The 55,991-nt window shown below is 67.6% G+C and carries 56 protein-coding genes (2 of these 56 running past the window's edge); 44 read left to right on the forward strand and 12 right to left on the reverse strand.

The features are described from left to right. Both VSR71_RS19685 and VSR71_RS19690 read left to right on the forward strand, forming a co-directional pair. Positions 1-580, forward strand: the 3' portion of a protein-coding gene (locus tag VSR71_RS19685; RefSeq protein ID WP_342915523.1) for an alpha/beta fold hydrolase. It extends 263 nt beyond the left edge of the window; the window shows 580 of its 843 coding nt (coding positions 264-843); its start codon lies off the left edge, out of view; its stop codon occupies positions 578-580. Between the two features lie 235 nt (positions 581-815). Then, entirely contained in the window at positions 816-1,073 is a 258-nt protein-coding gene (locus VSR71_RS19690; RefSeq protein ID WP_133094997.1) for a BTH_I0359 family protein, read from the forward strand. Positions 1,074-1,154: 81 nt separating this feature from the next. On the opposite strand, the gene VSR71_RS19695 is transcribed toward VSR71_RS19690, so the two are convergent. Next, on the reverse strand, positions 1,155-1,547 hold the full coding sequence (locus VSR71_RS19695) for a rhodanese-like domain-containing protein (protein ID WP_342915524.1): 393 nt from the start codon (positions 1,545-1,547) through the stop codon (positions 1,155-1,157). A gap of 191 nt (positions 1,548-1,738) precedes the next feature. Between VSR71_RS19695 and VSR71_RS19700 the strand changes: the two genes are divergently transcribed. The 5 genes from VSR71_RS19700 (at position 1,739) to VSR71_RS19720 (ending at position 7,685) form a co-directional block, all read left to right on the forward strand. Beyond that, entirely contained in the window at positions 1,739-2,800 is a 1,062-nt protein-coding gene (locus VSR71_RS19700) for a homocysteine S-methyltransferase family protein (protein WP_342915525.1), read from the forward strand. Between the two features lie 16 nt (positions 2,801-2,816). Then, complete coding sequence (gene metH, locus VSR71_RS19705; protein WP_342915526.1) at positions 2,817-5,564, forward strand: methionine synthase; 2,748 nt, start codon at positions 2,817-2,819, stop codon at positions 5,562-5,564. A gap of 265 nt (positions 5,565-5,829) precedes the next feature. After that, on the forward strand, positions 5,830-6,273 hold the full coding sequence (locus tag VSR71_RS19710; RefSeq protein WP_342915527.1) for a hypothetical protein: 444 nt from the start codon (positions 5,830-5,832) through the stop codon (positions 6,271-6,273). Between the two features lie 304 nt (positions 6,274-6,577). After that, complete coding sequence (locus tag VSR71_RS19715; RefSeq protein ID WP_342915528.1) at positions 6,578-7,210, forward strand: response regulator transcription factor; 633 nt, start codon at positions 6,578-6,580, stop codon at positions 7,208-7,210. A 67-nt stretch (positions 7,211-7,277) separates the two neighbouring features. Further along, entirely contained in the window at positions 7,278-7,685 is a 408-nt protein-coding gene (locus tag VSR71_RS19720; protein WP_342915529.1) for a response regulator, read from the forward strand. 58 nt (positions 7,686-7,743) lie between these two features. On the opposite strand, the gene VSR71_RS19725 is transcribed toward VSR71_RS19720, so the two are convergent. Next, positions 7,744-9,147, reverse strand: a complete 1,404-nt coding sequence (locus VSR71_RS19725) for a sensor histidine kinase (RefSeq protein WP_342915530.1) — start codon at positions 9,145-9,147, stop codon at positions 7,744-7,746. A gap of 285 nt (positions 9,148-9,432) precedes the next feature. Between VSR71_RS19725 and VSR71_RS19730 the strand changes: the two genes are divergently transcribed. Both VSR71_RS19730 and VSR71_RS19735 read left to right on the forward strand, forming a co-directional pair. Further along, positions 9,433-9,597: a DUF1328 domain-containing protein gene (locus VSR71_RS19730; protein ID WP_029047756.1), complete on the forward strand. Its 165-nt coding sequence runs from the start codon at positions 9,433-9,435 to the stop codon at positions 9,595-9,597. A gap of 49 nt (positions 9,598-9,646) precedes the next feature. Further along, complete coding sequence (locus tag VSR71_RS19735; protein ID WP_342915531.1) at positions 9,647-10,072, forward strand: DUF883 family protein; 426 nt, start codon at positions 9,647-9,649, stop codon at positions 10,070-10,072. 174 nt (positions 10,073-10,246) lie between these two features. Here the strand turns inward: VSR71_RS19735 and VSR71_RS19740 are convergent, their stop codons facing one another. Next, positions 10,247-10,570, reverse strand: coding sequence for a DUF1840 domain-containing protein (locus tag VSR71_RS19740; protein ID WP_342915532.1), 324 nt, complete (start codon positions 10,568-10,570; stop codon positions 10,247-10,249). A 266-nt stretch (positions 10,571-10,836) separates the two neighbouring features. On the opposite strand from VSR71_RS19740, the gene argS reads away from it, so the two are divergent. The 5 genes from argS to VSR71_RS19765 all read left to right on the forward strand — a co-directional run bounded on the left by argS (position 10,837) and on the right by VSR71_RS19765 (position 16,124). Next, entirely contained in the window at positions 10,837-12,633 is a 1,797-nt protein-coding gene (gene argS, locus VSR71_RS19745; RefSeq protein WP_342915533.1) for an arginine--tRNA ligase, read from the forward strand. Between the two features lie 119 nt (positions 12,634-12,752). After that, a complete protein-coding gene (locus VSR71_RS19750; protein WP_342915534.1) occupies positions 12,753-13,511 on the forward strand; it encodes an SPOR domain-containing protein in 759 nt (252 codons plus the stop codon). 185 nt (positions 13,512-13,696) lie between these two features. Next, entirely contained in the window at positions 13,697-14,332 is a 636-nt protein-coding gene (locus tag VSR71_RS19755) for a thiol:disulfide interchange protein DsbA/DsbL (protein ID WP_342915535.1), read from the forward strand. 143 nt (positions 14,333-14,475) lie between these two features. Further along, positions 14,476-15,279, forward strand: a complete 804-nt coding sequence (locus tag VSR71_RS19760; protein ID WP_342915536.1) for an SDR family oxidoreductase — start codon at positions 14,476-14,478, stop codon at positions 15,277-15,279. 2 nt (positions 15,280-15,281) lie between these two features. Further along, complete coding sequence (locus VSR71_RS19765; protein WP_342915537.1) at positions 15,282-16,124, forward strand: helical backbone metal receptor; 843 nt, start codon at positions 15,282-15,284, stop codon at positions 16,122-16,124. Between the two features lie 22 nt (positions 16,125-16,146). Here VSR71_RS19765 and VSR71_RS19770 read toward each other — a convergent pair whose 3' ends face one another. Then, positions 16,147-17,223 carry an MBL fold metallo-hydrolase gene (locus VSR71_RS19770; RefSeq protein ID WP_342915538.1) on the reverse strand — a complete coding sequence of 359 codons (1,077 nt, stop codon included), beginning with the start codon at positions 17,221-17,223 and terminating at the stop codon, positions 16,147-16,149. Positions 17,224-17,451: 228 nt separating this feature from the next. On the opposite strand from VSR71_RS19770, the gene VSR71_RS19775 reads away from it, so the two are divergent. From VSR71_RS19775 to VSR71_RS19895, 25 genes are all read left to right on the forward strand, one after another. Next, the gene (locus VSR71_RS19775; protein WP_342915539.1) at positions 17,452-17,916 is read left to right on the forward strand and encodes a MerR family DNA-binding transcriptional regulator; all 465 of its coding nucleotides are present in this window, start codon (positions 17,452-17,454) and stop codon (positions 17,914-17,916) included. Positions 17,917-18,009: 93 nt separating this feature from the next. Then, positions 18,010-18,504, forward strand: coding sequence for a PaaI family thioesterase (locus VSR71_RS19780; protein WP_342915540.1), 495 nt, complete (start codon positions 18,010-18,012; stop codon positions 18,502-18,504). A 36-nt stretch (positions 18,505-18,540) separates the two neighbouring features. Next, positions 18,541-19,722 carry an isovaleryl-CoA dehydrogenase gene (locus VSR71_RS19785; protein ID WP_342915541.1) on the forward strand — a complete coding sequence of 394 codons (1,182 nt, stop codon included), beginning with the start codon at positions 18,541-18,543 and terminating at the stop codon, positions 19,720-19,722. 122 nt (positions 19,723-19,844) lie between these two features. Next, entirely contained in the window at positions 19,845-21,668 is a 1,824-nt protein-coding gene (aceK, locus tag VSR71_RS19790; protein ID WP_342915542.1) for a bifunctional isocitrate dehydrogenase kinase/phosphatase, read from the forward strand. Then, positions 21,665-22,336, forward strand: coding sequence for a carbonate dehydratase (can, locus tag VSR71_RS19795; RefSeq protein WP_063239875.1), 672 nt, complete (start codon positions 21,665-21,667; stop codon positions 22,334-22,336). Before aceK ends, can begins: the two co-directional genes overlap by 4 nt. A gap of 58 nt (positions 22,337-22,394) precedes the next feature. Then, entirely contained in the window at positions 22,395-23,573 is a 1,179-nt protein-coding gene (locus VSR71_RS19800) for an acetyl-CoA C-acetyltransferase (protein ID WP_342915543.1), read from the forward strand. A 224-nt stretch (positions 23,574-23,797) separates the two neighbouring features. Next, positions 23,798-24,478, forward strand: coding sequence for an SDR family oxidoreductase (locus VSR71_RS19805; protein ID WP_342915544.1), 681 nt, complete (start codon positions 23,798-23,800; stop codon positions 24,476-24,478). A 31-nt stretch (positions 24,479-24,509) separates the two neighbouring features. Next, positions 24,510-25,640, forward strand: a complete 1,131-nt coding sequence (locus VSR71_RS19810) for an acyl-CoA dehydrogenase family protein (protein ID WP_209765405.1) — start codon at positions 24,510-24,512, stop codon at positions 25,638-25,640. Positions 25,641-25,760: 120 nt separating this feature from the next. Next, complete coding sequence (locus tag VSR71_RS19815; protein WP_342915545.1) at positions 25,761-26,426, forward strand: 2-hydroxychromene-2-carboxylate isomerase; 666 nt, start codon at positions 25,761-25,763, stop codon at positions 26,424-26,426. Then, on the forward strand, positions 26,423-27,109 hold the full coding sequence (locus VSR71_RS19820; protein ID WP_342915546.1) for an HAD family phosphatase: 687 nt from the start codon (positions 26,423-26,425) through the stop codon (positions 27,107-27,109). The genes VSR71_RS19815 and VSR71_RS19820 overlap by 4 nt, the downstream gene beginning before the upstream one ends. Beyond that, on the forward strand, positions 27,106-27,534 hold the full coding sequence (locus tag VSR71_RS19825; protein WP_342915547.1) for a YchJ family protein: 429 nt from the start codon (positions 27,106-27,108) through the stop codon (positions 27,532-27,534). The genes VSR71_RS19820 and VSR71_RS19825 overlap by 4 nt, the downstream gene beginning before the upstream one ends. Before the next feature lie 89 nt (positions 27,535-27,623). Further along, positions 27,624-29,231, forward strand: a complete 1,608-nt coding sequence (locus VSR71_RS19830) for a carboxyl transferase domain-containing protein (protein ID WP_342915548.1) — start codon at positions 27,624-27,626, stop codon at positions 29,229-29,231. Positions 29,232-29,321: 90 nt separating this feature from the next. After that, positions 29,322-30,212 (forward strand): dienelactone hydrolase family protein, encoded by an 891-nt coding sequence (locus VSR71_RS19835; protein WP_342915549.1) that lies wholly within the window; start codon positions 29,322-29,324, stop codon positions 30,210-30,212. 42 nt (positions 30,213-30,254) lie between these two features. Next, positions 30,255-31,043, forward strand: a complete 789-nt coding sequence (locus VSR71_RS19840; protein ID WP_342915550.1) for an enoyl-CoA hydratase/isomerase family protein — start codon at positions 30,255-30,257, stop codon at positions 31,041-31,043. Positions 31,044-31,378: 335 nt separating this feature from the next. Continuing rightward, the gene (bioA, locus tag VSR71_RS19845; protein WP_342915551.1) at positions 31,379-32,785 is read left to right on the forward strand and encodes an adenosylmethionine--8-amino-7-oxononanoate transaminase; all 1,407 of its coding nucleotides are present in this window, start codon (positions 31,379-31,381) and stop codon (positions 32,783-32,785) included. After that, the gene (gene bioF / locus VSR71_RS19850) at positions 32,775-33,989 is read left to right on the forward strand and encodes an 8-amino-7-oxononanoate synthase (protein WP_342915552.1); all 1,215 of its coding nucleotides are present in this window, start codon (positions 32,775-32,777) and stop codon (positions 33,987-33,989) included. The genes bioA and bioF overlap by 11 nt, the downstream gene beginning before the upstream one ends. After that, positions 33,986-34,723 carry a dethiobiotin synthase gene (gene bioD, locus VSR71_RS19855; RefSeq protein WP_342915553.1) on the forward strand — a complete coding sequence of 246 codons (738 nt, stop codon included), beginning with the start codon at positions 33,986-33,988 and terminating at the stop codon, positions 34,721-34,723. Before bioF ends, bioD begins: the two co-directional genes overlap by 4 nt. Positions 34,724-34,746: 23 nt before the next feature. Then, on the forward strand, positions 34,747-35,769 hold the full coding sequence (gene bioB / locus VSR71_RS19860; RefSeq protein ID WP_342915554.1) for a biotin synthase BioB: 1,023 nt from the start codon (positions 34,747-34,749) through the stop codon (positions 35,767-35,769). A gap of 123 nt (positions 35,770-35,892) precedes the next feature. Next, positions 35,893-37,911 (forward strand): acetyl/propionyl/methylcrotonyl-CoA carboxylase subunit alpha, encoded by a 2,019-nt coding sequence (locus VSR71_RS19865; protein WP_342915555.1) that lies wholly within the window; start codon positions 35,893-35,895, stop codon positions 37,909-37,911. 221 nt (positions 37,912-38,132) lie between these two features. Beyond that, positions 38,133-39,074: a glyoxylate/hydroxypyruvate reductase A gene (locus tag VSR71_RS19870; protein WP_342915556.1), complete on the forward strand. Its 942-nt coding sequence runs from the start codon at positions 38,133-38,135 to the stop codon at positions 39,072-39,074. Between the two features lie 42 nt (positions 39,075-39,116). Continuing rightward, positions 39,117-40,052 (forward strand): hydroxymethylglutaryl-CoA lyase, encoded by a 936-nt coding sequence (locus tag VSR71_RS19875; protein ID WP_342915557.1) that lies wholly within the window; start codon positions 39,117-39,119, stop codon positions 40,050-40,052. Between the two features lie 22 nt (positions 40,053-40,074). Continuing rightward, positions 40,075-40,575, forward strand: a complete 501-nt coding sequence (locus tag VSR71_RS19880; protein WP_342915558.1) for a YbaK/EbsC family protein — start codon at positions 40,075-40,077, stop codon at positions 40,573-40,575. Continuing rightward, the gene (locus tag VSR71_RS19885) at positions 40,572-41,018 is read left to right on the forward strand and encodes a thioesterase family protein (RefSeq protein WP_342915559.1); all 447 of its coding nucleotides are present in this window, start codon (positions 40,572-40,574) and stop codon (positions 41,016-41,018) included. Before VSR71_RS19880 ends, VSR71_RS19885 begins: the two co-directional genes overlap by 4 nt. After that, positions 41,011-41,274, forward strand: coding sequence for a DUF1289 domain-containing protein (locus tag VSR71_RS19890; RefSeq protein WP_342915560.1), 264 nt, complete (start codon positions 41,011-41,013; stop codon positions 41,272-41,274). The genes VSR71_RS19885 and VSR71_RS19890 overlap by 8 nt, the downstream gene beginning before the upstream one ends. Positions 41,275-41,285: 11 nt before the next feature. Further along, positions 41,286-42,200: an MBL fold metallo-hydrolase gene (locus tag VSR71_RS19895; protein ID WP_428979437.1), complete on the forward strand. Its 915-nt coding sequence runs from the start codon at positions 41,286-41,288 to the stop codon at positions 42,198-42,200. Positions 42,201-42,374: 174 nt separating this feature from the next. Here the strand turns inward: VSR71_RS19895 and VSR71_RS19900 are convergent, their stop codons facing one another. From VSR71_RS19900 to VSR71_RS19925, 6 genes are all read right to left on the reverse strand, one after another. After that, positions 42,375-44,549, reverse strand: a complete 2,175-nt coding sequence (locus tag VSR71_RS19900; protein WP_342915562.1) for a TonB-dependent receptor — start codon at positions 44,547-44,549, stop codon at positions 42,375-42,377. Positions 44,550-44,713: 164 nt separating this feature from the next. After that, positions 44,714-45,184 (reverse strand): hypothetical protein, encoded by a 471-nt coding sequence (locus VSR71_RS19905; RefSeq protein ID WP_428979434.1) that lies wholly within the window; start codon positions 45,182-45,184, stop codon positions 44,714-44,716. Beyond that, positions 45,117-46,388: a GTP-binding protein gene (locus VSR71_RS19910; protein ID WP_342915563.1), complete on the reverse strand. Its 1,272-nt coding sequence runs from the start codon at positions 46,386-46,388 to the stop codon at positions 45,117-45,119. The genes VSR71_RS19905 and VSR71_RS19910 overlap by 68 nt, the downstream gene beginning before the upstream one ends. 275 nt (positions 46,389-46,663) lie before the next feature. Continuing rightward, a complete protein-coding gene (dksA, locus tag VSR71_RS35320) occupies positions 46,664-47,350 on the reverse strand; it encodes an RNA polymerase-binding protein DksA (RefSeq protein ID WP_239477827.1) in 687 nt (228 codons plus the stop codon). A 322-nt stretch (positions 47,351-47,672) separates the two neighbouring features. After that, positions 47,673-48,764: a GTP-binding protein gene (locus VSR71_RS19920; RefSeq protein ID WP_342915564.1), complete on the reverse strand. Its 1,092-nt coding sequence runs from the start codon at positions 48,762-48,764 to the stop codon at positions 47,673-47,675. A gap of 30 nt (positions 48,765-48,794) precedes the next feature. Next, positions 48,795-49,301 carry a Fur family transcriptional regulator gene (locus tag VSR71_RS19925; protein ID WP_342915565.1) on the reverse strand — a complete coding sequence of 169 codons (507 nt, stop codon included), beginning with the start codon at positions 49,299-49,301 and terminating at the stop codon, positions 48,795-48,797. 137 nt (positions 49,302-49,438) lie between these two features. Between VSR71_RS19925 and VSR71_RS19930 the strand changes: the two genes are divergently transcribed. The 5 genes from VSR71_RS19930 (at position 49,439) to VSR71_RS19950 (ending at position 54,381) form a co-directional block, all read left to right on the forward strand. Next, entirely contained in the window at positions 49,439-50,338 is a 900-nt protein-coding gene (locus VSR71_RS19930) for an alpha/beta hydrolase (RefSeq protein ID WP_342915566.1), read from the forward strand. Between the two features lie 292 nt (positions 50,339-50,630). Further along, entirely contained in the window at positions 50,631-51,617 is a 987-nt protein-coding gene (locus VSR71_RS19935; protein ID WP_342915567.1) for a tripartite tricarboxylate transporter substrate-binding protein, read from the forward strand. 281 nt (positions 51,618-51,898) lie between these two features. Continuing rightward, a complete protein-coding gene (gene hslV / locus VSR71_RS19940) occupies positions 51,899-52,435 on the forward strand; it encodes an ATP-dependent protease subunit HslV (RefSeq protein ID WP_342915568.1) in 537 nt (178 codons plus the stop codon). A gap of 37 nt (positions 52,436-52,472) precedes the next feature. After that, a complete protein-coding gene (gene hslU, locus VSR71_RS19945) occupies positions 52,473-53,804 on the forward strand; it encodes an ATP-dependent protease ATPase subunit HslU (RefSeq protein ID WP_342915569.1) in 1,332 nt (443 codons plus the stop codon). A 238-nt stretch (positions 53,805-54,042) separates the two neighbouring features. After that, entirely contained in the window at positions 54,043-54,381 is a 339-nt protein-coding gene (locus tag VSR71_RS19950; protein WP_342915570.1) for a hypothetical protein, read from the forward strand. Positions 54,382-54,460: 79 nt separating this feature from the next. Here the strand turns inward: VSR71_RS19950 and VSR71_RS19955 are convergent, their stop codons facing one another. Both VSR71_RS19955 and VSR71_RS19960 read right to left on the reverse strand, forming a co-directional pair. Next, the gene (locus VSR71_RS19955) at positions 54,461-55,072 is read right to left on the reverse strand and encodes a response regulator transcription factor (RefSeq protein ID WP_342915571.1); all 612 of its coding nucleotides are present in this window, start codon (positions 55,070-55,072) and stop codon (positions 54,461-54,463) included. Between the two features lie 21 nt (positions 55,073-55,093). Continuing rightward, positions 55,094-55,991: the 3' portion of an ATP-binding protein gene (locus VSR71_RS19960; RefSeq protein ID WP_342915572.1), read on the reverse strand. The gene runs 482 nt beyond the window's last position; 898 of the gene's 1,380 nt are visible here — the last part of the coding sequence; its start codon lies off the right edge, out of view; it ends in the stop codon at positions 55,094-55,096.

Below are 55,991 nucleotides of genomic sequence, written 5' to 3' on the forward strand. Positions count from 1 at the left end.
AATGGACTCGCTGGAAATCCCGCAGGCCCATTTCTGCGGCATTTCGGTCGGCGGCATGATCGGGCAGACGCTGGCGCTGCGCCATCCGGAACGGCTGCTGTCGCTGGCGCTGGTCGCCACCAACAGCCAGACTCCGATGGAAGCCCACCCGATGTGGCATAACCGCATCGGCCAGGCCGAGGCCCATGGCATGGTCGGCATGGCCCATGCCACGCTGGAGCGCTGGCTGACGCCGGAATTCCGGGCCGCGCATCCCGATGCGGTCGCACGCATCCACGCCATGCTGGTGGCCACGCCGGTGCGCGGCTACGTGGGCGTTGCCGAGGCGATCATGGCTTTCGATCTCGCCGGCGCGCTTTCCCGCATCCATTGTCCTACGCTGGTAGTAGCAGGAGAGAACGATCAGGGCGCGACCGTGGCGATGGCGCAGAGCATTGCGGCCGCCATCCGAGGCGCCCGGCTGGAAGTGATGCCGCAGGCGGCGCACCTGGTGCACGTGGAGCAGCCCGAGCGCTTCCACGCGGCGCTGGACGCGTTCCTTGGCAATGCGGCGTGCGGCGGCCAGTGCGACGTTCCGTGACAGGCAACACACTGATGCACCAGGCTCAAGAAACTTGTTGCAAAGGACGATGCCCAAACTATGTAGGCAGCAAAGACGTGGCAACGCAGTGACCGGCTAAATCCTGCCAATCCTTGATTTCGCGCGGGTCACCCCAAGTTTGTAGGTAAAGCCGCGGCGCCCCCCTCACGGCAACATCGACGAGGCAAGAATCACAAGGGCATGCCGCCCAACCATGACGCCCAGGAGGTGTGCCATGCAAATGATCTACAACAGCGACAATTACTGCATCGTCGAGTTCGGTGCGGATGTCGAGCAAGCGCCGCTTGAATTCGGCGGCTATGAAATCGTCGACAAGAACCTGAAGCGCGAGATTTTCCTTGGCGGGCACCTGGCTGAGAGCTTCCGCGCCGACGTCAAGCGCCTGATCGAAAGCGAGCCATCAGTGGAAGAGGTCGATGACTTTCTCGCCAAGTTCGACAACGTGATGACGCATCCACTGGTCATGCACTGAGCGGCTTTCCATGACCGCCGGCCGCGGCCGGCGGTATTGCCATCGCGCCCGCCCTGGCGGGCGTTTTTATTGTGCGACGGTTCAGTACTGCTCCCACGGCATCCCGGCGTGGCGCCAGCCGTTGAGTGTATTGCGGTGGCGCTGCCCGTCGAGGTCGCCCTCGAAACCGTGCAGCACGTTGTAGACGTTGGCAAAGCCCGCCCCCTCCAGCGCCCGTGCCGCCGCCGTCGAACGGTTGCCGCTGCGGCAGATCAGCAGCACCGGCCGCGCCGACACATGCCCGGCCAGCTTCTTCACCATCTGCACGAAATGCGGATTGACCTCCCAGTCCGGGCCGTCGTTCCAGGGGACGTTGTGCGCACCCTTGGGATGGCCGACGAACAGGTATTCCATCTCGCTGCGGCAGTCGATAAACAGCGTTTCGGGCGATTGCGCCAGCAAGTCGTTGGCGTCGGCAGGGGACAGGTGTTGCATGGTCGGCGGTGACAAAGGACGCGGAATGGCCGGAATGGTGACGGTTACGCCTCTCAGTGTAGGCGGCCATCGACCCGACAGGCAACCGCAAGGCCTTGATACACCTGATAAAATCGCTCCTCTTTGGCCAGCTTCGGCCCCAGCAGCGCCCGCCGCCGATCGCGCCGGCCGCCTTTCCAGAGTTCCCCGCCATGAGTGCCCCTGAATCCCGCGCGGCCGCACCGCGCCCCTACACCCGGGCTGCCGAGCTGCCCCGGCTGCTGCAAGAACGCATCCTGATCCTGGATGGCGCCATGGGCACCATGATCCAGCGCTACAAGCTGACCGAGGCCGACTACCGCGGCGAGCGCTTCGCCGAACACAAGGTGGACGTGAAGGGCAACAACGAACTTCTGCTGCTGACGCGCCCGCAGGTCATCAGCGAGATTCACGAGCAATACCTGGCCGCCGGCGCCGACCTGATCGAGACCAATACCTTCGGCGCCACCCGCGTGGCGCAGGAAGACTACAAGATGGCCGAGCTGGCGTACGAGATGAACGTGGAGGCCGCGCGCCTGGCGCGCGCCGCCTGCGACAAGTACAGCACGCCCGACAAGCCGCGCTTCGTTGCCGGCGCCTTCGGCCCGACGCCCAAGACCGCCAGCATCTCGCCCGACGTGAACGACCCCGGCGCGCGCAACGTCACCTTCGAGGAACTGCGCCAGTCTTACTACGAGCAGGGCAAGGCGCTGCTCGAAGGCGGTGCCGACGTGTTCCTGGTCGAGACCATCTTCGACACGCTGAATGCCAAGGCCGCGCTGTTCGCCATCGACCAGCTGTTCGAGGACACCGGCGAACGCGTGCCGGTGATGATCTCCGGCACCGTGACCGATGCCTCCGGCCGGATCCTGTCGGGCCAGACCGTGGAAGCATTCTGGAACAGCCTGCGCCACGCCAGGCCGGTCACCTTCGGGCTGAACTGCGCGCTGGGCGCCACGCTGATGCGCCCGTATATCGCCGAGCTGGCCAAGGTGTGCGATGCCGCGGTGTCGTGCTATCCGAACGCGGGTTTGCCGAACCCGATGAGCGACACGGGCTTCGACGAAACGCCGGAAGTCACGTCATCGCTGGTCGAGGAATTCGCCGCTTCCGGGCTGGTGAACCTGGTGGGCGGCTGCTGCGGCACCACCCCCGAGCACATCGCCGCCATCGCCCAGCGCGTGGCCGACAAGAAACCCCGCACCTGGCCCGGCCAGTACCGCGACGCCGCCTGAGCCGGAGCCCGAGAACATGAGCGAGAACAAACTGCCCCCGCGCCCGATGCGCCTGTCCGGCCTCGAGCCCTTCACGATCGACGACGACACGCTGTTCGTCAATGTCGGCGAACGCACCAACGTGACCGGCTCCAAGGCCTTCGCGCGGATGATCCTGAACGGCCAGTTCGACGAGGCGCTGGCGGTGGCCCGCCAGCAGGTCGAGAACGGCGCGCAGATCATCGACATCAACATGGACGAGGCCATGCTGGACTCGAAGGCCGCGATGGTTCGCTTCCTGAACCTGATCGCCTCCGAGCCCGACATCGCGCGCGTGCCGATCATGATCGACTCGTCCAAGTGGGACGTGATCGAGGCCGGGCTGCAATGCGTGCAGGGCAAGCCGGTGGTGAACTCGATCTCGCTGAAGGAAGGCGAGGAACAGTTCCGCCACCATGCCGAGCTGATCCGCCGCTACGGCGCGGCCAGCGTGGTGATGGCCTTCGACGAGAAGGGCCAGGCCGATACCTTTAAACGCAAGACCGAGATCTGCAAGCGCAGCTACGACATCCTGGTCAATGAAGTCGGCTTCCCGCCCGAGGACATCATCTTCGACCCGAATATCTTCGCGGTCGCGACCGGTATCGAGGAGCACAACAACTACGCCGTGGACTTCATCGATGCCACGCGCTGGATCAAGCAGAACCTGCCGTACGCCAAGGTCAGCGGCGGCGTGTCCAACGTGTCGTTCTCGTTCCGCGGCAACGACGTGGTGCGCGAGGCGATCCACACCGTGTTCCTGTACCACGCGATCGGCGCGGGCATGGACATGGGCATCGTCAACGCCGGCCAGCTCGGCGTGTATGACCAGCTCGATCCCGAGCTGCGCGAGCGCGTGGAAGACGTGGTGCTGAACCGCCGCGAGGATTCCACCGATCGCCTGCTGGAAATCGCCGACCGCTACAAGGGCGGCGGCGCAAAGAAGGAAGAAAACCTGGCCTGGCGCGGCACGCCCGAGCAGCCAGTGCCCGTGGGCGAACGCCTGGCGCACGCGCTGGTGCATGGCATCACCACCTTCATCGTCGAAGACACCGAGGAAGTCCGGCAGCAGGTAGAAGCGCGCGGCGGCCGCCCGATCGAGGTGATCGAAGGCCCGCTGATGGACGGCATGAACATCGTCGGCGACCTGTTCGGCGCCGGCAAGATGTTTTTGCCGCAGGTGGTCAAGAGCGCGCGCGTGATGAAGCAGGCGGTGGCGCACCTGCTGCCCTTCATCGAGGAAGAGAAGCGCTTGATGGCCGAGGCCGGCGGCGATGTGCGCGCGCGCGGCAAGATCGTGATCGCCACCGTGAAGGGCGACGTGCACGACATCGGCAAGAACATCGTGTCGGTGGTGCTCCAGTGCAATAACTTCGAGGTCGTCAACATGGGCGTCATGGTCCCGTGCAACGAGATTTTGGCCAAGGCCAAGGTCGAGGGCGCGGACATCGTGGGCCTGTCCGGGCTGATCACGCCGTCGCTGGAAGAAATGGCCTACGTCGCGTCGGAGATGCAGCGCGACGACTACTTCCGCGTAAAGAAGATCCCGCTGCTGATCGGCGGTGCCACCACCTCGCGCGTGCATACCGCGGTCAAGATCGCGCCCAACTACGAAGGGCCGGTGGTGTACGTGCCCGACGCCTCGCGCTCGGTCAGCGTGGCGTCGAGCCTGCTGTCCGATGAAGGCGCGGCGAAGTACCTGGACGAGCTGAAGTCCGACTACGACCGCATCCGCACCCAGCACGCCAACAAGAAGGCGACGCCGATGGTGACGCTGGCGCAGGCGCGCGCCAACAAGACGCCGATCGACTGGAACGCGTATGTGCCGACGAAGCCCAAGTTCATCGGCCGCCGCGTGTTTCGCAACTATGACCTGGCTGAGCTGGCCAACTACATTGACTGGGGCCCGTTCTTCCAGACCTGGGACCTCGCCGGCAAATTCCCCGACATCCTCAACGACGAGATCGTCGGCGAGTCGGCGCGCAAGGTGTTCTCGGACGGCAAGGCGATGCTGTCGCGCCTGATCCAGGGCCGCTGGCTGAGCGCCAACGGCGTGATCGCGCTGCTGCCGGCCAACACCGTCAACGACGACGATATCGAGATCTATACCGACGAGACCCGCAGCAAGGTCGCGCTGACCTGGCACAACGTGCGCCAGCAGAGCGAGCGCCCGGTGGTCGACGGCGTGCGCCGGCCCAATCGCTGCCTGGCGGACTTTGTCGCGCCCAAGGACAGCGGCATTGCCGACTATGTGGGCATGTTCGCCGTCACCGCGGGCCTCGGCGTCGACAAGAAGGAATCCCAGTTCGAAGCCGACCATGACGACTACAGCGCAATCATGCTGAAGGCGCTGGCCGACCGCCTGGCCGAAGCCTTCGCCGAATGCCTGCACGAGCGCGTGCGCAAGGATCTGTGGGGCTACGACGCCGCCGAGCAGCTGAGCAACGAGCAGCTGATCGCAGAGTCCTACCGCGGCATCCGGCCCGCGCCCGGCTATCCGGCCTGCCCGGAACACACCGTGAAGGGCCCGATGTTCGAGTTCCTCGACGCGGCCGAGATCGGCATGGGCATCACCGAGTCGCTGGCGATGACGCCGGCCGCTTCGGTCAGCGGCTTCTACCTGGCGCATCCCGAGTCGACCTACTTCACCATCGGCAAGATCGGACAGGACCAGCTGGACGACATGGTGGCGCGCCGGCATGAAGAGCGCGCCACGCTGGAGCGCGCGCTCGCGCCCAACCTGTAACGGGGTGCGACGGCAGGGCGCCGGCCACGGCCGCGCGACCTTGCCGCCAGCCCGTTGATGTCACAGGGAATTTCCTCGCACGACGGCTCGCCGGCCTGGTTGCGGCGGCGTATCCGGCGCCTCACAACTCCTTACAGAGCCTTTCAATCCCTCACAGACCGGCGCCGGTGCGCTCCCTAGACTGAGGGCTCGATTCACGCAAACACCAGCGCGTGAACACCGCGACGAATGTTTCGCCGCGGGGCATCCTGAAAGGAGTCTGTCCATGAAGAAACTGCTGCTCTCCCTGTCCGCCCTGTCGATCGCCGCCGCTTCCTCGCTGGCCATGGCACAAGGTACCGGTGTGGGCGCCGGCGCGAAGGCCGACGTCGGCGCATCGGTGACCACGCCGTCGCCCTCTGCCGCCACGCAGGGTGCGTTGAATACCGCAGGCAGCGCCGCCACCGGCGCCACCAGCGCCGCCGAGAAGGGCCTGTCGACCGCGGGTGCGGCAACCGACAAGGGCATGTCGGCAGCGGGCACCGCAGCTGACAAGGGGCTGTCCACCGCCGGCGCGGCGGTCGAGAAGGGTGCCAGCACGTCGGCCGATGCCAAGGCCGAAGCCGGCAGCAAGGCCAAGCACGACAAGCACACCACCAAGTCGGCCAAGAAGTCCAAGGCAGATGCCAGCGTCGGCGCGGGCGCCGAGGCGGGCGCCAAGGTGCAGTAAGCTCGCCGCCAGCCGGCACTGGCGCGCAGGCCCTGAGGCCTTCAGGTCCTCAGAGCCTGACGCGCCGCAGCAAAGCGGGACGGACTCCAGGCCGTCCCGCTTTGCTTTTGTACGTCATGCCTCGTACCGTTGGCCCGCGGACCCGCTTATGTGCGCCCAACGCGTTGTGGCCGCGCGTCATGTCAGCCTGACACCGACAGCCCGCGCGCGCGGCCGGCACTACAATGACAGCAACGCAAGCGGTTCCGCCTGCACCCGACTGCACCGGGCAATGTGCCGGTCCGTTCAACCCGTGGAGCCCCACATGATCCGCGTCCTGATCGCTGACGATCACGAGATTGTGCGCGCCGGGCTGCGACAGTTTATTTCCGACGAGCCCGATATCCAGGTCACCGGGGAAGCCGCCAGCGGCGACGAAGTCATGGCGCGGCTGCGCGACGCCGAGTTCGATGTGCTGGTGCTGGATATTTCGATGCCCGACCGCAACGGCATTGACGTGCTCAAGCTGATCCGGCAGCGCAAGCCTGAGCTGCCGGTGCTGATCCTGTCCACCTACCCGGAAGACCAGTACGCCATCAACCTGATCCGTGCCGGGGCTTCAGGCTACCTGACCAAGGAAAGCGCCCCCGACGATCTCGTCAAGGCCATCCGCACGGTGGCGCAGGGGCGGCGCTATGTCAGCGCCACGGTGGCCGACCTGCTGATCGGCGGGCTCGACAAGCCGACCGAGCAGCCGGTGCACCAGATGCTGTCCGAGCGCGAGTTCCAGATCTTCTGCAAGCTCTCGCGCGGGCAGTCGGTGTCGGTGATCGCCGACGAATTGTTTCTCAGCGTCAAGACCGTCAGTACCTATCGTTCCCGCATCCTGGAGAAAATGGGCATGAAGACCAACGCGGACCTGACTTACTACGCCATCAAGAACGGCCTGGTCGAGTAGCGGCACGCCGCGGGCCGCATCGCGGCCTGCGGTCGGATCGCACCGGACCGGGCCCGCAAACCAGAACATGTCGGAGCAGGCTTCGAACACTTCCTACCGGGCGCTGAGCATACTGCTGATCGAAGACTCGGCGGTCCTGCGAGGCATGCTGCTCGAATATCTGAAGGATTTCCCGTTTATCGAGAACGTGGACTGGGCCGACACCGAGGCCATGGCCCTGCGCCTGCTCGATGCCGGCAAGTACGACGTCGCCATCGTCGACCTGCAGCTGCGCCAGGGCAACGGCATCAACGTGCTGCGCGCAATGCAGCGCAAAGGCACCGACACCGTGCGCATCGTCTACACCAACCACGCCCAGGTGCAGATGTACCGCAGCCAGTGCGCCGAGGCGGGCGCCGATTATTTCTTCGACAAGTCGCTCGAGCTGGAGCAGGTGTTCCGCGTGATCGAGGAACACGCTGCGATGTCGTCCTGACCCGCCTGGCTACCCCTTAGGCACCACGCATCCGGCAGCACGCATCCGGCAGCACGCATCAGGCGCGCGCAGGCTCCTCGCCTTCCGGCTCTTCCGCCGGCGCCAGCACCGATGCCGTCAGCGGCACCTCGATGTGGATGCGCACGCCCGCGTGCGCCGACGAGTCGATCTGCATGCTGCCGCCCAGCGCGGTGACGCGCTGCTCCATGCCCAGCAGGCCGTGGTGGCCGGCGGTGCTGCCGGCGTCGAAGTCGGGCGGCAGGCCCTTGCCGTCGTCGCGCACGGTCAGCGTCAGCAGTTCGCCGCGGCACGCCAGGCAGACCTCGACGCGTTTGGCTTCGGAGTATTTGCTGGCGTTGGTCAGCGATTCCTGCACGATCCGGTACAGCGCGATCGCGGCTTCGTCGCGCAGCGCCGGCAGGTCCTCGGGCACGCTGACGTCGGTTTCCCAGCCGTTGCGCGCGCCGACCTCCTCCACCAGCTGGCACACCGCGGCGCGCAGGCCGAGGTTGAGCAGCACGGTGGGGCGCAGGTCCTCGATCAGGCGGCGCTTGATCTGGATGCCCTGGTCGACGTGCAGCATCACGCGCGTAAGGCGATCGGCGCCTTGCGGATGCGCCTCCTGGATCTGCCGCCGCACCCAGTGCAGGTCGAGCTTGATGGCGGTCAGGATCGCACCCAGCTCGTCGTGCAGCTCGCGCGCGAGCCGGGTCTTCTCGTCCTCAGTGACGCGCTGAAGGTGGCCCGCCAGCGCCGACAGCTGGCGCGTGCGCGCGCGCACCTTGCGGTCCAGCTTGGCGCTTTCCTCTTCCAGCTGGGCGCGCACCGCCTCGGCCATGGACAGGCGCTTGGCGTGGCCCGCGCCGACCGCGAGCAGCAGGATGATGTTGATCGCGGTCAGCAGGCCGATGCCATAGCGCGACAGCTGCACATCGTTCTCCGCGCCTTCCAGCCGGTGCGAGACCGAGCCCGCCTCGCGCGCCTGCAGCTGGTCGAGCCCGCGGCGCGCATTGTCCATGGTCTCCTTGCCATAGTCGGTGCGGACCAGGTCCAGCGCCACTTCCAGGTCGCGCTTGCCGTAGACCAGTGTCAGCGCCATCTCGTTGAGCTTGCTGTTGATCAGCTTGGAGGTGTCGCCGAACATCTTCAGCCCCTCCGGGTCGTTGGCGTAGTCCGCGCGGATCTGCGCCATCAGCTCGGCGATGCGCGGCAGCCCCTTGTAGTAGGGCTCGAGGTAGCTTTCCTTGCCGGTCAGCAGGAAGCCGCGCTGGCCGGCCTCGGCGTTGACCAGCTCGCCGTTGAGCGCGGCCAGCTCGGTCTGCACGCGCTGCGAGCGGATCACGTCGGTATAACTCTCGCGCAGGCGGATATTGCCAGTTTCCGACGCCACCAGCACCGCCAGCGTCAGCACGATGCCGCCCGCGAGCAACAGCGTGTGAGGAAGAAATGACTGCTTGAACATGGGCGCAGATTTCCTGTAGTTGGGGTGCGCTGCTTGCCCGTGCGGCGCCAGGGAGCGCTCATGGAATCACATCGATCCGCATGGGTCAACCTTGATGCGTCGGACGTGCCGCACCCGTACTGCCATGGTGTAGGACTCGGCTGACAGCGGAATCGGCTCGCTGTCGGTATTGGCGCGGCGGCTGGCTTCCTACGATGAGGCTATGAGCTTGCACCTTGTGGCGCAAGTCTTCACTTGGGCTCCGGGCCAGTGCCGGCCCGGTCAGCCATCTTCGGGAGCCTAGCCATGCTGCACTATGCACTCGTATTTTTCGTCATCGCCCTGATCGCGGCGATCTTTGGCTTCGGCGGTATCGCTGCCGGCGCCGTGGAAATCGCCAAGATCCTGTTCTTCATTTTCCTGGTCGTGGCACTGGTGGCCGCGGTGATGGGCCTGGTCCGCAGGCGATAGCGCCGGCCGCGCGCCGGCTCCTGTGCCAATCGCAACCTGAGGAGACCCCATGTTGACCCAGAACCCCAAAATCCGGAAGGAACTGAACCACTTGTCCGATAGTGCCGACAGCGCCATCCGTCATATCAAGCACGCCGCGCGCGATTCCCGCGAGGCCGCCGCGCCGGTCTCCGGCGAGGTCAAGGCGCTGATCGCCCAGCTGGAGCACACCATCGAAGTGCTGGCGCGGGAAGGCTCGGCCGAGAGCCTGCGTGCCGGCCAGCGGCTGCGCGACCGTGCCAGCGAGATGGCGCACCGTCTGCGCGATCAGACCACCGACGGCATGATGCGCGCGCGCGAACGGATGGACGGTGCGGTCGAACACTCGCGCCAGCGGGTCGTCGAATCGCCGCTCAAGGCGGTGGCGATCGCCGCTGTCATCGGTGCGCTGCTCGGTGTGCTGCTGGCCAACGGCCGCCACCACGAAGAAGAGTAGGCCTAAGAAGAGTAGGCCTGGCGGCACCGGGCCCCGCGTGGCGGGGCCCCAGAAAGTATTCCCCCCTTTCCGGCGCCCTCGTCCGGAAGCCCAGCAGCCCAACTCGGTGCCGGGCGTCTTTTTTTGTGCGCGCCGTGCGTGCGGCGGCGCATCCGGGGCTGACTTGCCGTCGGGCTACACGCCCCACAGGACGTTGGTCCCTTCCCGCTGCGAGGCGCGCAGCATGTCCAGGAAGGGATAGGCGCGCTGCCCCAGGTGCAGCGGCTCTTCCTCGTCCTCGTCGGCCTCGGGCTTGCCTTCCACGGCGGCGTCGGCCGGATGGGGGCGGCGTGCGTCGGCCACCGCCGCTTCCAGCTTCTGGATCGCGCGTGGCAGTTCTTCGACGGTGATCACCCCCCGTTCCCCGAGATGCTTGCCGATGATGCCCAGCAGCGTGATGGCCAGATCCTTCATCATGATCAGGTCTTGCGCAGCGTGGGATTTGAAGGTGATCAGCATGGTGTGGTTTCCTTTTCCTGACATGCAGGGCACGGCGTTCCCGGGCGCGGGAAGCCGCATGGATTGTGGCCCGGGGCCATCTTCGCGCATGATGTCAGCATAGCACCTGATAAAATTCCGCGTTCCCGATTCCAATGCCTGTTTCAATGCCTGTTGAGCGGCGCGGCGTACCTTTGCCGTCACATGCCGCTTCGGGCGTTGGTGCCGCACGCTGGTGCCGCATTTACGCGGCGCCTGAATACTTGCCCACAGGGCTTCCGACATCCATGCTGCCTGTTCAGACCTCCAATCTCGCCGCCGCGTTCACCGATGCCGTGCGTGCGCTCGCCCCGGCCGATGCCACCCTGCCCGCCGTCACTTTCGAGCGGCCCAAGGCGGCCGCCCACGGCGACCTCGCCTGCAACGTTGCCATGCAGGTCGCGCGCGCGCTCAAGAGCAATCCGCGCGAGCTGGCGCAGCGCATCGTCGCCGTGGTGCAGGCCGATGCGCGCGCGCAGGGCCTGGTCGAGGCCATGGAGATCGCCGGTCCCGGCTTCATCAACCTGCGCCTGACCGCCGCCGCCAAGGCCGACGTGCTGCGCGCGGTGCTGGCCGAGGGCGACCACTACGGCGCGCGCGAGCGCGGCGTGCAGGGCCAGGTGCTGGTCGAGTTCGTCTCGGCCAACCCGACCGGCCCGCTGCACGTGGGCCACGGCCGCCAGGCGGCGCTGGGCGACGCGCTCGCCAACCTGCTGTCGTGGCAGGGCTTCCATGTCCACCGCGAGTTCTTCTACAACGACGCCGGCGTGCAGATCCAGACCCTGGCGCTGTCGGTGCAGGCGCGCGCGCGCGGCCTGAAGCCGGGCGATGCCAGCTGGCCCGAGTCGGCCTACAACGGCGACTACATCGCCGACATCGCCGCCGACTTCCTCGCCGGCAAGACCGTCAGCGCCTCCGACGGCGAGCCGGTGACCGCGTCGGGCAACGTCGACGATATCGACTCGATCCGCAAGTTCGCCGTGACCTACCTGCGCAACGAGCAGGACATCGACCTGCAGGCCTTCGGCGTCAAGTTCGACCGCTACTACCTGGAGTCGTCGCTGTACAGCGACGGCCGCGTGGAAGCCGCGGTGCAGTCGCTGGTCGCCAAGGGCAAGACCTACGAGAGCGAAGGCGCGCTGTGGCTGCGCACCACCGACGAGGGCGACGACAAGGACCGCGTCATGAAGAAGACCGACGGCACCTACACGTACTTCGTGCCGGACGTGGCCTACCACACCACCAAGTGGGAGCGCGGCTTTACCAAGGTCATCAACGTGCAGGGCAGCGACCACCACGGCACCATCGCGCGCGTGCGCGCCGGCCTGCAGGGCCTGGGCATGGATATTCCCAAGGGCTACCCCGACTACGTGCTGCACAAGATGGTCACCGTGATGAAGAACGGCGAGGAGGTCAAGATCTCCAAGCGCGCCGGCTCGTACGTCACGGTGCGCGACCTGATCGAATGGTCCAACGGCCAGGATGACACCTGCGAGACCATCCGCGGCTGCCTGGAGCAGGGCGTCGCCAACTGGCCGGAGCACTTCACCCGCGGCCGCGACGCGGTGCGCTTCTTCCTGCTGTCGCGCAAGGCCGATACCGAGTTCGTGTTCGACGTCGATCTGGCGCTCAAGCAGAACGACGAGAACCCGGTGTACTACGTGCAGTACGCCCACGCCCGCATCTGCTCGATCTTTGAGTCGTGGGGCGGCGCCGACTGGGAAAGCCGCCTGCCCGAGCTGGCCGGCGCCGACCTGTCGGCCGTCACCGGCCCCGAGGCCGGCGCCCAGGCGCAGGCACTGGGCCGCCGCCTGGCCGAGTTCCCCGACATGCTGTCGGCCGCTGCCTCCGAGCTGGCGCCGCATGCGGTCGCCTTCTACCTGCGCGACCTGGCCGGCGATTTCCACGCCTTCTACAATGCCGACCGCGTGCTGGTCGACGACGAGGCGGTCAAGCGCGCCCGGCTGGCGCTGCTGGCCGCGACGCGCCAGGTGCTGCGCAACGGCCTGGCGGTGATCGGCGTATCGGCGCCGCGCCGCATGTAATCGGTAATCGCCGGGCGTTCGGTCGGACGCCCGGCGGGGCGCATAGTGGGGCCCGCAGTGGGACCCACAGGGCCGCCCGGCGGTGGCCCTATAATCCCGGCATCACCTAAGAGGACTTCATGCAACAGCAACGCAAGCGCGATGCGCGCAAGGCCCGCCGCAGCCAGCAGCGCGGCGGGACGTTCCTGGGCCTTGTGCTCGGGCTGATCGTCGGGCTGGCCATCGCCGTGGTGGTCGCCCTCTACATCACCAAGTCGCCGACCCCGTTCCAGCAGAAGGGCGCGCCGCGGCCGAGCGAGCCGGGCAATGTCGCCAGCCAGCTGCCGCCGCCGGCGCAGCGCGCCGACCAGGGCCCGACCGACCCGAACAAGCCGCTGTGGAGCAAGACGCCGGCCAAGCCGGTGGGTCAGGCACCCGAGCCGGAGCCCAAGCCGAGCACCCAGCCTGGCCAGCAGAGCCAGCAGAACGGGCACCAGAATGGCCGCCAGAACGGCGAGCCGCCGGTGGCGGTCACCCGCCCGGCGGAGAAGCCTGTTGAAAAGCCGGTTGAAAAACCGGCCGACAAGCCTGTCGCCACCAAGCCGGCCGAGAAGCCGGTGTCCGACCCGATCGCCGAGATCGCCCAGGCCGACGCCAACAAGGTCGGCTACCTGCTGCAGGTGGGCGCGTTCCGCTCGGCCGACGACGCCGACCGCCAGAAGGCCAACCTGGCGATGCAGGGTTTCGAGGCCCGGATCACCGAACGCGACGTCAACGGCGTCAAGATGTACCGCGTGCGCATGGGCCCGTACAACCGCATCGAAGACATGAACAAGACGCGCGAGCGGCTGCAGACGCAGGGCTTCGAGGCGTCCGTGATCCGCTTCACCAAGCAGTGACCGTCGGCTGGAACCCCGGCTCAGGCGTTATGCGCCTGGGCGGGGCACACCCGGCCACGAAAGCGTCATAAATACGCCGTAACCAACGCAACACCCTTGTCACCGCCGCGGCCGGCGCCCGGGCTGAACCGGACGCCGCCACTGCGGTCATATGCTCATCGACCCAACCGCAAGGCCGCACCAAGATGAAGAAACTCGCCGCACTGTTCGCCATGTTCGCCGCCGTGGGCGGCCTGCTGATGTCCGCGCCGTCCCAGGCTGCGCCCACCGAGGGCAAGGAATACCAGGTCCTGAAGGCGCCGCAGCCGGTCACCCCAGGCAAGATCGAGGTCACCGAGTTCTTCTGGTACGGCTGCCCGCACTGCTTCGACTTCGAGCCCGACCTGGAAGCCTGGGTCAAGAAGCAGGGCAACAATGTCGTGTTCAAGCGCGTGCCGGTCGCTTTCCGCGACGACCTGCTGCCGCACACCAGGATCTTCTATGCGCTCGAAGCCATCGGCAAGCTTGATGCCATGAACATGAAGGTCTTCAACGCCATCCACACCGAGCGCAAGCGCCTGCTCGACAGCAACGAGATCGCCGACTTCATGGCCAAGAACGGCATCGACCGCAAGGCCTTCCTGGACGCGTATAACTCGTTCACGGTGACCACCAACGCGCAACGCGCCAACAAGATCGCCGACGCCTACAAGATCGACGGCGTGCCGACCGTGGTGGTGCAGGGCAAGTACGTGACCTCGCCGTCGATCACCGGCAACAAGCAGGGCGCGATCCAGGCGATGGATTACCTGGTCGAGCAGGTGAAGGCGAAGAAGATGTAAATGTGACTGGCGGCCTTCCGTGAGCCGCCGGTTTTTTTCACTCTCCCGCGCGCGGGAGAGTGAGCACACAGGCAGGATTGCCAAGGCCTGCGCCAAACGGCTGGTATGCTGTACCAGCCGTTTTTTCATTTGTGACTGCCCCAATGCGTCCCCTCAAAGTCTTCCTCACCGGCGCCTCCAGCGGACTCGGCCAGGCGCTGGCGCGCGAATATGCGTCGCAGGGTTCTATCCTCGGTCTGGTAGCCCGGCGCGAGGATGCGTTGCGCGAATTCGTGGCGACGCTGCCCAACCCGGGCGCGGTGCGCATCTATGGCGCGGATGTGCGCGATGCCGACGCGATGGCGCGCGCGGCGGAAGACTTCCTCGGCCATTTCGGCTGTCCGGACGTGGTGATCGCCAATGCCGGCGTCTCGGTCGGCACCGTCGCCAGCGAACGCGAAGACCTGGATGCGTTCCGCCAGGTGATGGACACCAACTGGTTCGGCGTGCTGACCACGTTCCAGCCGTTCCTGCACGCGATGCAGCAGCGCGAACCCGGCCCCGGCGGCCGGCGCGGCACGCTGGTCGGCATCGCCAGCGTAGCCGGCGTGCGCGGGCTGCCGGGTGCCGGTGCATACAGCGCGTCGAAATCGGCAGTGATCAAGCTGCTGGAGAGCCTGCGGCTGGAGCAGCGCCCGCTTGGCATCCGCGTGGTTACGATCGCGCCGGGCTATATCCGCACGCCGATGACCGCGAAGAACCCGTACCGGATGCCGTTCCTGACCGATGCCGACGTGTTTGCGCGCAAGGCCGCGCGCGTGATCGCCGCCGGCCGGCGCTTCCGCGTGATTCCGTGGCAGATGGGCGTGGTGGCGGGGCTGATGCATGTGATGCCGCGCTGGCTGTACGACATGCTGGCGACCGGCGCGCCGCGCAAGCCGCGGCGCGGGGAAAGCAAGGAGCCCTGACGATGTGGACTGATGCCATTGGCCAGCAGCACGCTGCCGCGAGCGGAGAGGTGCGCATCGCCTCGCTGGTACCGTCGGTGACCGAACTGCTGTTCGCGCTCGGGCTGGCATCGCAGATGGTGGCGCGCACCGGCTTCTGCATCCATCCGGAACCGGCCGTGCGCGCGGTACCCAAGGTCGGCGGCACCAAGGACGTCAGGGTGGCGCGGCTGCGCGAGCTGGCACCCACGCACGTGGTGGTCAATATCGACGAGAACCGGCGCGAGACCGTCGACGAGATCCGCGCCTTCGTGCCCAACGTGATCGTCACGCATCCGTGCGCGCCGGAAGACAATCTGCCGCTGTACCGGCTGCTGGGCGGCATTTTTGGCCGCCATACCGAGGCCGAATCGCTGTGCGCGGCCTTGCAGGCCGAGCTGGATGCCATTCGCGCGCATGCCTGGCCGGCGCGCCGCGTGCTGTACGCGATCTGGCAGGACCCATGGATGACGGTGTCGCGCGACACCTATATCAGCCGCATGCTGGCGCTGGCCAACTGGCAGACCTGGCCGGGCGATGCGGGCGATGAAGGCGCCGTGCAGGCGTGCGCGGGCGGCGACTGCAGCCGCCCCAATGCGCCCGGCGAACGCTATCCCACTTTCCGCTGGAGCGATGCGCTGGTGCGCGAGCTCGACCTGGTGCTGCTGTCGACCGAGCCCTATCGCTTCACCGAAGACCACGCCGACGCGCTCGAGCGCCAGCTCGGCAAGCCGGTGCTGCTGGTCGACGGCGAAATGCTGTCGTGGTACGGCAGCCGCGCGGTGGACGGCGTGCGCTACATGGCGGCTCTGGCGGCCGCCAACTAGCCGGCTTTTTCAGTCGGCAATATCAGGCCGCCCGGAAGCGGTACACGCCGTCGTCATCCAGCTGCCGCACCAGTTCGCCGCGGTGCCACAGGCAGTGCAGGTGCGCCAGCGACTCGCCCATGGCGAAGGTCATCTGGTGGATGTCGAACTGGCGCTTGAAGATCACGCTGACGATATCGTGCGCGCAGCACGGCTTCTCGCGGCAGGCCTCCAGCGTTTCGGCCAGGCGGTCGGCGTGGTGCTCGCGCAGCTGCATGATGCGGGTATGCAGGTTGCGGAACGGACGGCCGTGCGACGGCAGGATCAGCACGTCCTGCGGCAGCGGCTCGTAGCGGGTGAGCGAATCCAGGTAGAGCTGCAGCGAATTGCCTTCCGGCTCCATGTCGAACACGCTGACATTGGTCGAGATGCGCGGCAGCACCATGTCGCCGGACACCAGCACGTTGGTCGCTTCGTTGTACAGCGCCACGTGCTCGGGCGAATGGCCGAAGCCGGTGATCACGCGCCAGCCCGAGGTGGCCGCATCGGTGCCGATGCGCACCGTGTCGCCTTCCATCAGGCGGCGGTACTGCGCAGGCAGGTCCGGCACCAGCGACGGGTAGTAGGTCTTGCGCGCGCGCAGCTTTTCCTGGCTGTCGGGATCGGTCAGGCCATGCCGCGCGAAGTGCGCGGCGGCCGCGTCGCCACCGGCGCTGGAACCGGCGCCAGTGCCGGTGCCCATCACGCGCGCGCTCATGTAGTCGCCCAGGCTCATCCACAGCCGCACGTCGAAGCGCTTGCACAGCCAGTGCGCCAGTCCGACGTGGTCGGGGTGGCTGTGCGTCACCAGCACGCGCACCACGGGCAGGCCTTCCAGCTCGTTGGCGAAGATGGTTTCCCAATGGGCCTTGATGGTGTCGTTGGTGATGCCGCAGTCGATGATGGTCCAGCCGTCGCGCCCGTCCAGGCGGTCGCGCAGCAGCCACAGGTTGATATGGTCGAGCGCGAACGGCAGCGGCATGCGCAGCCAATAGACGCCGGGGGCGACTTCCTGCTTGGTGCCAGGCTCGGGCATGGTGTCGCCGAACGGGTATTGGAGCTGGTGTTCGAGTGCGTTCATGAGGAGTCTCTTGTTCGAAGCCTTGTGCCTCGCCGGGTCGGGTGGCGGCGGGCGGGGGAAGGCGGGCTTTCTCGTTGCCAGGCGCGCGGGCGCCAATGCGTCGGTTCGCGCCAGTTGCCAGTCGCCGGGGTTGACGCTAACGTAAACGTCAACTCTGGCGGTTTGTCTCCATCTTAAGCGAAAACTTGACTTCGCAACGAACGACCGTTCACTTTACTGGGCGCATCCATGGCAGTCACGCAATCTCCCGCCTCCGCAACCTACACCATCACCGACCTCGCCCGCGAGTTCGATGTCACGCCTCGTGCCATCCGCTTCTACGAAGACCAGGGACTGCTGTCGCCGGAGCGCGAAGGCCCGGGCGGCCGCAAGCGGGTCTACAACAGCCGCGAGCGGACCCGGCTGAAGCTGACGCTGCGCGGCAAGCGGTTAGGGCTCACTCTCAACGAAATCCGCGAGATCCTGGACCTTTACGAGTCGCCGCGCGATACCGCCCCGCAACTCGAACGCTTCCTGGACGCGCTCGCCGCCCACCGCGGCGCGCTGGAACGGCAGATGGAAGACCTGCAGGCGCAACTCGCCGAGATCGACCAGCACGAGCGCCACTGCCGGGACCTGCTTGCCGCCCAGACCGGCGCCAAGCCCGCGGCAACGGAAGGCAGCGATGCGCCGGTCCGGAAGCGATCCGCCTGATGCATCACCTGGCACCGCTTTCGTGCCGATTCGGATTGACGTTTACGTAAACGTAAATAGAATACCCCAACGCCTCCACACCGGAACCCAGCCATGACGTCTGCCAACGCCAGTGCCGTCCCCGCCGAACGAGCCGAACTCGCCGAACCCGCAGCGCTGTCCGCCGCGCGCGCCGATGCCATCGCCACCAGTTTCTCGCGCCAGGGGCTGATGACCAGCTTCGGCGCCTCGCTGCAGCGGGTGGAGCGCGGCGAAGTCGAAATAGCGATGCCGTGGTCGGACGGCGTGACCCAGCAGCATGGCTTCTTCCACGGCGGCGCTGTCGGCGCGCTGGCCGACAGCGCCTGCGGCTATGCCGCGCTGTCGATGGTGGGCGAGGGCGAGGCGGGGCTGACCGCCGAATACAAGATCAACCTGCTATCCCCCGCGCAAGGCGAACGCCTGGTCGCGGTGGGGCGGGTGCTGAAGCCCGGGCGCACACTGATCGTGGCGCAGGGCGAGGTCTACGTCGAACAGCAGGGCCGCCGCAAGCAGGTGGCCACCATGCTGATGACGCTGTGCGTGGTCAAGACCCTGGACCACGTCTGAAGCACTCATACATACCGCATCCAACAGGAGACCGACATGACCGAACTGCCCGGCCTGAAATTCGACCTCGGCGAAGACATCGAGATGCTGCGCGATTCCGTGCGCACGTGGGCCCAGGCCGAACTGGCGCCGCGCGCGGGCGAGATCGACCGCACCGACCAGTTCCCGATGGACGCCTGGAAGAAAATGGGCGACCTCGGCGTGCTCGGCATCACCGTGGCCGAGGAATATGGCGGCGCCAACATGGGCTACCTGGCGCACATGATCGCGATGGAAGAGATCAGCCGCGCGTCGGCGTCGGTGGGCCTGTCATACGGCGCGCATTCCAACCTGTGCGTGAACCAGATCCACCGCAACGGCACGCCGGCGCAGAAGGCGAAGTACCTGCCGAAGCTGGTCTCGGGCGAATGGATCGGTGCGCTGGCGATGAGCGAGCCCAACGCGGGCTCGGACGTGGTCAGCATGAAGCTGCGCGCGGAATTCAAGGGTGATCGTTACGTGCTCAACGGCACCAAGATGTGGATCACCAACGGCCCGGATTGCGATGTGCTGGTGGTTTACGCCAAGACCGAGCCCGAGCTGGGCGCGCGCGGCATGACCGCCTTCATCGTCGAGAAGGGCATGAAGGGCTTCTCGGTGGCGCAGAAGCTGGACAAGCTGGGCATGCGCGGCTCGCACACTGGCGAGCTGGTGTTCGAGGACGTGGAAGTGCCGGCCGAGAACATCCTCGGGACCGAGAACAGCGGCGCGAAGGTGCTGATGAGCGGCCTGGACTACGAGCGCGCGGTGCTGTCGGGCGGCCCGGTCGGCATCATGCAGGCGTGCATGGACGTGGTCACGCCCTACATCCACGACCGCAAGCAGTTCGGCCAGAGCATCGGCGAGTTCCAGCTGATCCAGGGCAAGGTGGCGGACATGTACACCACGCTGCAGGCGGCGCGCAGCTACCTGTACACGGTCGGCAAGAACCTGGACGCGCTCGGCAGCGACCACGTGCGCCAGGTGCGCAAGGACTGCGCCGCGGTGATCCTGTACACGGCCGAGAAGGCCACCTGGATGGCGGGCGAGACCGTGCAGATCCTGGGCGGCAACGGCTACATCAACGAGTACCCGGCCGGGCGCCTGTGGCGCGACGCCAAGCTGTACGAGATCGGTGCGGGCACGTCGGAGATCCGCCGCATGCTGATCGGCCGCGAGCTGTTCGCGGAAACGATGTAACGGTGTGCCGGGGGCGCCGGAATCACCTGCGGCGCCCCCGGACATCCGGAGCGCTTCCCCGGAACCCATTTACAATCTCACTACCTGTCGCAAGACCGTCACGCAGTCGCCCCCGTCGACCCATGTCCCACTTCCCCAAACTGCTCTCCTCGCAGATTGCCTTCGATGTGGCGAGAACGATGCTCGACGGGTTCGACAAGCACTACCGCCTGTTCCGCGAGGTCAGCCACCAGGCCAAGCTCAAGTTCGAGTCCGGCGACTGGCACGGGCTGCAGCAGATCCAGCGCGACCGCATTGCCTTCTACAACGAGCGCGTGCGCGAATCGAGCATCATCCTGGAAGACGAATACGACGCCGAGAACATCGACGACGAGATCTGGCAGCAGATCAAGCTGCACTACATCGGGCTGCTGACCAACCACCACCAGCCCGAACTGGCCGAGACCTTCTTCAATTCGGTCTGCACGCGCATCCTGCACCGCTCGTATTTCAACAACGATTTCATCTTCGTGCGCCCGGCGATCTCGACCGAATACATCGAGAACGAGGAATCGCCGACGCGCCCGACCTTCCGCGCCTACTATCCGGGCAGCCGAGAGGGCATGGCGGCGTGTTTCGAGCGCATCGTGCACAACTTCCAGCTGGAGCGCCCGTTCGAAGACCTCACACGCGATATCGGCTATGTGGTGCGCGCCGTCAGCGAGCATTTCGGCGACTTCCGCATCGCGCCGAATTTCCAGGTCCATACGCTGTCGTCGCTGTTCTTCCGCAACAAGTCGGCCTTCATCATCGGCCGCATCCTGAACGGCGACCGCACCTTCCCGCTGGCGATCCCGATCGTGCACGGCCCTTCGGGCAAGCTGATGCTGGACTCGGTGCTGCTGAAGAAGGAACAGCTGCTGATCCTGTTCTCGTTCACGCATTCCTACTTCATGGTCGACATGGAGATCCCGTCGGCCTATGTGACCTTCCTGCGCGACATCATGCCGCGCAAGCCGCGCGCGGAGATCTACACCTCGCTGGGCCTGCAGAAGCAGGGCAAGAACCTGTTCTACCGCGACTTCCTGCACCACCTGCAGCATTCGTCGGACAAGTTCATCGTCGCGCCCGGCATCCGCGGCCTGGTGATGCTGGTGTTCACGCTGCCGTCGTACCCGTACGTGTTCAAGGTCATCAAGGACATTATCCCGGCGCCCAAGGACACCACGCGCGAGCTGGTCAAGTCCAAGTACCAGCTGGTCAAGCAGCACGACCGCGTCGGCCGCATGGCCGATACGCTGGAGTACTCCGACGTGGCCTTCCCGCTGTCGCGCTTCGACGAAGCGCTGGTGCGCGAGTTCGAGCAGCACGCGCCGTCGATGATCGAATACCAGCGCGGCAAGCAGGGCGGGGAGGAAATCGTGGTGCGCCACGTCTATATCGAACGCCGCATGACGCCGCTGAACATCTACCTGCAGGAAGGCTCCGACGAGCAGGTCGAGCACGGTGTGCTGGAATACGGCAACGCCATCAAGGAACTGATGGCCGCCAACATCTTCCCGGGCGACATGCTGTACAAGAACTTCGGCGTCACGCGGCACGGGCGCGTGGTGTTCTACGACTACGACGAGATCGAGTACCTGACCGACTGCAATATCCGCGAAGTGCCGCAGCCGCGCAACGAGGAAGAGGAGATGTCGGGCGAGGTCTGGTATACGGTGCGTCCGCACGATATTTTTCCCGAGACGTTCCGCACGTTCCTGCTGGGCGACACGCGCGTGCGCGCGGCGTTCCTGCGGCACCACTCGGATTTTTTCGACCCTGCCATGTGGCAGGGCCACAAGGACCGGCTGCTGGCCGGACATGTCCATGACTTTTTTGCCTATCACCCTACCGAGCGATTCATCAACCGCTACGGCGCTGCCGCTGAACTGCCTGCCGCCGACCCTGCAAGGAGAGTCGCATGAATGACGCCATCGCCCAGCTGTTCCGCAACAACCGCGAGTGGGTGGACCGCGTCAACGCGGAAGACCCTGCCTTCTTCACCCGCCTGGCCAACCAGCAGGCGCCGGAATACCTGTGGATCGGCTGCTCCGATTCGCGCGTGCCGGCCAACCAGATCCTGGGGCTGGCCCCGGGCGAGGTGTTTGTCCACCGCAATATCGCCAACGTGATCGCGCACAGCGACCTGAATGCGCTGTCGGTGATCCAGTTCGCCGTGGAAGTGCTCAAGGTGCGCCATATCACGGTGGTGGGTCACTACGGCTGCGGCGGCGTGAAGGTCGCGCTCAAGCGCGAGCGCATCGGCCTGGCCGACAACTGGCTGCGCCATGTGCGCGACGTGGCCGACAAGCACGAGGCCTATCTCGGCACCATCCTGCGCGAGGAAGATGCCCATACCCGCCTGTGCGAGCTGAACGTGATCGAACAGGTCAGCAATATCTGCCAGACCACGGTGATCCAGGACGCCTGGGACCGTGGCCAGGCTGTCACGGTGCACGGCTGGATCTACGGCGTGTCCGACGGCCTGCTGCGCGACCTGGGCATGGCCGCCAGCAACAACGACGAGCTGCACGAGCAACTGGCCGCGGCCTACCGCCAGTACGGCGATCCGCCGCAGGCGTCGATCCGCTGACGCGCTGCTCCGACACCAGACACCACTTACGCATACCCACCGATCCAGGAGACCCGACATGGAAGAGATCGTCATCGTTTCAGCCGCCCGCACGCCGATGGCTGCGTTCCAGGGCGAATTCGCCAGCGTGACCGCGCCGCAGCTCGGCGCCGTCGCCATCCGCGCGGCGGTCGAGCGCGCCGGCCTGAAGCCGGAGCAGGTCGAAGAAGTGGTGTTCGGCTGCGTGCTGCCCGCCGGCCAGGGCCAGGCGCCGGCACGCCAGGCAGCGCTGGGCGCGGGCCTGCCGCTGGGCGTGGGCTGCACCACCGTCAACAAGATGTGCGGCTCGGGCATGCGCGCGGCGATGACCGTCTATGACGGCCTGATCGCCGGCTCGTTCGACATCGCGATTGCCGGCGGCATGGAAAGCATGACCAACGCGCCATACCTGATCCCGAAGGGCCGTGGCGGCTACCGCATCGGCCACGGCATGATCTACGACCACATGATGCTGGACGGCCTGGAAGACGCCTACGACAAGGGCCGCGCCATGGGCACCTTCGGCGAGGATTGCGCCGCCAAGTACGGCTTCACGCGCGAGCAGCAGGATGAATTCGCGATGGAAAGCGTGCGCCGCGCGCAGGAGGCCACCGAGAAGGGCGATTTCCGCTGGGAGATCGCGCCGGTGACGGTATCGGGCAAGGGCGGCGACACGGTGATCGACACCGACGAAGGTCCGCGCCGCATCAAGCTCGACAAGATCCCGTCGCTGAAGCCGGCGTTTGCCAAGGACGGCACCATCACCGCCGCATCGTCGTCGTCGATCAACGACGGCGCCTCGGCACTGGTGATGATGCGCGCTTCCACCGCGAAGCGGCTGGGCCTGCAGCCGATCGCCCGCATGCTCGGCCACACCACGCACGCGCAGGCACCCGGCTGGTTCACCACCGCGCCGGTGGAGGCCATCGCCAAGCTGTACCGCAAGCTGGACTGGACCACTGACAATGTCGACCTGTTCGAGATCAACGAGGCCTTTGCCGTGGTGCCGATGGCCGCCATGCACGACCTGAAGATCCCGCGCGACAAGGTCAATATCCATGGCGGCGCGTGTGCGCTGGGCCATCCGATCGGGGCTTCGGGCGCGCGCATCATGACCACGCTGATCGGCGCGCTGCGCAAGACGGGCGGCAAGCGTGGCGTGGCGAGCCTGTGCATTGGCGGCGGGGAAGCGACGGCGGTGGGGATCGAGCTTCTGTAACGTCTCCTTCTCCGCTTGTGTGCTCCCCTCTCCCGCGTGCGGGAGAGGGGCTGGGGGTGAGGGCGGGCGCGTGCCAAGCATGACACGCCGCACTTCGTGGTAACGCCCGCCCTCACCCCAACCCTCTCCCGCAAGCGGGAGAGGGAGCAAGACAGTGGCAGTTTGCTGAACCGTGGCCAGCCGTACCGTTCGACGCGCCGGCCAGTTTGAGAAAGGAGCAACCCTTGCCAACCGCCCTCATCCTAGGTGCCTCCCGCGGCATCGGCCTGGAATTTGTCCGCCAGTACCGCGCCGACGGCTGGCGCGTCATCGCGGCGGCACGCACCCCTGAAGGCGTGGGCGCGCTGCAGGCGCTTGGCGCCGAAGCACACCACGTAGACCTGTCCGATCCCGGCGCGGTCGCCGGCCTGGGCTGGAAGCTCGATGGCGAAGCGCTCGACGTGGCGATCTACAACGCCGGCGTGATGGGCCCGCGCACCGAAGGCGCGCAGCCCGTGACGCCGCAGGACTTCGACCGCGTGATGCACGTCAACGTGCTCGGCCCGATGATGGCGCTGCCGCTGGTCCTGCCCTATGTCGAAGCCGGCCAGTCCGGCCATGGCGGTGTGCTGGCGGTGCTGTCCTCGCGCATGGGCAGCATCGGCGGCATGGAGCACAACAGCAGTTGGCTCTACCGCGTCAGCAAGGCCGGCGCCAACGCCGCACTGCGCGCGGTCTCGCTCGACGCGCGCCATGCCACCTGCGTCGCGCTGCACCCGGGCTGGGTCAAGACCGACATGGGCGGCCAGGAAGCCGACCTGAGCGTTCAGCAGAGCGTCAAGGGCATGCGCCAGGTGCTGGCCGGCGTCAAGCGTCGCGACAACGGCACCTTCCACAACTACGACGGCACGCCGATCCCCTGGTGATCGCGGCGCGCACGAACAACCGACCATCGACATGCTGCTGACCCCCGAACAGGAAATGATCCGCGACGCCGTGCGCCAGTTCGCGCAGGAGGTGATCGCGCCACAGGCCGCGCAGTGGGACCGCGACAAGACCTTCCCCAAGGACGTGCATCGCGAACTGGCGGCGCTGGGCGCCTACGGCGTGGCCGTGCCGGAAGAGTACGGCGGCGCGGGCCTGGACTACCTGTCGCTCGCGCTGATACTGGAAGAGATCGCGGCCGGCGACGGCGGCACTTCCACCGTCATCAGCGTCAACAACTGCCCGGTGTGCAGCATGCTGATGTCGTTTGCCAGCGAAGCCCAGAAGCAGCAGTGGCTGGTGCCGCTGGCGCGCGGCGAGATGCTCGGCGCATTCTGCCTGACCGAGCCGCACGTCGGCTCCGACGCGTCGGCGCTGCGCACCACCGCGGTCCGCGACGGCGACGACTACGTGCTCAACGGCGTCAAGCAGTTCATCACCAGCGGCCAGAATGCCGACGTCGCGATCGTGCTGGCGGTGACCGACAAGGCCGCCGGCAAGCGCGGCATCAGCGCGTTCATCGTGCCGACGTCGACGCCGGGATACGTAGTGGCGCGTCTGGAAGACAAGCTCGGCCAGCATTCGTCGGACACCGCGCAGATCCTGTTCGAGGACTGCCGTGTGCCGGCGGCCAACCTGCTGGGCGACGAGGGCGGCGGCTACAAGATGGCGCTGTCCGGGCTGGAAGGCGGGCGCATCGGCATTGCGTCGCAAAGCATCGGCATGGCGCGCGCGGCGTTCGATGCGGCGCTGGCGTATGCGAAGGAACGCGAGAGTTTCGGCCAGCCCCTGTTCCAGCACCAGGCGGTGCAGTTCCGGCTGGCCGAAATGGCCACGCGCATCGACGTCGCGCGCCAGATGGTGTGGCACGCCGCGGCGCTGCGCGACGCCGGCCGCCCGTGCCTGAAGGAAGCGGCGATGGCCAAGCTCTTTGCCAGCGAGATGGCCGAGCGGGTCTGCTCCGACGCGATCCAGGTGTTCGGCGGCTATGGCTATGTCAGCGATTTCCCGGTCGAGCGCATCTACCGTGATGTGCGCGTGTGCCAGATCTACGAGGGCACCAGCGATATCCAGAAGATCCTGATTGCGCGCGCACTTGCCTGATCATGGCTTAAACAGCGTACGATGATGCCAAGTGCCGCCGGCGCCCCCGGCAACAGGCGGCACGACTCCCGACTCCTGTCTCGCCAACCGAACCGCCAACACAAGAACAAGGCCCCCGACATGACCGCAGCGATCGATTTCTACTTCGATTTCTCCTCGCCCTACGGGTATTTCGCCAGCACCCGCATCGATGAACTGGCGCAGAAGTACGGCCGCATCGTCGCCTGGCATCCGATCCTGCTGGGAGTCGTGTTCAAGACCACCGGCGCATCGCCGCTGCCGCAGCTGCCGCTCAAGGGCGATTACAGCTGGCGCGATTTCGAGCGCACCGCGCGCTTCCACGGCATCGAGTACAAGCGGCCCACGCATTTCCCGCTGCCGACCACGCATGCCGCCCGCGCCATGCTGTGGCTGCAGAACCATCACGGCGACGATATCGCCGCGGGCTTCGCCAAGTCGGTGTACCGCGCGCTGTTCGTCGACGACATCAATATCGCCGAGCCGGCCGAGATCATGAAGCTGGCCGAGCCGCTGGGCATCGACGTGCAGGCCATGGATGCCGGCGCCACCAGCTACCAGATCAAGGACCAGCTCAAGGCCGAGATCGAGGTGGCGATGGCCAAGGGCGTGTTCGGCTCGCCCTTCGTCATCGTCGATGGCGAGCCCTTCTGGGGCTTCGACCGTTTCGAACAGGTCGAGGCGCACCTGAAGGCGCGCCGCCAGACCGAACTCCGGGCCGTACCTGGTGTAGCCAGCCTGGACAACAAGGAAAAGAAACCCGCATGACCGCAGTAACCCAGGGCCATTCCGGCCGCTTCGATTGCGTGATCTTCGACTGCGACGGCGTGCTCGTCGACAGCGAGCCGATCGTCAACCGCGTGCTCAACCAGATGCTGAACGAACTCGGCATCGAGATCTCGCTGGAAGACTCCACGCGCCTGTTCCTCGGCCGCGCCGTGCGCGAGGAACTTGACATGATCGAACGCATGCGCGGCTCGCCGCTGCCCGAGAACTGGCTGTCGACCTGGCTGGCGCGCCGCAACGCGGTGCTCGAGGCCGAAGTGGCGGCCGTGGCGCACGTGCGCGACGCCATCGGCAAGATCGCCGCCACCGGCATGCCGGTGTGCGTGGCGTCCGGCGCCGACCGCGTCAAGGTCAAGCTGCAGCTGATCAAGACCGGGCTGGTCGAACTGTTCCAGCAGGATGAGCGCGAACATATCTTCTCCGCCACCGAAGTGGCGCGCAGCAAGCCCGCGCCCGACGTGTACCTGCTGGCCGCGCGCACCATGGGCGTCGAGCCGACGCGCTGCGCCGTGGTCGAAGACAGCCCAACCGGCGTCACAGCCGGGGTGGCCGCGGGCATGACGGTGTTCGGCTACGCCGCGCGCAACGACGCCGCGTCGCTGCGCGAAGCGGGTGCGCACTCGCTCTTCACCGACATGCGCGAACTACCGGAGCTGGTGGGATGACAGCGCGCCGCCCGCCCAAGGCCGGTCCGGTTCCGTGCCCGTGCGGCGGCGCCGACTATGCCGCGTGCTGCGGCCGCTACCATCGCGGCGAGGCGCTGCCGCCCAATGCCGAGGCGCTGATGCGCTCGCGCTACAGCGCCTACGTGCTGAACGACACCGACTGGCTGCGCCAGACCTGGCATCCGTCCACCTGTCCGGCGGATCTTGCGCCGGACACCGCCACGCGCTGGCTCGGGCTGTCGGTGAAGGCGCACGCGCAGCAGGACGACACCCATGCCGAAGTGGAGTTCGTCGCGCGCTACAAGGTCGGCGGGCGCGCCTGGCGGCTGCACGAGCGCAGCCGCTTCGTGCACGAGCCGCGCGCGCCCGGTGAGACCGCGCGCTGGCTCTATGTGGATGGCGACATGATCGGGGAAGCGCCATGAGCATCGCCACATAGCGCGGCCTGCGCACCACGCACGCAGCGCAGGCTAAACGGATCCCCACCAAGACCCAAGCACGAAGAGACGATACGATGCCCACGCTGGAAACCAAACTGAACGCCCGCTCAGAATCGTTCAAGGCCAACGCCGATGCGATGCGGGAACTGGTGGCCGACCTCAAGGCGAAGATCGCAAGGCTGGCGCAGGGCGGCGGGGACGAGGCGCGCAACAAGCACCTGTCGCGCGGCAAGCTGCTGCCGCGCGACCGCGTGCAGATGCTGCTGGACCCGGGCACGCCGTTCCTGGAACTGTCGCAGCTCGCCGCTTACGACATGTATGACGATGCCGCGCCGGGCGCTGGCATCATCACCGGCATCGGCCGCGTGGCCGGGCAGGAATGCGTGATCGTGTGCAACGATGCCACCGTCAAGGGCGGCACCTACTACCCGATGACGGTCAAGAAGCACGTGCGCGCGCAGGAGATCGCCGAGCAGAACAACCTGCCGTGCATCTACCTGGTCGATTCCGGCGGCGCCAACCTGCCCAACCAGGACGACGTGTTCCCCGACCGCGACCACTTCGGCCGCATCTTCTACAACCAGGCCAACCTGTCCAAGCAGGGCATCCCGCAGATCGCGGTGGTGATGGGCTCGTGCACCGCCGGCGGCGCCTATGTGCCGGCGATGAGCGACGAGTCGATCATCGTCAAGAACCAGGGCACCATCTTCCTGGGCGGCCCGCCGCTGGTGAAGGCCGCCACCGGCGAGGAAGTCAGCGCCGAGGACCTGGGCGGCGCCGACGTGCATACGCGCCTGTCGGGCGTGGCCGACTACTTCGCGCAGAACGACCATCACGCGCTGAGCCTGGCGCGCAATATCGTGCAGCACCTGAACCGCCGCAAGCCGGACCAGATCCGCCTGCACGAGCCGGTCGAGCCGCTGTATCCGGTGGAAGAGCTGTACGGCGTGATCCCCACCGACACGCGCAAGCCCTATGACGTGCGCGAGGTGATCGCGCGCATCGTCGACGGCTCAGAGTTCGACGAGTTCAAGGCGCGCTACGGCACCACGCTGGTGTGCGGCTTCGCGCGCATCTGGGGCTACCCGGTCGGCATCGTCGCCAACAACGGCATCCTGTTTTCCGAGTCGGCGCTCAAGGGCGCGCACTTCATCGAGCTGTGCTGCCAGCGCAAGATCCCGCTGGTGTTCCTGCAGAACATCACCGGCTTCATGGTGGGGCGCAAGTACGAGAACGAAGGCATTGCCCGCAACGGTGCCAAGATGGTGACCGCGGTGGCGACGGCGCAGGTGCCCAAGTTCACGGTGATCATCGGCGGCTCGTTCGGTGCCGGCAACTACGGCATGTGCGGGCGCGCGTATTCGCCGCGCTTCCTGTGGATGTGGCCGAACGCGCGCATCTCGGTGATGGGCGGCGAGCAGGCCGCGAGCGTGCTGGCGACGGTGCGCCGCGATGGCATCGAAGCCAAGGGCGGCAAGTGGAGCGCGGAAGAGGAAGACGCCTTCAAGCAGCCGATCCGCGACCAGTACGAGCACCAGGGCCACCCGTACTACGCCAGCGCGCGCTTGTGGGACGACGGCGTGATCGATCCCGCGCAGACGCGCACGGTGCTGGGGCTGGGCCTGTCGGCCAGCCTGAACGCGCCGATCGAGGATATGAAGTTCGGCGTGTTCCGTATGTAGCGCCGTTACGGCATCGGCGCCGTCTGCTTTACTGGTTTCATCGGCTTCATCAGTTTCATCGGCTTCATCGGTTTTTTGGCTGCTACTTCCATGCGTTGCGTGACCCGTCTGCTTTCCTGCCTTGCCACGGTGCTGGCCTTGCTGCCGGCGCTGCCGGCGCCGGCGCAGACCGGGGTCGGCAGCGGGCAAGCCGCGCCGCGCATGCGCTTCACCGAGCAGGTGGTGATGCTGCCCAAGGCCGCGATCCCGTCGCGCATCGACCTGGAAGCGACGGTGTTCAAGCCGCCGGGAGAAGGGCCGTTCCCGCTGGTGGTGATCAACCACGGCAAGGCGCCGGGCCGGCCCTTTATGCAAGGGCGCGCGCGCTTTGCGGCGCAGAGCGCGGAGTTCCTGCGTCGCGGCTACGCGGTGGTGCTGCCGATGCGGCAGGGTTTCGCACGCTCGGGCGGCGCCTATGTGGGCGGCAGCTGCGACATCGAGGGCAATGGCATGATGCAGGCCGACGACGTGGTCGCCACGCTCGACTACATGGCCACGCTGCCCTATATCGACATGGAGCGCATCGTGGTGATCGGGCAATCGCACGGCGGGCTGACCACGATGGCCTTCAGCACCATCGGCTATCCCGGCGTGCGCGGCGTGGTCAATTTTGCCGGCGGGCTGCGCAACCTGAATTGCGCGGACTGGGAAGACCGGCTGGTCGACGCCTTCGCCAGCTATGGCAGCACGGCGCGCTACCCGTCGCTGTGGGTGTACGGCGACAACGACAGCTACTGGCCGGTGCCATTGCCCGGCCGCATGTTCAACGCATACAAGGCGCGGGCCAAGGGAGAAGCGGCCAGGGCGTGGCTGGTCGACGTGGGCGATTTCGGCAACGACTCCCACCGGCTGTTCAGCGCGCGCGAAGGCATCCCGCTGTGGCTGCCCGAGGTCGCCGCCTTCTTCCACTCTCTCGGCCTGCCGTTCGAGGCCGGCTCCTGAGCCATCCGCCAACCATTCAGACATCCGCCAACGGAGCGAACCATGGATTTCACCACCCTCACCGTCAATATCGCCAACCACGTCGCCACTGTGACGCTGAACCGGCCCGATGTGCGCAACGCCTTCAACGAGACCGTGATCGCCGAAGTCACCGGCGCTTTCCGCGCGCTCGGCGACATGGAAGAGGTGCGCGCCATCGTGCTGGCCGGCAACGGCCCGGCCTTCTGCGCGGGCGCCGACCTGAACTGGATGAAGAAGATGGCCGGCTACTCCGACGACCAGAACCGCGCCGACGCGCTGACGCTGGCGCAGATGCTGCATACGGTGTGGTCGTGCCCGCGCCCGGTGATCGCGCGCATCCAGGGCGACACCTACGCCGGCGGCATGGGGCTTGTCGCCGCGTGCGATATCGCGGTCGCCGCCGAGCACGCGCATTTCTGCCTGTCCGAGGCGCGCCTGGGACTGCTGCCCGCCACCATCAGCCCTTACGTGATCCGCGCCATGGGCGAGCAGGCGGCGCGCCGCTACTTCATCACCGCCGAACGATTCGACTCGGCCGAGGCGCTGCGGCTGGGCTTCGTGCATGCGGTGGTGCCGGCCGAAGCGCTCGACGCCAAGGTGGCCGAACTGGCGACCGCGCTGGTCGGCAACAGCCCGAACGCCGTGCGCGAGAGCAAGCGGCTGGTGCAGGATATTGCGGGGCGGGCGATCGACGACGACCTGCTGGCGGATACGGCTGACCGGATCGCGAAGATCCGGGCATCGGAGGAAGGGAAGGAAGGGGTGAGGTCGTTTTTGGAGAAGCGGACGCCGTCGTGGCGGCCGGCTTGAGGCAGGATTTCTACTACCCCGCTTGTTTGCTCCCCTCTCCCGCCAGGCGGGAGAGGGGAGTCATGCTGCAGCACACCGGACGCTTGCAGCACCGAAAAAAGCTTGCGGAATTTTGCGTGAAGATCGCAGCACGCTAGGCGCAAAACCAGTACTTCTGGCTGATAACATCCGTCAACTCCAGTCAACTATCCGCCAAATCAAAAAAACCGGGGACATTGCCAACCCCGATGGGACATTCATAACATGACCCTCCCGAACCCGTCCGCCCACGCCGCGCACCCCCGGCCCAGCCGGCAACGCCAGGCACCCCGGACGGCCAACAAAGGAGGGCTACCTTGGATCACCTGTCCCTTTCCCCAGGCGGCGCGCAGTCGCTGGGCCAGCGCAGCCGCAATGCGGTCTGGCACCCCTGCACCCGCCTGCGCCCGGATGACGACACCCTGCCGCTGGCGATCGTGCGCGGCGAAGGCCCGTGGCTGTTCGATGCCGATGGCCGCCGCTATTTCGACGCCACCAGCTCGTGGTGGGTCAACCTGTTCGGCCACGCCAACCCGCGCATCAACGCCGCGCTGGCGAGCCAGCTGGAGACGCTCGAGCATGTGATGCTCGCCGGCTGCACGCACGCCCCCGCAGTGGAGCTGGCCGAGCGCCTGTCCGCGCTGAGTGGCGGCGCGCTCGGCAATGTGTTCTACGCCTCGGATGGCGCCTCGGCGGTCGAGATCGCGCTGAAGATGAGCTTCCACTACTGGCGCAACACCGGACTGCCGGCCAAGCGGGAGTTCGTCTGCCTGCGCAACGGCTACCACGGCGAGACCGTGGGCGCGCTCGCGGTGACCGACGTGGAGATCTTCCGCGACGCCTACGACCCGCTGATCCGCCGCGCCCATGTCGTGATGTCGCCCGACGCGCGCCAGGCCGGGCGCGGTGAATCCGCCGCCGGCGTGGCCGCGCGCGCGCTGGCGGAGCTGGAAGCGCTGCTGCGCGAGCGCGCCGGCCAGATCGCCGCGCTGATCGTCGAGCCGCTGGTGCAGGGCGCCGCCGGCATGGCGATGCATGACCCGTCCTATCTCGACGGCGCGCGCGCGCTGTGCGATCGCTACCGGGTGCACCTGATCGCCGACGAGATCGCGGTTGGCTGCGGACGCACCGGCACCTTCTTCGCATGGGAGCAGTCGCGCGGCGAGGCATCGGCCGAGACACCGCTGCCCGCGCATGCGTGGCCCGATTTCCTGTGCCTGTCCAAGGGCATCAGCGGCGGCTACCTGCCGCTGTCGCTGGTGCTGTCGCGCCCGGAAATCCAGCGTGCCTTCGTCGCCGACGAACTGGCGCGCAGCTTCCTGCATTCGCACTCGTACACCGGCAACCCGCTGGCCTGCCGCGCCGCGCTGGCCACGCTCGACCTGTTCGAGCAGGACAACGTGATCGAACAGAACCGCGAACGCGCGCGCTGGCTGGCCGACGCGATGGCGCCGCTGGCTGCCGATGCGCGCCTGCAGCACGTGCGCCAGCGCGGCCTGGTCTGGGCCGCCGACGTGCGCGACGACGTGGCCGGCGCCGATTTCTCATCGCGCTTCCACCATGCCGCGCGCACGCGCGAACTGCTGGTGCGGCCGATCGGCAATACGCTGTACGTACTGCCGCCCTATGTCTTCGATGCCGCGCAGGCAGGCTGGCTGGGCCAGCAGCTGCTGGCCACGCTCGACGATGTCACCACCAGCGCCGAGGTCCGCCATGCTGCTTGAACAACTGAAACAGGCCGCCGCGCAGCGCCAGCAACTGGCGCTGACGCGCCGCCGCCGCATCGCCCACACCGCGTGCGCGCCGCACCAGGCCGTGGGTGCCGTCGATGCCCAGCCGCAGCCGCTGCTGACTTTCTGCAGCAACGATTACATGGGGCTGGCCAACCATCCGAAGGTGATCGCCGCGCTGGCGGAAGGCGCGCACCGCTACGGCGCCGGCAGCGGCGCGTCGCACCTGGTCAGCGGCCACTCGCTGGCGCATGCGCAGCTGGAGGAAGAGCTGGCACGCTGGTTCGCGCCGCATATCCCGCACGCGCAGACGCTGTACTTCTGCACCGGCTACATGGCCAACATGGCGGTGCTGACCGCGTTGGGCACGGCCGGCGCGACGCTGTTCTGCGAATCGCTCAACCACGCCTCGCTGATCGACGGCGCCCGGCTGGCACGCGCCGACGTGCAGCGCTATCCGCATTGCGATACCGCCGCGCTGGGGGCGCTGCTGGCGGCGAGCACCAGCGAGCGCAAGCTGATCGTCACCGACAGCGTGTTCAGCATGGATGGCAATGTCGCCCCGCTGCGCCGGCTGCTGGAGCTAGCCGAGCGCTACGACGCGTGGATCATCGTCGACGACGCGCACGGTTTCGGCGTGCTGGGCGAACAGGGCCACGGCGTGCTGGAAGCGCTGGGGCTGTCGTCCGAGCGCTTTATCTACATCGGCACGCTCGGCAAGGCCGCCGGCGTGGCAGGCGCTTTCGTCGCCGCGCACGAGACCGTGATCGAGCACCTGGTCAACACCGCGCGGCCGTATATCTACACCACGGCGGCGCCGCCGGCGGTGGCGCACGCGTTGCTGGCCAGCCTGGCAATCATCGAAGGCGAGGAAGGCCGGCAACGCCGTGCGCAACTGGCGCGCTGCATCGCGCTGCTGCGCGAGGGCCTGGCCCGGCTGGCCGCCAGCGCCGGCTGGTCGCTGGGCGAGAGCCAGACCGCGATCCAGCCGCTGATCATCGGCGACAACGCCGCGTCGCTGGCGCTGTCGGCGGCGCTGGAAGCCGTCGGCATCCGCGTTGGCGCGATCCGGCCGCCGACTGTGCCGGAGGGCACGGCGCGGCTGCGCATCACGCTGTGCGCCGCGCACGACGAGGCCGACGTGCGCCGCCTGCTCGACGCGCTGTCCGAGGCAATGCCGCGCAAGGAGGCAGCGTGACCGCGCCGCGCAGCTTCGCCTGCTTCGTCACCGGCACCGATACCGGCGTCGGCAAGACCCACGCCAGCGCCACGCTGCTGCACGCCCTCAACGGCGCCGGCTACCGCACCGCGGGCATGAAGCCCGTCGCCAGCGGCAGCGAATGGCGCGACGGCCACTGGCACAACGACGACGTGGCGCAGCTGCGCGCCGCCAGTTCGGTGACGGTGCCGCTCGGCCTTACCTGCCCGTTCCTGCTGCGCACGCCTTGCTCGCCGCACCTGGCCGCCGCGCAGGAAGGGGTGCGCATCACGCGCGCGCCGATCCGCGACGCGTTCGACGCGCTGCGCCGCCAGGCTGACGCCGTGGTGGTCGAGGGCGTGGGCGGGTTCCACGTTCCGCTCGACGCCGGCGCGGTGCGCTGGAGCACCGCCGACCTGGCCGTGATGATGGGTTTGCCGGTGGTGATGGTAGTCGGCATCCGACTGGGCTGCCTCAACCACGCCGTGCTGACCGCCGAGGCGATCCGCGCGCGCGGCCTGGTGCTGGCCGGCTGGATCGCCAACCGGGTCGACCCCGACATGCTGCTCGCCGACGAGAACATCGCCACGCTGCATGCGTCGCTGGACGCGCCGTGCCTGGGCGAGCTGCCCTGGCAACTCGAGCCCGCCTCCGCCGCGATGCGGCTCGACCTCGCGCCGCTGTTCGCCGCCACCGCCAAATCCCAGGCCGAGGCCGCCGGCCTCGCTGCCTGAACCACAATTCGACTGAAAAAAACATGACCCAAGCCCACACCGTTACCACCATCTCCGCCGAATCGCTGCGCCAGACCGCACGCCAGCACGCATTGCCCGACGACGCCAAATGGCGTGTCGACGACGTCGCCGCGCTGTTCGCGCTGCCGTTCAACGACCTGCTGTTCCGCGCCCAGCAGGTGCATCGCGAGAACTTCGACGCCAACACCGTGCAGCTGTCGACGCTGCTGTCGATCAAGACCGGCGGCTGCGAGGAGGATTGCGGCTATTGCCCGCAAAGCGCGCACCACGACGCCGGCGTCAAGGCCGAGAAGCTGATGGCGCTGGACGAGGTGCTCGACGCCGCGCGCGCCGCCAAGGCCAACGGCGCCACCCGCTTCTGCATGGGCGCCGCCTGGCGCAGCCCCAAGGACCGCCACCTCGAGCCGGTGATGGACATGGTGCGCGAGGTCAAGGCGATGGGCCTGGAGACCTGCGTCACGCTGGGCATGCTCAAGGCCGAGCAGGCGCAGCAGCTCAAGGACGCCGGGCTGGACTACTACAACCACAACCTGGATACCTCGCCCGAGTTCTACGGCAAGATCATCACCACGCGCACCTACCAGGATCGGCTCGACACCATCGGCCATGTGCGCGAGGCCGGCATCAACGTCTGCTGCGGCGGCATCGTCGGCATGGGCGAATCGCGCGAGGCGCGCGCCGGCCTGATCGCCCAGCTGGCCAATATGGACCCGTACCCGGAATCGGTGCCCATCAACAACCTGGTGCAGGTCGAAGGCACCCCGCTGGCCGGCACCGAGGCGCTGGACCCGTTCGAGTTCGTCCGCACCATTGCCGTGGCCCGCATCACCATGCCCGGGGCGATGGTGCGCCTTTCCGCCGGCCGCGAGGCCATGGACGAGGCCTTGCAGGCCCTGTGCTTCATGGCCGGCGCCAATTCCATCTTCTACGGCGAAAAGCTGCTGACCACCGGCAACCCGCAGGCCGACCGCGATCGCGCCCTGCTGGCCCGCCTGGACATCCGCGCGGAGGGGTACGCGGGATAATTGCGCGGAATAGTTACGCGGCATGGTTGCGCGGCATGGTTGCGCCGGATAGCGACGCGGAATTAACCCATTGGACACCTCCCCGCCGTAAGATGCCGATAACGGCATAACAAGGAGGGAGCCATGTTCAGCAAGATCCTGATCGCAAACCGCGGCGAGATCGCCTGCCGTGTCGCCGCTACCTGCCGCCGGCTCGGCATCCGCACCGTCGCGGTGTACTCGGATGCCGACGCCGATGCGCGCCACGTCGCCTTCTGCGACGAGGCCGTCCATATCGGCGGCGCCGCCGCGCGCGACAGCTACCTGCGCGCCGACCACATCATCGCGATGGCCAGGGAAACCGGCGCCCAGGCGATCCACCCGGGCTACGGCTTCCTGTCCGAGAACGAAGCCTTCGCCGAGGCCTGCGCGGCGGCGGGGCTGGTCTTCATCGGCCCGCCGGCTTCCGCCATCCACGCGATGGGCAGCAAGAGTGCGGCCAAGCAGCTGATGGAAAAGGCGTCGGTGCCGCTGGTGCCCGGCTACCACGGCGAAGACCAGGACCCGGCGCTGCTGCGCCGCGAGGCCGACCGCATCGGCTACCCCGTGCTGCTCAAGGCCAGCGCGGGCGGCGGCGGCAAGGGCATGCGCGTGGTCGAGTCGGGCGAGGGCTTCGAGGCCGCGCTGGCGTCGGTCAAGCGCGAGGCCAGCGCCAGCTTCGGCGACGACAAGGTGCTGGTCGAGAAGTACCTGACCCGCCCGCGCCATATCGAGATCCAGGTGTTTGCCGACACGCACGGCAACTGCGTCTACCTGTTCGAGCGCGACTGCTCGGTGCAGCGCCGGCACCAGAAGGTGCTGGAAGAGGCGCCCGCGCCGGGCATGACCGAAGCGCGCCGCCGCGCCATGGGCGAGGCCGCCGTGGCCGCCGCCAAGGCCGTAGGATACGTCGGCGCCGGCACCGTCGAATTCATCGCCAACCAGGACGGTTCCTTCTACTTCATGGAGATGAACACGCGCCTGCAGGTCGAGCACCCGGTCACCGAGATGATCACCGGGCAGGACCTGGTCGAATGGCAGCTGCGCGTCGCCGCCGGCGAGCCGCTGCCGCTGACGCAGGACCAGCTGCGCATCGACGGCCACGCGCTGGAAGCGCGCATCTACGCCGAGAACCCCGACAAGCAGTTCCTGCCCTCTACCGGCAAGCTGCGCTTCCTGCGCACGCCGCCGGCGGTGCAGTTCATGCGCGGCGAGGATGCTCATGGCCCGGCCGGCATCCGCATCGATGCCGGCGTGCGCGAGGGCGACACCATCAGCCCGTTCTACGACCCGATGATCGCCAAGCTGATCGTGTGGGGCAAGGACCGCGACGAGGCGCTGGCGCGCATGCGGCAGGCGCTGGCCGCCTATCACGTGGTGGGCCTGTCGACCAACGTGGCGTTCCTGCAGCGGCTGGTGTCATCGCAGGCGTTCCGCACCGCCGACCTCGATACCGGACTGATCGAGCGCAACGAGAAGACCCTGTTCCCGCCGCCGGCGCCAGTCGGCATGGAAATCATCGCGCTGGCCGTCGCCGCGCTGCTGGACCGCGAGGCGCGCGAACTGCGCATCGACGCCGCCGATCCGCACTCGCCGTGGACCCACGGCGGCGCCTGGCGGCTCAATGGCGGCGTCTCGCGCCAGCTGCGCTTCGGCTACGGCGACCATGTGCTCGACGTGACGCTGAACACCAATGCGCGCGGCAGCACGCTGATCTACGCCGACCAGGCCGCGCCCTTCGCCAGCACCTGCCAGGCCGACGACCTGCGCGTCAACCTCGGCACCCGCCGTGCGCATGGGCAGGTGCACAGCGATGGCGAGACCTTCCATGTGTTCTATGCCGGGCGGCATGTCGCGCTGGCGTGGCTCGACCCGCTGGCCCATGCCGGCGAATCCGAGAGCGAGGGCGGCAAGCTGACCGCGCCGATGCCCGGCAAGGTCATCGCAGTGATGGTCGAGGCGGGCAGCACGGTCACGCGCGGCACGCCGCTGCTGGTGATGGAAGCAATGAAGATGGAACACACCATCAGCGCGCCGGCCGATGGTGTGGTCAGCGAAGTGCTCTACGGGGTGGGCGAGCAGGTGGCCGAAGGGGCGCAACTGCTGGCGTTCGAGGGCAAGTAAGGGGCCAAGTAAGGGGCCAAGTAAGGGGCCAAGTAAGGGGCCAGGTAAGGGGCCAGGTAAGGGCGCGCACGGACGGGGTCCGGCCCGAGGCCTGACCCCGATCGCATTCCTCTGCCAAAATAGGCTTTTGAGCGATCAACGCCTGCCGTTGGTCCCGCGCACGGGGAAACGGCAATGGACGCCCGTTGGTCGCCCCGCCCCCGCAACTCCCTGGAGACAAAATGAAGTTGCAGTTGTACGTGCCCGATGGCCGCTATGATCCGTGGATCGAAGGCTTTGCCGAGGCCCTGCCCGAAGCCGAATGCCTGACCTGGGAGGACAGCCGCGGCCAGCCAGCCGACTATGCCGTAGTCTGGCGCCCGCCGGTGGAAATGCTGCGTGGCCGCACCGACCTGAAGGCGGTCTTCAACCTCGGCGCCGGCGTCGACGGCATCCTGCGGCTGCGCGACGAGGCGCCCGATGCGCTGCCCGCCGGCGTGCCGATCGTGCGGCTGGACGATGCCGGCATGGCCGCGCAGATGGCAGAGTACGTCACCTACGCGGTGCTGCGCTATTTCCGCAAGCTCGACGCTTATGAGGCGCAGGAGCGCGCCGGCCACTGGAAATTCCTCAAGCCGCATCGCCGCGCCGACTTCACCATTGGCGTGATGGGCGTGGGCACGCTCGGCACGCATATCGCGCGCACGCTGGCCGGCTTCGGCTTCCCGGTGCGCGGCTGGAGCCGCACCGCGCGCGTGATCGAAGGCGTCAGCGGGTTTTATGGCGATGCGGGCCAGGCACCGTTCCTGAATGGCCTGCGCGTGCTGGTCAATGTGCTGCCGCTGACACCGCAGACCGAGAACATCCTGAATGCCGGCCTGTTCGCGCGGCTGGCGCAGGGCGCCTATGTGATCAACGTGGCGCGCGGCCAGCACCTGGTCGAGGAAGACCTGGTGGCCGCGGTGCAGTCGGGCCAGATTGCGGGCGCTACGCTGGACGTGTTCCGCACCGAGCCGCTGCCGGCGGAGCATCCGTTCTGGCAGGAGCCGCGCATCACGGTGACGCCGCATATCTCGGCGCTGACGCTGCGCGAGGACAGCATCGCCCAGATCGCCGGCAAGATCCGCGCGCTGCGCGCGGGCCAGCCCATCGCCGGCGTGGTCGACCTGCAGCGCGGGTACTGAGCGCCACGGCACTCCACAACGCATAACAGACAGGAGACGGCCATGACCATCCCGAACTACGTGAAGATCGTCGAAGTCGGCCCGCGCGACGGCCTGCAGAATGAAAAGGCGATGGTGCCGACCGAAGTCAAGATCACGCTGGTCAATCAGTTGACCGACGCCGGCTTCGTCAATATCGAGGCCGCCTCGTTCGTCTCGCCGAAGTGGGTGCCGCAGATGGCCGACGGCGCGGATGTGATGGCCCGCATCCAGCGCCGGCCCGGCACGCTGTATTCGGTGCTGACGCCGAACATGAAAGGCTTCGAAGGCGCCGTCGCCGCCGGCGCCGACGAGGTGGTGATCTTCGGCGCCGCCAGCGAGGCGTTCTCGCAGAAGAACATCAACTGCTCGATCGCCGAATCGATCCAGCGCTTCGAGCCGGTCGCCGCCGCCGCGAAAGAGAAGGGCGTGCGCCTGCGCGGCAGCATCTCGTGCGCGCTGGGCTGTCCCTACCAGGGCGAGGTCCCGGTCAGCGCCGTGGTCGACGTGGTGCGCCGCATGCGCGAGCTGGGCTGCGACGAGATCGATATCGCCGACACCATCGGCGTGGGCACGCCGGTGCGCGTGCAGGAAGTGATGCGGGCGGCTTCCGCCGAGTTCGCGCTGGACCGGCTCTCCGGCCATTTCCACGATACCTACGGCCAGGCGCTGTCCAATATCCTGGCCAGCCTGGAAGTGGGCATCTCGATCTTCCACGCCTCGGTCGCCGGGCTGGGCGGCTGCCCGTATGCCAAGGGCGCGACCGGCAACGTGGCCACCGAAGACGTGTTGTACATGCTGCACGGCATGGGCATCCATACCGGTATCGACCTGGAAGCGGTGGTGCGCACCGGCGACTACATCTCGCAGGCGATCGGCCGCGCCAACAGCTCGCGCGTGGGCCGGGCGCTGCTGACCAAATGGGCCGCCGCCAGCGATGCGGCGCCGGCCTGCGCTTGAGCTCGAAAAACAAGGAGAACGCATGACGGCAAGTAGCGAAGCGCTGCCCGAATCCGCGCAGCGCGTGGCGGACCTGCTGGCCGGGCTCGGCCACGACCGCCCGGTGGTGATGCTGCCCGCCACCGGCAAGACCTCCGCCGAAGCCGCGGCGGGGCTCGGCTGCAGCGTGGCGGAGATCGCCAAGTCCATCATCTTCCGCCGCGTTGAGGACAATGCGCCGGTGCTGGTGATCGCCAGCGGCAGCAACCGCGTCGACGAGGCCAAGGTGGCCGCGCGCGTGGGTGCGCTGGGCAAGGCCGATGCGCGCTTCGTGCGCGAGAAGACCGGCTATGCCATCGGCGGCGTCTGCCCGATCGGCCATGCGGTCGCGCCGGTGATGCTGCTCGACCAGGACCTGTTCCGCTACGACAGCCTGTGGGCTGCCGCCGGCCATCCGCATGCGGTGTTCAACCTGACGCCGCAGCAACTGCAGCAGATGACCGGCGCGGAGATTGCCGACGTGGCCGCCGGAGTGCCGGCATGAGCGCCGGGCAGCCATCGGGGCTGCGGCCAGGGCTTGCTTTCAGCTGGCAATACACGGTGCCGCCCAAGGCCACCGTGCCGCGCCTTTACGACGATATCCCCGGTTGCCCGGAGATGCCCGACGTGCTTGCCACCGGCTACATGGTCGGCATCATGGAATGCGCCTGCCTGCAGATGCTGCGCGAGCACCTGGACTGGCCGCGCGAGCAGTCGCTCGGCACGCTGGTCAGCTTCTCGCACCTGGCGCCGACGCCGCCCGGCATGACGGTGACGGTCAAGGGCCAGCTGGTCGAGGTCGACGGCCGCCGCCTGCGCTTCGAACTGAGCGCCTGGGACGGCGAGGACAAGATTTCCGAGGGCGTGCACGAGCGCCACCTGATCGACGCGGGCCGCTTCAACGAAAAGGTGGCGGCCAAGGCGGCGCGCCAGCTGAAGCATGCCTGAAGCGCGCGCGCCAGCCACGCTTGCGGCATTGGCCGCGGAGCTCGCGGCACAGGCCGCCCGGCTGGCAACGCCGGTGCCCTCGCCGTGCCGCAACGTCTGCCGCATGGACGCGGCCAGTGGCTACTGCGAGGGCTGCCTGCGCACTATCGAAGAAATCGCCGGCTGGTCGTCGGCCAGCGACGAAGACAAGCGCCGCATCTGGGCGCAACTGCCTGGGCGCGCCGCCTGGCTGGCGGGCGAGGAGACACCCCCTTGAGCGAACCATCGATGCCCAAGTTGCCCGAGACCATGCGCGTGTTCGAGCGCGGCTGGCTGTCGGCCAACAACATCCTGTTCGTCGATGGCGACGATACCGCGCTGGTCGACACCGGCTACGTCACGCACGCGCCGCAGACCGTCGCGCTGGTCGCGTCCGCGCTGCGGGACCGGCCACTGGCGCGCATCCTCAACACCCACCTGCACTCCGATCATTGCGGCGGCAACGCCGCGCTGCAGGCGCGCTGGCAGCCGCGCACCGCGATTCCGGCAGCCGAAGCCGCGGCGGTGGCCGCGTGGGATACCGAGGCGCTCACTTATCGTGCCACCGGACAGCAGTGCGACCGCTTCGGCTTCGACAGCGTGCTGCACGATGGCGATGCGGTGACGCTGGGCGGCATCGACTGGCAGGTCGTGGCCGCGCCAGGCCATGATCCGCATGCGGTGATGCTGTTCGCACCGGGGCCGCGCATCCTGATTTCCGGCGATGCGTTGTGGGAGAACGGCTTCGGCGTGATCTTTCCCGAGCTGGATGGCGAGAGCGGCTTTACCGAGCAGGCGGCGGTGCTGGCGCGCATCGCGGAACTCGATGCGCGGCTGGTGATTCCCGGCCACGGACGCATGTTCACCGACGTCGATGCCGCCGTCGAGCGCGCCATCGCGCGGCTGCGTCACCTGAGCGCCGATCCCGCGCGCAATGCCAGCCATGGGGTCAAGGTGCTGGTGAAGTTCAAGCTGCTGGAGCAGCAGCGCATGAAGCAGGGGGCGCTGGCGCAGTGGATGGCGCAGGCGCCGTTGATGGTGCGGATACGCGACCGGTTCATGCCGGGGCAGGAGATGGCGGAGATTTCCGCGCAGACGGTGCGGGCGCTGGCGGGCGCCGGGGCGCTGGCGGTGGAGGGTGAGTGGGTGGTGAATAAGGATTGAGGCCTTCACTACCCTGCCGGTTTGCTCCCCTCTCCCGCGTGCGGGAGAGGGGCAGGGGGTGAGGGCAGGCCCTCGCATACCACTAGCTAAACTTCGTCGACATGCCCGGCCCTCACCCCAACCCTCTCCCGCAAGCGGGAGAGGGAGCACCCAATTGGCGGGCGCAGGCCAGCCTTAGAAAGACGTCCTGAACCCCACCTTCACACTCCTGCCCGCCAGCGGCGCGATATCCCGCAGCATCGACGTCGCATTGCGCGCATCCTGGTTGGTCAGGTTATCCCCGCGCAGGTACACCAGCGTCTGCGTCCCGGCCACCTTGAACTTGTAGGTCAGCGCCAGGCTCAGCAGCGTATAGGCATCGGTGGGCGTGTCGTTGCTCGGCACGCGCGTCTGCTTGGCCGCGTACGTGACATCCACGCGCGCGCCCCACGGACCCGCGCCATACACCAGCGCGCCGCCCAGCCGCAGCGGTGCCAGCCGCGGCAGCGGCTCGCCGGTGTCGCGGTTCTCGCCACGCACGTAGTCGGCGCGGGCCTCGAAATCGAGCGTGTCGCTGCTGGTCAGCATCTTCTGCAGCAAGCGCGTCTTGCCTTCGGCCTCGAAGCCATACAGCGTGGCGGGCACGCCCAGGTACTGGAATTCAGGCAGCGAATCCGGGCTGCCCGGGGCGACCACGTCGCCCGCCTCGTCGCGCGCGCGGCCCGTGGCAGACAGCGCCAGGTAGTTGGCAAAGCGGCTGTAGTAGCCCGACACGCTCGCGCTGTGCGCGCCCGACTTGAAGCGCACGCCCAGGTCGATCGAGGTGGCGCGCTCCTTGTTTGCGTTGGGGTCGCCCAGCTCCCACGAGCCGGTGGCCACGTGCGGGCCGTTGGCGTACAGCTCGTAGAAGGTCGGCGCGCGCTCCGTGTACGACAGGTTGCTGGTCAGCGACCACGCCGGGTTGACCTTGTACAGCAGGCCGGCCGAAGCGCTGGTCGCGTTGAAGCTGCGGTTGGCGTCGGCAAAGCGGTCGTTGCCGTTGGCGCTGGCCTTGATGCTGCTGTGGTCGAGCCGGCCGCCGAAGTTCAGCTTGAGGTCGCCCGACGCGGTCAGCGGCAGCTCTTCGAACAGGAACAGCGCGGCGTTGTCGGTATTGGTGCTCGGCACGAACGCTTCCTCGCCCAGCGCGGAGAAGTCGGTATGGCCGAACTGCGTGCCGATCACGCCCGTCATGTTGCCGATCCTGGCGTGCTTGGCCTCGAAGCGCGCGTCCCAGCCACGGTTCTTGAAGATCGTGCCGGTCTCTCCGGCCTCGATCTCCTTGTGCTCGTAGTCGGTGTAGCTGAACTTGCCCTTGACCGATTCGAACCAGCCGCCGGTGCTGCCGGCCAGGTTGCGCGCCTCGCCTTCCAGCGCGAAGCGGTCTTGCCTCATCTTCAGCCGCACGTCGTCCTCGGCGGGCGTGCCGTAGTCATTGCGGTAGGCGCTGTAGTTGGCGCCGACAAAGCCATCGGCCCAGGTGTAGGAGCCGCCCAGCGAGCCGCCCTGCTGGTCGGCGCTGGTGTTGGGCAGGCGGCCGTAGGCCTCGCTTTCTCCCTCGGGCAGCGGCTCGGCGGCGCGCAGGCGGTCGCTGCGGGCGTAGCCGGGAATGCGCAGGTCGCTGGTCTTGCGCGCGAAAGCGTCGGCATGGACCGCGAACTGGCCGTTGCCGGCCTCGATCAGCGCGCTGGCATTGCGGGCCTGGTCGCCGCCGATGGTGCCGCTGGAATCCACGGCGCCGCCGACGCCTTCGATCGGCTCCTTGGGGATGCGGTTGTCGATCACGTTGACGACGCCGCCGATGGCATTGCCGCCGTACATCAGCGCCGCCGGGCCGCGCACCACCTCGATGCGCTCGGCCACCAGCGGATCCAGTGCCACCGCATGGTCATAGGACAGGGTCGAGGCGTCGACGGTGCTGCCGCCGTTCTGCAGCACCTTGATGCGGTCGCCATCCAGGCCGCGTATCACCGGGCGGCTGGCATTGGGCCCGAAATACGTCGACGACACGCCGGGCATCTTGTCGAGCGTCTCGCCCAGCGTGCTGGCCTGGCGCACGGCCAGCGCGTCGCCGCCCAGCGTCGAGACCGGCGCGACCATGTCGTTCAGTTCGCTGCCGAGCGGGTTGGCGGTGACGACGACTTCACGCAGCGTGCCGGTGGCGGTGGCGGTCACGGTGGCAGGGGCGGGCTCGGCAGTGGCCGCAGGCGTGGCGGTCTGCGCGTGCGCCGGCGCCGCGAGGGCAGCGAGCGAGGCAGTCAGGGAGGCGGCAATGGCCGCAAGCGGGGTCAGGCGGGGGGCGCTGTTTTTCGGGCAGTTCTGTTTGGACATGGCGCGCGTAACGAAGCAGTGGCAATCAGCCCCGGGCTGGGCACGGCTGCATGCGCGGGCAGGGCGCGTGCCGTCCCATATGGGACGGCCGCACCAGGCGGGCGGCAGGCGTTCAGCTCAGGAAAATTCGAAAGCCGGGCACGCGGCGATGGCCGCGTCCCGGATCAGGCGAGGGCGATGGCCGGCGCCGGTGGCGCGCGCGAATGGAAGGGGTGGGCGGCGGGGAGATCGGGCCAGCGCCAGGCGAGGTTGGCCGGCTTGACCGGCTTGCCGAAGGCGAGGCGCGGCAGCGGCAGCTTGCCGCACAGCGTGTCGGCCACCGTGGCGCCGTCGAACAGCACGCAGGAGTGGCCGCTGAATTTCTGCGCCAGTGGGTGCGAATCGGAATCGGCGTCGGTGCTGCCGTCGGCGTCAGCCAAGATGGCAGACGCGGCTGTGCTGGTCGCCGTCAGCCCGCCGTGCACGATGCGGTGGGTCAGCCCGGCATGCTGCGCCAGCAGCAGGCATAGCGCCAGCCACAGCGCGAGCCACAAGCCCGGACCGTGAGCGCGCAGGCGGGCGAACCAGTCAGTGCGCATGGGGATGGTGCGGCGCGCCGCAGCCGCAATCGTCGCCATGGTCATGATCGTGATCATGGCCATGGTCGTGGTTGTGTTCGTGGTCCTCGTCCAGCTCGTCGACCCACGTCGGGAACGGATCCGTGTAGTCCGCCCACGCCTGCGTGCCCGCCGCCATCTCGGCATCGTCCAGCAGGCAGGCATCGAGCCGCGCCGCCAGCGCAGCGCAGTCCAGGTCCACGCCGATCAGCACCAGTTCCTGGCGGCGGTCGCCAAACGGTGCCGGCGCGCCGTCGACCTGCATGTCGGCCTCGATCCCGGCACGGTCCGCGTCATCGGTCGGCCATTCGGCCGGGTCCAGCGCAGACCACCAGGCGCCGGCGCCGCCGTGGCGGCACACGCCGCCGGACTGGTTCCAGTCGCCGGCGGTATCCATGCGGCCGGCCAGCCAGAACAGGCCCTTGGAGCGCAGCACGTTGCCGTGTTCGCGCAGCCATTCGGTATGGATCAGGTCGGCAAAGCGCTGCGGATGGAACGGGCGGCGGCGCCGGTACACCAGCGTCGACACGCCGCTGTCCGGCTCCGGCGCCATGCCCCGCAGGGCGGCCAGCCAGCCGGGAGCATCCGCGGCGGCGGCGAAGTCGAAGCGGCCGGTGCCGGACACCCGCTGCGGCGGCACGTTGCCGAAACTGGCCTCGACGATCCCGGCGCGCGGGTTCAGCGCATGCAGCACCGCGCGCAGCCGCGCCAGTTCATCGGCACTGGCGAGGTCGGTCTTGTTCAGCACGATGACGTCGCAGAACTCGACCTGCGCGGCCAGCACTTCCGCGACCGTGCGGTCGTCTTCCGGCCCCTGCGCCAGCCCGCGGTCGGCCAGGAAATCGGCTTCGTTGAGGTCGGCGAGGAAGATGGCCGCGTCGACCACTGTCACCAGCGTGTCGGGCTGCAGCGCGGCATCGGGACCGGCGCCGTGCTCGGCCTCGAACAGGAAACCCTCCGCGATCGCGAGCGGGTCGTCCCGGCCATCGGCCTCGACCAGCAGCGCATCGAAGCGCCCTTGCGCGGCCAGCCGCGCGGCTTCGGCCATCAGCGTGCCGGCATCCGGCAGCACGGTGGCCTCGCAGCCGGGGGGCAGCGGCGCCAGCGTCTGGCCATCCTGCTCGCCGCAGACCAGCACGGCCACGCGCCCGCCGGCGCCTTGCGCAAGCAGGTGGTTCAGCAGCGTGGTCTTGCCGGCGCCGGTAAAGCCGGACAGCACGGTGACGGGCAGGCGATCAGCCATGGCAGGAAAGCGGAAAGGTGGCGAACCGGCGGCAAACCGGCGGCCCAGGCAGGGGCCGCAGACAGGCACGCAGCCGGTTGTTGCAACAAAGTTGCGAATTTACCAGAAAGCCCCGGCCGGCGACAGCGGGACGATTCTCACCATGGTAGGCCGTGGCCGCGCCACGACAAGTGCAGCGGCGCCAAGCGCGCGGCCACCAATGCAAACGGCCCGGACAAACCGGGCCGTCGTATCGGAGCTGCGCCAGCCTGGCTGGCGCGCCCAGGTGCCGGGCTTCAGTCCCCGAACAGCTTCTGGCGCAGTTCGCGGCGCTGCTGCGCTTCCAGCGACAGCGTCGCGGTAGGCCGGGCCAGCAGGCGCGGAACGCCGATCGGCTCGCCGGTTTCCTCGCACCAGCCGTAGTCGCCGGATTCGATGCGCTGCAGCGACTGCTCGACCTTCTTCAGCAGCTTGCGCTCGCGGTCGCGCGTGCGCAGTTCCAGCGCATGCTCTTCCTCGATGGTGGCGCGGTCGGCCGGATCCGGCACGATGACCGTTTCGCGCAGGTGTTCCGTGGTCTGGTCAGCGTTCTTCAGGATTTCGTCACGCAGCTGCTCAAGGCGATTCTTGAAGAAAGCGAGCTGCGCTTCGTTCATGTAATCCTTGTCGCTCATCTTCAGGATTTCAGCTTCAGTCAGAAGTTTGTTGCTGCTCATGGTTGCTGCTGATTCTCTTGTTGAGGCGGCCGGCGGCGTCTGGGTCCGCTCGGATTCGCTGTCCGTGCGCTTGCGCGCCACGGTCGTTTCACTCTGGCTGGCTGCAGTCTTGCTGCTTCGCGGGCCTCCCTTCGTTGCGCCCGCTTCGGCGTTCGCCGTACTGCCGCGGGGAGCGGGCGCGGCCTTCACAGGCTGCGCCTTGAGCGTCTCTGCCGCGGCACTACCTGTCTTGCTGCGGCTTTCTTTCGTCTTCGTTGCGGCTGTCATGGGACACCTCTCTCTCGCGTCAGTCAGTGACGGCGCGTGCCGAGGTACCCCAAGCGGAAAGGCGGTCTCCGCACGAAGCACTGCGACCGCACCTGCCCGGCGGCCTGCCTCATGCTGACGACAAATCCGCCGCCCTGCCAGATCCCGGCAGCGGAAAAAAGGTGCGCCACCGGTGTCAAATCCGGCCTATTGTACTTGAACAAATTTTTCCGAGATACGGGGGAAAGCCAGCCGGCACTTCGGTATTTCCCCGGTACCCCGAACGGGGGTGGCCGTGAGGCGGTGTCCGAAGGCAGGGCCGCGCGTGCGGCGGCCCGTGCACTCAGGCCAGGCAGTTCTCCAGGCCCTTGAGGATGGCGTCCCGCGGCAGGTCGACGCCGATGAATACCATCTTGGTGCCCGGCGTCTCGTCATCCCACTTGGCGCCGATATCGCTGCCCATCAACTGGTGGACGCCCTGGAACACGACTTTCCGGTCCACGCCCTCCATATATAGTACGCCCTTGTAGCGCAGCAGTTTTTCGCCGTACACCGCCAGAATCCCCGACAGGAATTCCTCCAGCTTGCCGTAGTGGAAGGGCTTGTCGCTGCGGAAGACGAACGACGCGATGCGGTCGGTATGGTGGTGGTGATGGTGGTGGTCGTGCCCGTGGCCATGGTGGTGGCCGTGGTCGTGGTCATGGCCGCAGTCGGTGCCGCAATGCTCGCCGTGCTCGTGGTCATGATCGTGGTCGTGGTCGTGACCATGCTCGTCGGCGCGCAGGAATTCAGGGTCGAGCTCCAGCTTCTCGTTCAGGTTGAAGCCGCGCAGGTCGAAGATGGTCTCGATCGGCGTCTCGCCGAAATTGGCGGTGCGGATCGGCGCGCGCGGGTTCATGTGCAGCAGGCGGTGGCGCAGATCGGCCACGTCGTCCTTGCCGACCAGGTCGGACTTGGTGATGAAGATGGCATCGGCAAAGCCCACCTGGCGCTGCGCCTCTTCCTGCTTGTCCAGCTGCAGGTGCGCGTGCTTGGCATCGACCAGAGTGATCACCGCGTCGAGCAGGTAGCGCGACGCGATTTCCTCGTCCATGAAGAAGGTCTGCGCCACCGGGCCGGGGTTGGCCACGCCGGTGGTCTCGATCACCACGCGGTCGAAGTCGATCTCGCCGGCGTCGCGGCGCGTCAGCAGCCCGGACAGCGCCTGCACCAGGTCGCCGCGGATGGTGCAGCAGATGCAGCCATTGCTCATCTGCACGATCTGCTCGCGGCCGTCCTGCACCAGGATCTCGTTGTCGATGTTTTCCTCGCCGAACTCATTCTCGATCACGGCGATCTTCATGCCGTGCCGCTCGTTCAGGATGCGCTTGAGCAGGGTGGTCTTGCCGCTGCCGAGGAAGCCGGTCAGGATCGTGACCGGGGTCAGTTTGGACATTGCTTGTTCTCCGGGAAATTTTGGGACCGGTCAGTGCGCCGCGGGCGTACGCTTGCCGCACTCGGCGCAGACGCCGTTCACGGTCAGTTCGACATGTTCGATGGCAAAGCCGCTGGGCACGCGCGGCGCGGCCGGCGGGGCCGGGTTGCTGGCGTCGTCCAGGCAGAAAGTGCGGTCGCAGCGGGTGCAGTGGAAATGGCTGTGCTGGCGGTGTTCCTGCGCGCGCGCGGCCTCGTGCTCGACCAGGGTGAAGCGGAACACGCGGTCGTTGCCGGCCCGCTTCTGCGCCACGCCTTGCTCTACCAGCCAGTCGAGCACGCGGTACACGGTGACGCGGTCGATGGTCTCGCCCTGCTCGGGCAGGCGGTCGATCACGGCCTGGTGGGTCAGCGCTTCGTCGCTGCCGATCAGGCAGGCCAGGATGCACAGCCGCGGCTGCGTCACGCGCGCGCCCAGCTGGCGCAGGCGCTCGTGGGCGGCTTCGAGTATGGCGGGCGCCGGTCCAGGGGCCGGGCCGTCCGGGCTAATGCGGGTCATGGGCTGATTTAACCATAGGCCCACGGTTGATGCAATTCAGTTGCAACGGTCCATGGATGCGCCTGGCAGTCACTGGCGGCGCCGATGGCGGGGTTTGCGCCTATGATCGACAAGCGACCCAGAAGCGGAGACAAGCCATGCTGAACGACGCCAGCGCGCTGCTGTTCCCAAATTTCGAGCCTTTCCGGCACCGCATCGGCGAGATCGAGATCGCCGGCGTGCAGGGCGGCTCGGGCCCGCCGCTGCTGCTGTTGCACGGCCATCCGCAAAGCCACCTGATCTGGCACCGGGTGGCGCCAACGCTGGCCGACCACTTCACCGTGATCGCCACGGACCTGCGCGGCTATGGCAGCAGTTCGGCGCCGCCGGGCAACGCCGGGCATGAGCGCTACAGCAAGCGCGCCATGGCGCAGGACCAGGTCGAGCTGATGGCGAAGTTCGGCTTCACGCGCTTTGCGCTGTGCGGCCACGACCGCGGCGCGCGCGTGGCCCACCGGCTCTGCGCCGACCATCCCGACAGTGTGAGCCGCGCCATGCTGCTCGACATCGCGCCCACGCTGGCCATGTACGAGCGCACCAGCATGGCCTTTGCAGCGGCCTACTGGCACTGGTTCTTCCTGATCCAGCCCGCGCCGTTCCCCGAGACGCTGATCAACGCCGAGCCCGAGTTCTACCTGCAGAAGCTGGTCGGCCTGCGCCATGCCGGCCCGAGCCCGTTCGCTCCGGACGCGATGGCCGCCTATGTGGCGGCCATGCGCGACCCGGCGCGGGTGCACGCCATGTGCGAGGACTACCGCGCCGCCGCCACCATCGACCTGGAGCACGATCGCGCCGACCGCGAGGCCGGGCGCCGGCTGGCGCTGCCGCTGCGCGTGCTGTGGGGCGAGCACGGCGTGGTGGCGCGCTGCTTCGAGCCGCTCGGGCTCTGGCAGGAGGTGGCCGCCGACGTCAGCGGCAAGGCCCTGCCGTGCGGGCACTACCTCCCGGAAGAAGCCCCCGAACCGCTACTTGAGGAAATGCTCGGTTTTTTCCGTTGAGCAGCGCCACCTGTCGCAAAGGCGCGCCTTTGTGGCCAATCCCTGCCTCTTTTCCGGATTTCCCGCCATATGCCGCGGATTGCAGGCGGGTTAGCCCCTATACCTGCGCATTGTCTGGAGTTGCTAACATCATCCCCCGCCCTTGCGGTTTACGGCAGGGGACAGCGGCGCCAGCCGGTCATGGTCCAAGCGCGGCTAATGAGACCGCGCCAGAGCGCCCCCGCATGAGCAGGGGCCAGGCCGACGGCAATGCATTGCATGACGGGTATTGAAGGAACCAGGAGAAGAGAGCATGAAACGAGTGGCAAAGACGATCGCGGCCGCGCTGGCAGTCAGCGCGATGGGCATGGCGGCAGGCGCGTACGCGCAGGAATTCCCGGGCGGCAAGCCCATTTCGGCCGTGGTGCCGTTCTCGGCGGGCGGCCCGACCGACAAGGTCTCGCGCGAGCTGACCGCGATTATGTCCAAGCACCTGGGCTCGACCATCGTGATCGAGAACCTGGGCGGCGCCGGTGGCACCATCGGTGCCAAGAAGGTGGCCCAGGCCAAGAACGACGGCCACACCGTGCTGATCCACCATATCGGCATGGCCACGGCCCCGGCGCTGTACCGCAACCTGGGCTTCGATCCGCTGAAGGACTTCGAGATGGTCGGTGAAATCGCCGACGTGCCGATGATCCTGGTCGGCAACAAGCAGCTGCCGCCGAACAGCTTCAAGGAGCTGCTGCCGTACATCAAGGCCAACGCCGCCAAGCTGTCGCTGGCCAATGCCGGCATCGGCTCGGCCTCGCACCTGTGCGGCCTGCTGTTCCAGAGCGCGATCCAGACCGAGCTGACCACCGTGCCGTACAAGGGCGCGGCGCCGGCGCTGACGGACATCCTGGGCGGCCAGGTCAACCTGCTGTGCGACCAGACCACCAACCTGGCTGGCCACCTGAAGGCCAATTCGGTCAAGCCGTACGCGGCCATGCAGGCGAAACGCGTGGAAGCGTTCAAGGACGTTCCGACGGCAGCCGAGCAGGGCATGCCGAACGTGGAGGTGAAGGTCTGGCACGCCATGTACGCGCCGAAGGGCACGCCCAAGCCGGTGATCGACAAGCTGTCGGCTGCACTGCAGAAGGCCGTGGCCGACCCGGCCTTCCGCGCCAAGATGGCCGAGCTGGGCGCCGAAGCGGTGCCGGCACAGCGCGCCACGCCGGAATCGCTGCGCAACTACCTGAGCGCCGAAATCAACAAGTGGACCCCGGTGATCAAGAAGGCCGGCGTGTATGCCGACTGAGCGGACTTAGCGGACTTAGCGGACTTAGCGGACTTAGCGGACCGCCAGGGCGCATCGCCTGAAGTGATGCGCCGGCGCCATCGAAGGGCCATGCGGCAACGCATGGCCTTTTTTGCTATTGGGGGGCGGCGCGCGAGGCGCTGCGGCAGGGCGGCGCCCGGCATCCTATATTGGTCAGACGCCCGCGCGGCGCGCCGCCTGTGTGGCCCGGCGCACGAAAGGGCTTGAAACCGGCCGGGGGCGTCGCCAACTACGGTCGTGACATATTCACGGAAGCCACCATGGAACAGTATCACGGCACTACCATCGTCAGCGTCCGCCGCGGCAACCAGGTCGCACTTGGCGGTGATGGTCAGGTCACTCTCGGCAATATCGTGATGAAGGGCACCGCACGCAAGGTGCGCCGCATCTACAACGGCAAGGTGCTGGTCGGGTTTGCCGGCAGCACGGCCGATGCTTTCTCGCTGCTCGACCGCTTCGAAGCCAAGCTGGAGAAGTATCAGGGCAACCTCACCCGCGCCGCGGTCGACCTGGCCAAGGACTGGCGCTCGGACCGCGCGCTGCGCCGCCTGGAAGCCATGCTGATCACCGCCGACCGCGACACCACGCTGGTCATCACCGGCAACGGCGACGTGCTCGACCCCGAGGGCGGCATTGCCGCGATCGGCTCGGGCGGCGCGTATGCGCAGTCGGCCGCGAAGGCGCTGATAGAGAACACCGAGCTGCCGCCGAAGGACGTGGTCGAGAAAGCGCTGACCATCGCCGGCGAGCTCTGCATCTACACCAATACCAACTTCGTCATCGAGACGCTGGAATAAGCGAAGGCGGCAACGCGCGCCCTACTGAACGGATACCATGTCGCACACCATGACCCCGTCGGAAATCGTTTCCGAACTCGACAAGCACATCATCGGCCAGGACAAGGCCAAGAAGGCCGTGGCGGTGGCGCTGCGCAACCGCTGGCGCCGCCAGCAGGTGGCCGAGCCGCTGCGCCAGGAAATCACGCCCAAGAACATCCTGATGATCGGCCCGACCGGCGTCGGCAAGACCGAGATCGCGCGCCGCCTGGCCAAGCTGGCCGACGCGCCGTTCATCAAGATCGAAGCCACCAAGTTCACCGAGGTGGGCTATGTCGGCCGCGACGTCGACACCATCGTGCGCGACCTCGCCGAGATGGCGATCAAGCAGACGCGCGAATCCGAGATGAAGAAGGTGCGCACCAAGGCCGAGGACGCGGCCGAGGACCGCCTGCTCGACGTGCTGCTGCCGCCGCCGCGCGACATCGGCTTCTCGCAGCCGGAAGAGAAGGATTCCAACACGCGCCAGGTGTTCCGCAAGAAGCTGCGCGAAGGCCAGCTGGACGACAAGGAAATCGAGCTGGAACTGGCCGCCGGCGTGCCGAGCATGGACATCATGGGGCCGCCGGGCATGGAAGACATGACCGAGCAGATCCGCTCGATGTTCGCCGGCCTGGGCCAGGGCAAGAAGGCGCGCCGCAAGATGAAGGTGAAGGAAGCCTTCAAGCTGCTGATCGACGAAGAGGCCGCCAAGCTGGTCAATGACGAGGAGCTCAAGCACAAGGCGATCGCCAATGTGGAGCAGAACGGCATCGTGTTCCTGGACGAGATCGACAAGATCGCCAGCCGCAGCGAAATCGGCGGCGGCGAGGTGTCGCGCCAGGGCGTGCAGCGCGACTTGCTGCCGCTGGTGGAAGGCACCACGGTGAACACCAAGTACGGCATGATCAAGACCGACCATATCCTGTTCATTGCCTCGGGCGCGTTCCACCTGTCCAAGCCGAGCGACCTGATCCCCGAACTGCAGGGCCGCTTCCCGATCCGCGTGGAACTGGAGTCGCTGTCGGTGCAGGATTTCGAGGCCATCCTGACGCAGACCGATGCCAGCCTGACCAAGCAGTACCAGGCGCTGCTGAACACCGAAGAGGTCAACCTGGTGTTCGCGCCGGATGGCATCCGCCGTCTTGCCGAGATCGCGTTCTCGGTCAACGAGAAGGTCGAGAACATCGGTGCGCGCCGCCTGTACACGGTGATGGAGCGGCTGCTGGAGGACCTGTCCTTCCACGCCACCAAATCGTCGGGCGAGACCGTGACGATCGATGCCGCCTATGTCGACCAGCGTCTTGGCGACCTGGCCGGCAACGAGGACTTGTCGCGCTACGTGCTGTAAGCCGGCACGCAGGCCGGAGGAAAAAGGGCGCACCGCGGTGCGCCCTTTTTTTTGTGCCGTCGCGACGGGATTGTGTTGTCCGTGCGTATCGGCCTGCCACATGGTGGTAAGCATCGTAAGCATTGGTAAGCACGCTGGCGCACACGCGGCGCGCAATGAGACCCTTGCGCACCTTGACGGTCGATTGACCGGTGCGGGAGCCACCGCATCCCACTCAACCCACTGGCAGGAGAAACCAATGGTCAACCACAAGACCCGCCGCGTGGTGCTCGCCACGGGCGGCCTGCTGGCTGCGCTGGCCGCGGCTACCGCTTTCCTTTGCATCCGTCCCGCCGTGCCTGCCGTGCAGGCAGCCGAAGTTGCGCAGGCCACGCAGGCCAAGCAGACCACCCAAGCCGTACAGGCCAACGCGCGCGGCGCCGCCAAGGCTGCCGCCGCGACGCTGGCACTCGATGCCGGCGCGCTGTTCTCGCTGTCCGACCGGCATGCGGGCGATGCCATGCGCATTGTGGCGCAAGGCGACACGGCCGAGGCCAGCGAAGGGCTGGACTGGGAACACGTGCAGCTGCGCCTGTAAGCCGCGCTTGTAAGACGCCCAACTTAAAAGCGCGATCAAGCCGCGCTTTTAAGCCGCGGCCCCTGCAACCACCCCGAACCTACCGCGACACCGGCCGCTTCCCCAGCTTGCGCTGCAAGGTACGCCGGTGCATGTTCAGCGCCCGCGCCGTGGCGGAGATATTGCCGCCATGCTCGGCCAGCACGCGCTGGATATGTTCCCACTCGAGCCGCGCCACCGACAGCGGCACCGGCTCTTCCATCGCGGCCTGCGCCGCGTCTTCCGACACTCCCGCCATCAGCGCGGTCAGGATCGAATCGACATTGGCAGGCTTGGCCAGGTACTCGTCCGCGCCCTGCTTGACCGCTGCCACCGCGGTGGCAATGCTGGCATAGCCGGTCAGGATCAGGATGCGCGCGTCAGGCAGCGCCTGGCGCAGCGGCGCGACCAGCTGCAGGCCGGATTCGGCCGGCGCGGTGCTGCCGGCTTCGGGTGGCGGCTCCAGGTGCAGGTCGAGCGTGACATAGGCAAAGTCGGTGCGGCCCGCCAGCGCGAGCGCGGTGCGGCCGTCATGCGCCACTTGCACGGCGTAGCCGCGGCGCATGAGCGCGCGCGCCAGCGTGCCGGCAAAGACTTCGTCGTCGTCGATGACGAGGAACGGCGTGCCCGCCGGTGCGGTGGCTTCGGGAACCGGTTGGAAGGTGTCGGTCATGGTCAGGAGTGGCGCGTGGGTTCAGGATGCGCTGCGCGCAGGCGGCGCCGATAGCGTGGACAGCGCGGGCAGCCGCAGCTCGGCCACGGTGCCGCCGCCGGACCGGTCGCGCCAGGCCAGCTCGCCGCCCATCTGGCGCGCGCCACTCTGCGCCAGGTACAGGCCGATGCCCTGGCCGCCATGATGGCTGGCCACCGGCATTTCGCCGAGCTGGCCGCGCAATGCCTCGGGAATGCCGTCGCCATGGTCGGCGACGCGGAACGACAGCCACGGCGCCACGTGTCCCGGCTCCATGGCGATTTCCAGCTGCAGCGGCCGGCGGGAGCGGCCGGCATTCTGCTGGGCGCGCGCGGCGTTGTCGAGCAGAATGGTCAGGATCTGGCCGACGCGTGCGGTCTCCACCGGCTGCGCGCCGGCGCCCGGCGTGGCGCTTGCCTGCAGGCTGGCGTTGGGGTGGCGCAGCTGCCAGCGCTCGGCAAAGGCCGGCAGCCAGGCGTCCAGGCGCTGGGGCGCCAGCGTGGCCGAGTCCTCGCGCAGGCGCGCGAGCGTGGTGCGGCACAGCGCCAGCTGCTGCTCGACGGTCTGCAGGTCGGGCAGGTAGCTGCGGATCGGCGTGGCGCCCAGCGTCGCGTCGGAGGCATCGGCGCGCAGCTCGCCGGCGATCACCGCCAGCGTCGCCAGCGGCGTGCCGATCTCATGCGCCACCGCGGCGGCCTGGCCGTTGAGGTCTTCCACGCGTGCCTCGCGCAGCAACTGCTCGCGCGCCAGGTTCAGCTGCGCTTCGCGCTGGCGCAGCACACCCGACAGGCGCGCCACGAACATCGCGATCATCACCGCGCTGACGACGAAGTTCAGCCACATGCCCGCCAGGTGATAGTTCACCGCGTTGTCGGGGTTGTGCAGGTCCAGCGGCACATAT

This window comes from Cupriavidus oxalaticus, assembly GCF_038900635.1.
Taxonomy (GTDB): domain Bacteria; phylum Pseudomonadota; class Gammaproteobacteria; order Burkholderiales; family Burkholderiaceae; genus Cupriavidus; species Cupriavidus oxalaticus_B.

Bases quoted from the DNA above. Each gene is read 5' to 3' on its own strand.
- can (WP_063239875.1), top strand. From the start codon at position 21,665: ATGAATGACGCCATCGCCCAGCTGTTCCGCAACAACCGCGAGTGGGTG.
- VSR71_RS19870 (WP_342915556.1), top strand. From the start codon at position 38,133: ATGAAGTTGCAGTTGTACGTGCCCGATGGCCGCTATGATCCGTGGATC.
- VSR71_RS19760 (WP_342915536.1), top strand. From the start codon at position 14,476: ATGCGTCCCCTCAAAGTCTTCCTCACCGGCGCCTCCAGCGGACTCGGC.
- VSR71_RS19865 (WP_342915555.1), top strand. From the start codon at position 35,893: ATGTTCAGCAAGATCCTGATCGCAAACCGCGGCGAGATCGCCTGCCGT.
- bioB (WP_342915554.1), top strand. From the start codon at position 34,747: ATGACCCAAGCCCACACCGTTACCACCATCTCCGCCGAATCGCTGCGC.
- VSR71_RS19925 (WP_342915565.1), bottom strand. From the start codon at position 49,301: ATGACCCGCATTAGCCCGGACGGCCCGGCCCCTGGACCGGCGCCCGCC.
- VSR71_RS19905 (WP_428979434.1), bottom strand. From the start codon at position 45,184: ATGATCACGATCATGACCATGGCGACGATTGCGGCTGCGGCGCGCCGC.
- VSR71_RS19735 (WP_342915531.1), top strand. From the start codon at position 9,647: ATGTTGACCCAGAACCCCAAAATCCGGAAGGAACTGAACCACTTGTCC.
- VSR71_RS19830 (WP_342915548.1), top strand. From the start codon at position 27,624: ATGCCCACGCTGGAAACCAAACTGAACGCCCGCTCAGAATCGTTCAAG.
- VSR71_RS19690 (WP_133094997.1), top strand. From the start codon at position 816: ATGCAAATGATCTACAACAGCGACAATTACTGCATCGTCGAGTTCGGT.
- aceK (WP_342915542.1), top strand. From the start codon at position 19,845: ATGTCCCACTTCCCCAAACTGCTCTCCTCGCAGATTGCCTTCGATGTG.
- VSR71_RS19820 (WP_342915546.1), top strand. From the start codon at position 26,423: ATGACCGCAGTAACCCAGGGCCATTCCGGCCGCTTCGATTGCGTGATC.
- VSR71_RS19885 (WP_342915559.1), top strand. From the start codon at position 40,572: ATGAGCGCCGGGCAGCCATCGGGGCTGCGGCCAGGGCTTGCTTTCAGC.
- VSR71_RS19715 (WP_342915528.1), top strand. From the start codon at position 6,578: ATGATCCGCGTCCTGATCGCTGACGATCACGAGATTGTGCGCGCCGGG.
- VSR71_RS19810 (WP_209765405.1), top strand. From the start codon at position 24,510: ATGCTGCTGACCCCCGAACAGGAAATGATCCGCGACGCCGTGCGCCAG.
- VSR71_RS19770 (WP_342915538.1), bottom strand. From the start codon at position 17,223: ATGAACGCACTCGAACACCAGCTCCAATACCCGTTCGGCGACACCATG.
- VSR71_RS19740 (WP_342915532.1), bottom strand. From the start codon at position 10,570: ATGCTGATCACCTTCAAATCCCACGCTGCGCAAGACCTGATCATGATG.
- VSR71_RS19780 (WP_342915540.1), top strand. From the start codon at position 18,010: ATGACGTCTGCCAACGCCAGTGCCGTCCCCGCCGAACGAGCCGAACTC.
- VSR71_RS19835 (WP_342915549.1), top strand. From the start codon at position 29,322: ATGCGTTGCGTGACCCGTCTGCTTTCCTGCCTTGCCACGGTGCTGGCC.
- VSR71_RS19785 (WP_342915541.1), top strand. From the start codon at position 18,541: ATGACCGAACTGCCCGGCCTGAAATTCGACCTCGGCGAAGACATCGAG.
- VSR71_RS19875 (WP_342915557.1), top strand. From the start codon at position 39,117: ATGACCATCCCGAACTACGTGAAGATCGTCGAAGTCGGCCCGCGCGAC.
- VSR71_RS19730 (WP_029047756.1), top strand. From the start codon at position 9,433: ATGCTGCACTATGCACTCGTATTTTTCGTCATCGCCCTGATCGCGGCG.
- VSR71_RS19895 (WP_428979437.1), top strand. From the start codon at position 41,286: ATGCCCAAGTTGCCCGAGACCATGCGCGTGTTCGAGCGCGGCTGGCTG.
- bioF (WP_342915552.1), top strand. From the start codon at position 32,775: ATGCTGCTTGAACAACTGAAACAGGCCGCCGCGCAGCGCCAGCAACTG.
- VSR71_RS19720 (WP_342915529.1), top strand. From the start codon at position 7,278: ATGTCGGAGCAGGCTTCGAACACTTCCTACCGGGCGCTGAGCATACTG.
- hslU (WP_342915569.1), top strand. From the start codon at position 52,473: ATGTCGCACACCATGACCCCGTCGGAAATCGTTTCCGAACTCGACAAG.
- VSR71_RS19900 (WP_342915562.1), bottom strand. From the start codon at position 44,549: ATGTCCAAACAGAACTGCCCGAAAAACAGCGCCCCCCGCCTGACCCCG.
- VSR71_RS19950 (WP_342915570.1), top strand. From the start codon at position 54,043: ATGGTCAACCACAAGACCCGCCGCGTGGTGCTCGCCACGGGCGGCCTG.
- VSR71_RS19765 (WP_342915537.1), top strand. From the start codon at position 15,282: ATGTGGACTGATGCCATTGGCCAGCAGCACGCTGCCGCGAGCGGAGAG.
- VSR71_RS19935 (WP_342915567.1), top strand. From the start codon at position 50,631: ATGAAACGAGTGGCAAAGACGATCGCGGCCGCGCTGGCAGTCAGCGCG.
- VSR71_RS19695 (WP_342915524.1), bottom strand. From the start codon at position 1,547: ATGCAACACCTGTCCCCTGCCGACGCCAACGACTTGCTGGCGCAATCG.
- VSR71_RS19840 (WP_342915550.1), top strand. From the start codon at position 30,255: ATGGATTTCACCACCCTCACCGTCAATATCGCCAACCACGTCGCCACT.
- VSR71_RS19930 (WP_342915566.1), top strand. From the start codon at position 49,439: ATGCTGAACGACGCCAGCGCGCTGCTGTTCCCAAATTTCGAGCCTTTC.
- VSR71_RS19880 (WP_342915558.1), top strand. From the start codon at position 40,075: ATGACGGCAAGTAGCGAAGCGCTGCCCGAATCCGCGCAGCGCGTGGCG.
- VSR71_RS19890 (WP_342915560.1), top strand. From the start codon at position 41,011: ATGCCTGAAGCGCGCGCGCCAGCCACGCTTGCGGCATTGGCCGCGGAG.
- VSR71_RS19815 (WP_342915545.1), top strand. From the start codon at position 25,761: ATGACCGCAGCGATCGATTTCTACTTCGATTTCTCCTCGCCCTACGGG.
- VSR71_RS19725 (WP_342915530.1), bottom strand. From the start codon at position 9,147: ATGTTCAAGCAGTCATTTCTTCCTCACACGCTGTTGCTCGCGGGCGGC.
- hslV (WP_342915568.1), top strand. From the start codon at position 51,899: ATGGAACAGTATCACGGCACTACCATCGTCAGCGTCCGCCGCGGCAAC.
- VSR71_RS19710 (WP_342915527.1), top strand. From the start codon at position 5,830: ATGAAGAAACTGCTGCTCTCCCTGTCCGCCCTGTCGATCGCCGCCGCT.
- VSR71_RS19800 (WP_342915543.1), top strand. From the start codon at position 22,395: ATGGAAGAGATCGTCATCGTTTCAGCCGCCCGCACGCCGATGGCTGCG.
- VSR71_RS19825 (WP_342915547.1), top strand. From the start codon at position 27,106: ATGACAGCGCGCCGCCCGCCCAAGGCCGGTCCGGTTCCGTGCCCGTGC.
- VSR71_RS19955 (WP_342915571.1), bottom strand. From the start codon at position 55,072: ATGACCGACACCTTCCAACCGGTTCCCGAAGCCACCGCACCGGCGGGC.
- dksA (WP_239477827.1), bottom strand. From the start codon at position 47,350: ATGACAGCCGCAACGAAGACGAAAGAAAGCCGCAGCAAGACAGGTAGT.
- VSR71_RS19910 (WP_342915563.1), bottom strand. From the start codon at position 46,388: ATGGCTGATCGCCTGCCCGTCACCGTGCTGTCCGGCTTTACCGGCGCC.
- VSR71_RS19775 (WP_342915539.1), top strand. From the start codon at position 17,452: ATGGCAGTCACGCAATCTCCCGCCTCCGCAACCTACACCATCACCGAC.
- metH (WP_342915526.1), top strand. From the start codon at position 2,817: ATGAGCGAGAACAAACTGCCCCCGCGCCCGATGCGCCTGTCCGGCCTC.
- argS (WP_342915533.1), top strand. From the start codon at position 10,837: ATGCTGCCTGTTCAGACCTCCAATCTCGCCGCCGCGTTCACCGATGCC.
- VSR71_RS19750 (WP_342915534.1), top strand. From the start codon at position 12,753: ATGCAACAGCAACGCAAGCGCGATGCGCGCAAGGCCCGCCGCAGCCAG.
- VSR71_RS19920 (WP_342915564.1), bottom strand. From the start codon at position 48,764: ATGTCCAAACTGACCCCGGTCACGATCCTGACCGGCTTCCTCGGCAGC.
- VSR71_RS19755 (WP_342915535.1), top strand. From the start codon at position 13,697: ATGAAGAAACTCGCCGCACTGTTCGCCATGTTCGCCGCCGTGGGCGGC.
- VSR71_RS19700 (WP_342915525.1), top strand. From the start codon at position 1,739: ATGAGTGCCCCTGAATCCCGCGCGGCCGCACCGCGCCCCTACACCCGG.